General features: G+C 55.7%; 44 protein-coding genes and 2 tRNA genes. 32 read left to right on the forward strand and 14 right to left on the reverse strand.

The features are described from left to right. Positions 1–655 precede the first annotated feature (655 nt). Complete coding sequence (locus VNL73_02120; protein ID HXF48207.1) at positions 656–1681, forward strand: hypothetical protein; 1026 nt, start codon at positions 656–658, stop codon at positions 1679–1681. 10 nt (positions 1682–1691) lie between these two features. Here VNL73_02120 and VNL73_02125 read toward each other — a convergent pair whose 3' ends face one another. Further along, on the reverse strand, positions 1692–2792 hold the full coding sequence (locus VNL73_02125) for an aminotransferase class V-fold PLP-dependent enzyme (protein ID HXF48208.1): 1101 nt from the start codon (positions 2790–2792) through the stop codon (positions 1692–1694). Further along, the gene (gene serA, locus VNL73_02130; protein HXF48209.1) at positions 2793–4010 is read right to left on the reverse strand and encodes a phosphoglycerate dehydrogenase; all 1218 of its coding nucleotides are present in this window, start codon (positions 4008–4010) and stop codon (positions 2793–2795) included. A 132-nt stretch (positions 4011–4142) separates the two neighbouring features. On the opposite strand from serA, the gene VNL73_02135 reads away from it, so the two are divergent. From VNL73_02135 to clpB, 8 genes are all read left to right on the forward strand, one after another. After that, the gene (locus VNL73_02135) at positions 4143–6920 is read left to right on the forward strand and encodes a BamA/TamA family outer membrane protein (protein HXF48210.1); all 2778 of its coding nucleotides are present in this window, start codon (positions 4143–4145) and stop codon (positions 6918–6920) included. A 116-nt stretch (positions 6921–7036) separates the two neighbouring features. After that, positions 7037–9115 carry a S9 family peptidase gene (locus VNL73_02140; protein HXF48211.1) on the forward strand — a complete coding sequence of 693 codons (2079 nt, stop codon included), beginning with the start codon at positions 7037–7039 and terminating at the stop codon, positions 9113–9115. A gap of 15 nt (positions 9116–9130) precedes the next feature. Then, entirely contained in the window at positions 9131–10237 is a 1107-nt protein-coding gene (locus VNL73_02145) for a PQQ-binding-like beta-propeller repeat protein (GenBank protein HXF48212.1), read from the forward strand. 50 nt (positions 10238–10287) lie between these two features. Further along, entirely contained in the window at positions 10288–12489 is a 2202-nt protein-coding gene (locus tag VNL73_02150; protein ID HXF48213.1) for a HEAT repeat domain-containing protein, read from the forward strand. A 205-nt stretch (positions 12490–12694) separates the two neighbouring features. Next, a complete protein-coding gene (locus VNL73_02155; GenBank protein HXF48214.1) occupies positions 12695–13141 on the forward strand; it encodes an Hsp20/alpha crystallin family protein in 447 nt (148 codons plus the stop codon). A gap of 182 nt (positions 13142–13323) precedes the next feature. Beyond that, complete coding sequence (gene dnaK / locus VNL73_02160) at positions 13324–15234, forward strand: molecular chaperone DnaK (GenBank protein ID HXF48215.1); 1911 nt, start codon at positions 13324–13326, stop codon at positions 15232–15234. Positions 15235–15267: 33 nt separating this feature from the next. After that, entirely contained in the window at positions 15268–15489 is a 222-nt protein-coding gene (locus VNL73_02165) for a DNA-directed RNA polymerase subunit omega (GenBank protein HXF48216.1), read from the forward strand. 12 nt (positions 15490–15501) lie between these two features. Beyond that, complete coding sequence (gene clpB / locus VNL73_02170) at positions 15502–18081, forward strand: ATP-dependent chaperone ClpB (GenBank protein ID HXF48217.1); 2580 nt, start codon at positions 15502–15504, stop codon at positions 18079–18081. Between the two features lie 20 nt (positions 18082–18101). Here the strand turns inward: clpB and VNL73_02175 are convergent, their stop codons facing one another. The 4 genes from VNL73_02175 to VNL73_02190 all read right to left on the reverse strand — a co-directional run bounded on the left by VNL73_02175 (position 18102) and on the right by VNL73_02190 (position 21036). Next, positions 18102–18467, reverse strand: a complete 366-nt coding sequence (locus VNL73_02175) for a restriction endonuclease (GenBank protein ID HXF48218.1) — start codon at positions 18465–18467, stop codon at positions 18102–18104. Then, positions 18398–18991 (reverse strand): restriction endonuclease, encoded by a 594-nt coding sequence (locus VNL73_02180; GenBank protein HXF48219.1) that lies wholly within the window; start codon positions 18989–18991, stop codon positions 18398–18400. The genes VNL73_02175 and VNL73_02180 overlap by 70 nt, the downstream gene beginning before the upstream one ends. Positions 18992–19314: 323 nt before the next feature. After that, the gene (locus VNL73_02185) at positions 19315–20610 is read right to left on the reverse strand and encodes a citrate synthase (protein HXF48220.1); all 1296 of its coding nucleotides are present in this window, start codon (positions 20608–20610) and stop codon (positions 19315–19317) included. 126 nt (positions 20611–20736) lie between these two features. Beyond that, positions 20737–21036: a hypothetical protein gene (locus VNL73_02190; GenBank protein ID HXF48221.1), complete on the reverse strand. Its 300-nt coding sequence runs from the start codon at positions 21034–21036 to the stop codon at positions 20737–20739. Between the two features lie 243 nt (positions 21037–21279). Between VNL73_02190 and VNL73_02195 the strand changes: the two genes are divergently transcribed. The 6 genes from VNL73_02195 to VNL73_02220 all read left to right on the forward strand — a co-directional run bounded on the left by VNL73_02195 (position 21280) and on the right by VNL73_02220 (position 27801). After that, positions 21280–22770, forward strand: coding sequence for a leucyl aminopeptidase (locus VNL73_02195; GenBank protein HXF48222.1), 1491 nt, complete (start codon positions 21280–21282; stop codon positions 22768–22770). Between the two features lie 84 nt (positions 22771–22854). Continuing rightward, positions 22855–23322: a ubiquinol-cytochrome c reductase iron-sulfur subunit gene (locus tag VNL73_02200; GenBank protein ID HXF48223.1), complete on the forward strand. Its 468-nt coding sequence runs from the start codon at positions 22855–22857 to the stop codon at positions 23320–23322. Positions 23323–23328: 6 nt separating this feature from the next. Then, the gene (locus VNL73_02205) at positions 23329–24684 is read left to right on the forward strand and encodes a cytochrome b N-terminal domain-containing protein (GenBank protein HXF48224.1); all 1356 of its coding nucleotides are present in this window, start codon (positions 23329–23331) and stop codon (positions 24682–24684) included. Positions 24685–24749: 65 nt separating this feature from the next. Then, entirely contained in the window at positions 24750–25886 is a 1137-nt protein-coding gene (locus VNL73_02210) for a T9SS type A sorting domain-containing protein (GenBank protein HXF48225.1), read from the forward strand. Between the two features lie 38 nt (positions 25887–25924). Then, a complete protein-coding gene (locus tag VNL73_02215; protein HXF48226.1) occupies positions 25925–26353 on the forward strand; it encodes an archease in 429 nt (142 codons plus the stop codon). After that, a complete protein-coding gene (locus VNL73_02220; GenBank protein ID HXF48227.1) occupies positions 26350–27801 on the forward strand; it encodes an RtcB family protein in 1452 nt (483 codons plus the stop codon). The genes VNL73_02215 and VNL73_02220 overlap by 4 nt, the downstream gene beginning before the upstream one ends. A gap of 171 nt (positions 27802–27972) precedes the next feature. Here the strand turns inward: VNL73_02220 and VNL73_02225 are convergent, their stop codons facing one another. From VNL73_02225 to VNL73_02235, 3 genes are all read right to left on the reverse strand, one after another. Further along, positions 27973–28692 (reverse strand): DUF1573 domain-containing protein, encoded by a 720-nt coding sequence (locus VNL73_02225; protein HXF48228.1) that lies wholly within the window; start codon positions 28690–28692, stop codon positions 27973–27975. Between the two features lie 38 nt (positions 28693–28730). Then, complete coding sequence (locus tag VNL73_02230) at positions 28731–29732, reverse strand: cysteine synthase family protein (GenBank protein HXF48229.1); 1002 nt, start codon at positions 29730–29732, stop codon at positions 28731–28733. A 97-nt stretch (positions 29733–29829) separates the two neighbouring features. Then, a tRNA-Cys gene (locus VNL73_02235) sits at positions 29830–29904 on the reverse strand. A 419-nt stretch (positions 29905–30323) separates the two neighbouring features. On the opposite strand from VNL73_02235, the gene VNL73_02240 reads away from it, so the two are divergent. From VNL73_02240 to VNL73_02310, 15 genes are all read left to right on the forward strand, one after another. Then, positions 30324–31748: a tyrosine phenol-lyase gene (locus VNL73_02240; protein HXF48230.1), complete on the forward strand. Its 1425-nt coding sequence runs from the start codon at positions 30324–30326 to the stop codon at positions 31746–31748. Between the two features lie 7 nt (positions 31749–31755). Next, complete coding sequence (locus VNL73_02245) at positions 31756–32655, forward strand: sulfide/dihydroorotate dehydrogenase-like FAD/NAD-binding protein (protein ID HXF48231.1); 900 nt, start codon at positions 31756–31758, stop codon at positions 32653–32655. Further along, positions 32655–34232 (forward strand): NADPH-dependent glutamate synthase, encoded by a 1578-nt coding sequence (gene gltA / locus VNL73_02250; GenBank protein ID HXF48232.1) that lies wholly within the window; start codon positions 32655–32657, stop codon positions 34230–34232. Before VNL73_02245 ends, gltA begins: the two co-directional genes overlap by 1 nt. Continuing rightward, positions 34229–36133: a 2-oxoacid:acceptor oxidoreductase subunit alpha gene (locus VNL73_02255; GenBank protein ID HXF48233.1), complete on the forward strand. Its 1905-nt coding sequence runs from the start codon at positions 34229–34231 to the stop codon at positions 36131–36133. Before gltA ends, VNL73_02255 begins: the two co-directional genes overlap by 4 nt. After that, the gene (locus tag VNL73_02260; protein HXF48234.1) at positions 36130–37143 is read left to right on the forward strand and encodes a thiamine pyrophosphate-dependent enzyme; all 1014 of its coding nucleotides are present in this window, start codon (positions 36130–36132) and stop codon (positions 37141–37143) included. Before VNL73_02255 ends, VNL73_02260 begins: the two co-directional genes overlap by 4 nt. Further along, positions 37136–39280 (forward strand): hypothetical protein, encoded by a 2145-nt coding sequence (locus VNL73_02265; protein HXF48235.1) that lies wholly within the window; start codon positions 37136–37138, stop codon positions 39278–39280. Before VNL73_02260 ends, VNL73_02265 begins: the two co-directional genes overlap by 8 nt. 259 nt (positions 39281–39539) lie before the next feature. Continuing rightward, the gene (locus VNL73_02270; protein HXF48236.1) at positions 39540–39983 is read left to right on the forward strand and encodes a hypothetical protein; all 444 of its coding nucleotides are present in this window, start codon (positions 39540–39542) and stop codon (positions 39981–39983) included. Beyond that, on the forward strand, positions 39980–43090 hold the full coding sequence (locus tag VNL73_02275; protein HXF48237.1) for a cytochrome c3 family protein: 3111 nt from the start codon (positions 39980–39982) through the stop codon (positions 43088–43090). The genes VNL73_02270 and VNL73_02275 overlap by 4 nt, the downstream gene beginning before the upstream one ends. A 64-nt stretch (positions 43091–43154) precedes the next feature. Further along, complete coding sequence (locus tag VNL73_02280) at positions 43155–43994, forward strand: hypothetical protein (protein HXF48238.1); 840 nt, start codon at positions 43155–43157, stop codon at positions 43992–43994. 4 nt (positions 43995–43998) lie between these two features. Further along, complete coding sequence (locus tag VNL73_02285) at positions 43999–45108, forward strand: cytochrome c3 family protein (protein ID HXF48239.1); 1110 nt, start codon at positions 43999–44001, stop codon at positions 45106–45108. Next, positions 45092–46708 carry a hypothetical protein gene (locus VNL73_02290; GenBank protein HXF48240.1) on the forward strand — a complete coding sequence of 539 codons (1617 nt, stop codon included), beginning with the start codon at positions 45092–45094 and terminating at the stop codon, positions 46706–46708. Before VNL73_02285 ends, VNL73_02290 begins: the two co-directional genes overlap by 17 nt. Before the next feature lie 13 nt (positions 46709–46721). Then, complete coding sequence (locus VNL73_02295) at positions 46722–47300, forward strand: hypothetical protein (protein ID HXF48241.1); 579 nt, start codon at positions 46722–46724, stop codon at positions 47298–47300. Position 47301: 1 nt separating this feature from the next. Beyond that, positions 47302–47871 carry a GNA1162 family protein gene (locus VNL73_02300; protein HXF48242.1) on the forward strand — a complete coding sequence of 190 codons (570 nt, stop codon included), beginning with the start codon at positions 47302–47304 and terminating at the stop codon, positions 47869–47871. A gap of 105 nt (positions 47872–47976) precedes the next feature. Next, positions 47977–48840, forward strand: coding sequence for a hypothetical protein (locus tag VNL73_02305; GenBank protein HXF48243.1), 864 nt, complete (start codon positions 47977–47979; stop codon positions 48838–48840). A 364-nt stretch (positions 48841–49204) separates the two neighbouring features. Next, entirely contained in the window at positions 49205–50317 is a 1113-nt protein-coding gene (locus VNL73_02310) for a cytochrome c3 family protein (GenBank protein ID HXF48244.1), read from the forward strand. A gap of 108 nt (positions 50318–50425) precedes the next feature. On the opposite strand, the gene ccsA is transcribed toward VNL73_02310, so the two are convergent. The 3 genes from ccsA to VNL73_02325 all read right to left on the reverse strand — a co-directional run bounded on the left by ccsA (position 50426) and on the right by VNL73_02325 (position 53717). Beyond that, the gene (gene ccsA / locus VNL73_02315; protein ID HXF48245.1) at positions 50426–52690 is read right to left on the reverse strand and encodes a cytochrome c biogenesis protein CcsA; all 2265 of its coding nucleotides are present in this window, start codon (positions 52688–52690) and stop codon (positions 50426–50428) included. Beyond that, a complete protein-coding gene (locus VNL73_02320) occupies positions 52687–53076 on the reverse strand; it encodes a cytochrome c maturation protein CcmE (protein HXF48246.1) in 390 nt (129 codons plus the stop codon). The genes ccsA and VNL73_02320 overlap by 4 nt, the downstream gene beginning before the upstream one ends. 182 nt (positions 53077–53258) lie before the next feature. Beyond that, complete coding sequence (locus tag VNL73_02325; protein HXF48247.1) at positions 53259–53717, reverse strand: Rrf2 family transcriptional regulator; 459 nt, start codon at positions 53715–53717, stop codon at positions 53259–53261. 278 nt (positions 53718–53995) lie between these two features. Here VNL73_02325 and VNL73_02330 point away from each other — a divergent pair, with 278 nt between their 5' ends. Beyond that, the gene (locus tag VNL73_02330) at positions 53996–54544 is read left to right on the forward strand and encodes a cytochrome c family protein (protein HXF48248.1); all 549 of its coding nucleotides are present in this window, start codon (positions 53996–53998) and stop codon (positions 54542–54544) included. A 183-nt stretch (positions 54545–54727) separates the two neighbouring features. Next, entirely contained in the window at positions 54728–55189 is a 462-nt protein-coding gene (locus tag VNL73_02335) for an Rrf2 family transcriptional regulator (protein HXF48249.1), read from the forward strand. Between the two features lie 69 nt (positions 55190–55258). Here the strand turns inward: VNL73_02335 and VNL73_02340 are convergent. Continuing rightward, a tRNA-Gly gene (locus VNL73_02340) sits at positions 55259–55332 on the reverse strand. Between the two features lie 36 nt (positions 55333–55368). Further along, a partial coding sequence (locus tag VNL73_02345; GenBank protein HXF48250.1) for a hypothetical protein occupies positions 55369–56428 on the reverse strand: 1060 nt, incomplete at its 5' end.

Raw genomic sequence — 56428 nt, forward strand, 5'->3', positions numbered from 1 at the left:
TGCGCCCCGTGATAAAAAAGCCGGCCCGCCAGGCAGCCCCAACAGGGAGGGCCAAAGCCGGCAGAACACAAGACCCTGATGTACCACCCAAGGACGTCCCTTTGCGGCCGTCCAAAATGCGCCGCCTGTTCCGGGCTTGAAGGCGGCAGTTCAAATAAAAAAGCCCAATGTATAGGACACAGGCCCCGCTTTAATGCGGGGCCGCGGCAACGGTACCTGAAGTTTAGAGCCGTAAACCTGATAGTTGAAGAGGGGGTGGCGCCCCCTCTTCACATGCCGCCAAATCCCGCGAACCCAAAGCCCCAAGACCCAAGGGCAGCCAAAAGGGTCACGAAGCCCCAAACCCGCCAAAAGCGGGTTGAGGGGAAAAAGGAAAGGCCAAGGGGCGGAACGTACGCTCCGCCCCTCCCTTCCCTTAAAAACAAATCTCTTGTCCCCTCTCCTTGTAGGAGAGGGTCAGGGAGAGGTTGCATTTCCGCCTGCAAAATCCCTCCGATTTTGCAGCCCGCCTCAAATCCCCGCTACACCTGCGCCCAAAAATTCAAAATCGCAACAAAAACGCTTCCGTTTTTGCTTTCCAATCGTCAATCCCCCAAACTCAAGCTTCCGCCCCAACCAGCCGATTTAAGAAAGGGGGGGCTGCCCCAATATTGGAATGGAAGAACTCGTAAAACAAAGCGCCAATTCGGTGCCGTCGCTGGTCGAAAACCTCGACTGGATAATCGGCATCTTCCTGGCCTTCAGCGTGGCCCTTTTCGGGCTGGTCAAACGGATGTCGGAAAGCGCCCGCACCAACGTGACCCTTATGGTTCTGGGGCTTTTCGCCGTCGCCGCCCTGCGCGACCGCCAGGCCACGGACTCGCTGCGCAAAGTCGTGGACGAACTGCACGCCAACAACACCGCCCTTTTAAACACCGAGGGAATCCTCGCCGACCGGGCTAAAACGGGGGTGGAGCGGGTTTTGGCCCAAAACGTGCACTACGACTGGCTCTCCGAAATCCGCAAAGCGACCAATGTAACCATCGCCAAACTGGACTTGAACTTCACCGACAACCCGGAGTACTACTCCGCGTTCGAGATGATTCTGGCCAAGGGGGGCTCGGTCACGCTCGTTCTGGCCGACCCGCGCTCCCCGGCGATGTGGCTGCGCTATATGGAGGAATCCAAAGGGGACGTGACCTCCAACGGAAAGGAAGAGGAGACCGCCTGGATTAGGGGGCTGGAAGACCTGGCCGAACAGTCCTACCGGCTTTTCCAATGGCGGATTCGGCTCCTAAAGCAGGGACAGGACATCAACAAACTGTCCATTCGCGTTTTTCCCCATTATCCCACCCATGCGTTCTACAAGTTTGACGGCGCTTTGTACGTGCATCACTATCCCTATCTGCGGCGCGGTTTCCACGCTCCCGCCTTCCTTTTTGCCAATCCGGAAACCCAGACCTACAAGTTTTTGAAGGGCTGTCTGGACGAGGTGGTGGCGGCCTCCGTGCCTTTGGAAAACGCCTATTCCGACATCTGGAAGCAGTACAAAGCGGGCCAGCTTTCCGACCAGGCGGTATCCGGCGCCCGCCTCGTCATCAACAAACCGGAAGGAGTTTCCAAGCCGGCCTCCGAACAGCCGCTCACCGAAAAAGCTCCAGACATCCCCGCGAAGAAAAGCGATAAAGTTTCCACGCCGTAACCGAACAAAATTACAATTTCAAAGTTGAGTCGATGGCCCCGGTAAGCCGCAAGAGGTCTTCCTTCGAATGCTGCGGAAAATTGGCGATGCGGATTTGGGAATCCTTGAAAGGCCCGTAGCCGGAGCCGACGGCCATATTGTGGGCCTTCAACCCCTCCTGCACCGATTTCGAATTTTTTCCCTCCGGTAAAACAACGGGAACGACGGTAAAGGATCGGTCGGCGGGGTCTTTCACAAATGGCTGGAGCGCCGCATGGTAATCCAGCCATTTATAAAGCAGTTTTGATTTTTCAAGCGATTCTTTTTCAATTGCTTCAATTCCGACTTGAAGAAGCCGCTCGAACCGTTTGCCCAGCAAATAGATGGCCAGCATATTTGGCGTGGCCGGGGTTTGGTTTTTCTGGCCGAATTCCTCCAGCGATAATAGGGAATGATGCGCGCCGATGTCGGCCCCTTGCGCCGCCAAAACTTTCGCTTTTGACAGCGCCTTCTTTGAAACGACAAGGACTGCAAGGCCGGACGGCAGGCCGCAGGCCTTTTGCACCGAGAAAAACCAGAAGTCGGCGGTTTCAAAAGGAACCTGCTCGGCGGCGGCGGAGGAGACGATATCGACGGCAATCAGTTTGTCCGGAAAGTTTTTGCGGAGGTTCGCCAAAAACTGATACGGCAGCCGCACGCCGGTGGAGGTCTCGTTCTGGGTTAGGCAAAGCAAATCGCATTCATCGGGGATTTTTGGTTCGGCGGCCGGGAAGTTTTTCCCCTCCTCGGCGGCGAGATGCGCGGGATTTTTCTTTGTCTGCTGGGCGGAACTGAAAAAACGCCGGGCGAATGCGCCGTTTATGAAATGGAAGCTTTTATTGCCGCACAAATTCCGCAGGGCGATTTCCATTGCCTCGACGGCAGAGGAGACGAAGAAGATGCGGTAATCGGCGGGGATGGAAAAATAAATCCGAATATTTTCCTTCGCCTTGCGGACGATTTCACCAAACCGCTCCGAGCGGTGGGACAAGGAGAGAATGTTGTCCTCCAGCGCCTGCCGGATATCCGCCTCGATTTCCGGATACAACCGGGAAGGGCCGGGATTGAAGGAGATGAAGCCGGTGTCGCTCACTTAGAACAAGACCCGTACTTTCAGGGTGGCGCGGATTTTGTTCAACTCCGAGAGAACCTCCGGCGTCACCTTGCGATTAACATCTGTAACCAGGTAGCCCAGCTCGTGGGTGGTGCGCAGGTATTCCCCCTCGATATTGTACTTGTGCCGTGCCAGGATTTCGGCGACCTGCTTGATGATCCCCGGCACGTTTTTGTGGATGTGGATGATGCGGTGGTTTTCGTTCAGCACCGGAAGCTCCACTTCCGGAAAATTGACGCTGCCGGTGGTCGTCCCGAATTCGAGAAACCGAATCAGCCGGTTGGAGGTTTTAAGGGCGATATCCGCCTGGGCCTCCTGCGTGCTGCCGGCGATGTGGGGGGTTAAAATCACGTTCGGCAGCCCCTGCAGGGAGCAGGAAAAACGCTCTCCCGGGCCGGAGGGTTCGTTGGGATAAACATCGATCGCCGCCCCCTTCAAATGCCCTTCCTTCAAAGCCCGGCCCAGCTCCTCCAAAACCACCACGCGGCCGCGGCTGGTGTTTATCAAATAGCTCCCTTTTTTCATCATCCCAAGCTGCCGGGCGCCGATCATGTTCCGGGTGGACTGATCCTCCGGCACGTGCAGGGTGACGACGTCGGATTGGCGCAAAAGCTCCTCCAGCGAATGCACCGGCCGGGCGTTCCCGAGCGCCAATTTCTCGACGATATCGTAAAAAAGGACGTTCATACCAAGCGACTCGGCAATCACGGAAACCTGCGAGCCGATGTGTCCGTAACCGATGATGCCGAGCGTTTTCCCGCGCACCTCAAAGCAGCCGTCATCCCCCTTGGTCCAGCTTCCTCCGTGGGCCGCGCTGTTGCGCTCAAAAATCCGGCGCAAAAGCATGATAATTTCCCCAATCACCAGCTCCGTCACCGAGCGGGTGTTGGAATAGGGGGCGTTGAAGACGGCAATCCCCAGTTCCGTGCATTTTTTCAAATCGACCTGATTGGTGCCGATGCAGAAGCAACCGACCGCGAGAAGGTTGGGGGCTTTTTGCAGGAGCTTGGGGGTCAGCTTTGTTTTGGAACGGATGCCGAGAATCTGGACGCCGCCCAAAGATTGGCCCAGCTCCGACTCGGGGAGTGAGGCCGGGTTTTCCGCCACGGCAAAATTTTTGGCCTTAAACTGCTCGGCGGCGTTGGGGTGGATTTTTTCCAAAAGGAGGACGTTGGCCATATTCCTTTTATTCGGCATTTGGGCAAACTTATAAATTATGCGCCAATAGTCAATTTTGAGGCGGGCGGGACGGCTACCATTTTGAGAGTTTTTGCGTATTTTATTTCGGGTGGAGACCAAAAGGGTGACTGCCGAAACCAAGAATACAGGATGAAACGCTTAATCGGAACCCTCGCCCTTTTATCCCTCTTTTCCAGCGCCTCCGCGCAGTTTTACTTCGGCCAGAACAAGGTGCAGTACACCCGCTTTGACTGGCAGGTTTTGACCACCGAGCATTTCAAAATCTATTTCTACGAGGAAGAGGAGGAGGTTGCCGAAATCGGGGCGCAACTGGCGGAGGAGGCGTACCGGGAGTTTTCGGCCCTGTTCAATTTGACCATTGGCCGCCCTATTCCGCTGATTCTGTACAGCTCCCCGAACTACTTCGAGCAGACCAACGTAATACCGGATTTAATTGACGAGGGGACGGGGGGATTCACCGAGTTTTTCAAGGGACGGGTGGTGATGCCGTACACGGGATCGTTTGCCGAGTTCAAAAAAGTGCTGCGGCATGAGCTCATCCACGTTTTCACCCTCGAAAAAATCAGCGCCGTTTTGAAAGGGCACAAAAAGACGCGTGCCCCCTACACGCCGCTTTGGTTCACGGAGGGGATTGCCGAGGCCTGGAGCCGGCCGGAGGATGACCAGGCGCGGATGGTGATGACCGACCTGGTAGTGAACAACATTCTGGTCTCCGTTCCGAATTTATATCAAATCTCCGGCAGCTTTATGATGTACAAAGAGGGGGAATCGTTCGTCCGTTTTTTATCCGAGACGTATGGATCCGACCGGCTATTGCAGTTGTTCGAAAACTGGTGGCGGGGGGAGACGTTTGAGGAGCTGGTTTATCTGACCTATCAGAAGGATTTGAAAAAATTGGGGGAGGAGTGGGAATTCTCACTCAAGCAGCGTTTTTATCCCCAAGTCGCCCAAAGAGAGTTTCCGGATCGCCACACCAAAAAGCTCTCCTCCGGCGGACTTTCGGTGGAACCGGCGCCGGTTACCCTGCACACCGGCAAAGATGCCGGGGACTGGGTGGTGTACAAGGCGAACCGGCTGGGGTATTCCGGTTTGTATATGGCGCCGATAAACGGCAATCAAAGGAAACCGGAAACGCTGGTCAAAGGGGAGCGCTCCCGGGCTTTTGAATCGCTCCACCTTTTCCGCTCCGGCATTGCCGCCAATTCAAGGGGGGAGGTGGCGTTCGTTTCCAAAAACAATGAAAAAGACCGGCTGTACGTCTACAGCATTTACCGCCGGGAGGTTATAGAGGAATACGATTTCCCCAGTTTGATTGAAATATCGTCCCCCGCCTGGTCGCCGGATGAAACAAAACTTTGCTTCGAAGGGATGGAGAAGTCCGGGTACTCCGATTTGTATACCGTCGAGCGCCAAAGCAAAAAACTGGCGCGGCTGACATCGGACATTTACGAAGACCGGGACCCGGTTTTTTCCGCGGATGGTAATTCAATCCTTTTCGCCTCCGACCGGGGGGCGTTCGGCTCCGAGGGATTTACCAACCTCTACCGGCTTTCCTTATCAGACGGGCGGATAACGGCTCTCACGTCCGGCCGGCAGGATGATTTGTATCCCTCGCTGTCGCCGGACGGGAAATGGATTATCTACGCCTCCAACCGGGGGGAGGGGACGGATATTTACCTTCTGGACGAGGAACTGCGCCCCCGGCGGGTCACCCGCTTTTTGACCGGCGTCACGCACCCGCGCTTCACTTCCGACGGCAAGAAAATCATCTTTTCCGGCTTCAAGAATTTCGGCTTCCAGATTTACGCTTTCGATTTTTCCGGCATCGATTCCTTTCCGCCGGAGTCGGTTTCGACAAGCGCACCCTTGGCCTGGAGTCCGGAAAAACTGCCGGGGGAAAAAAACAAGGGAAAAATCGAATACAAAAACGATTTTTCGTTCGATCTGGCCCAGTCCGCGATTGCCTACGACGCCTTGTACGGCCCGGTCGGCGGGCTGCAGACGGCCTTGACCGATGTATTGGGGAACAAGCAATATTACTTCTTTCTTTCCAATACGGCGCGCGACCGGAGCTCCATCCTTTCCAGCTTCAACGTCGGCGTCACCTACGTCAACAAGACCCGCCGCATCAACTACGGGGCGGGGGTGTACCATTTTTATGACGAATACCTTGATGAGTACGAAGGGGATTTTTCCGAGCGGCTGGCGGGGGGGCTGGCGTTCGCCAGCTATCCTTTGTCCAAGTTCCAGCGGGTGGAGGCGTTTGGCTTTTTGCGCTACTCCAAAAGGCATTTCTTTTTCACCGAGCGGAGGCGGGACGCCCTGCTTTTGACCGGGTCCCTTTCTTGGGTAAAGGATAATTCCATCTGGGAGCTTTCCGGCCCCATTGACGGCAGCCGCTACAACTTCACCGTCGGGCTGACCTCGGATATCCGCAGTTCCAAGCTTTTCAGCCGTTCCTATTCGGGCGATTTGCGCAAATATTTCCGGCTGGGGCGGGCTTCCGCCCTCGCCGTGCGGCTGGCTGGATTTTCCTCCTCCGGTGAAGAGCCCCTGCGCATCTATCTGGGCGGGAGCTGGTCTTTGCGCGGCTATTCCCGCCGGGCGTTTTACGGGCGGCATATGGTTCTCGTGTCCAACGAGCTGCGCTTTCCCTTAATCAACCGGCTGGTGGTTGGATTTCCCTTTGGCAACATCGGAATGGAGGGGATTCGCGGGGCTTTGTTCTTTGACGCCGGGAACGCCTGGAACGAGGAGTTCGGCCGGATGAAGGGGGCCTTGGGCGTCGGGGCGCGGGTGAACTTTGGCTATCTCACCGTTCTGCGCTTCGACTGGGCCCGCCGCACCGATTTCCGCTCCCTCGAATCGAAAACCCGCTTCGATTTCTTCTTTGGGTGGAATTTTTGAACAAGGGTTGACCCTGCCTGCATAATCCCTTTTAAGTCGTTATATTCGCTCTCCGAGATGAAAGGAGAGCGGCAATGCCATCAAAATGTTGTTCCAAAATTTTGGCGCTTTGCATTATGAGTCTTGCTTTGAACGAAACGGTGAACGCCGAAACGATTAGACCGCCGATGGCGAAGATCATCCCGAAAACGGACACGGTGAACGGCTACGTCCGGACGGATAACTACTTCTGGCTGCGGAACCGGGAAAACCCGGAGGTTATTTCTTATCTGGAAGCCGAGAACAAATACACGGAAACGGTGATGAAGCATACCGAACCGTTTCAGGAAAAGCTGTACAAGGAGATGCTTGGCCGCATCAAGGAGACCGATTTGTCCGTGCCGGAAAAAATCGACGACTACTACTATTACAGCCGGACGGAGGAGGGGAAGCAGTACCCGATTTACTGCCGAAAGAAGGGGAGCTTGGAGGCCGCTGAAGAGGTGATTCTGGACGTCAACGAGCTGGCGGCCGGTTTTTCCTACATGAAAATCGGTGCCCATGTTGAAAGCCCCAACCACCGCTATCTCGCCTTTTCCACCGACACGGCGGGTTCGGAGAAGTTCACCCTGCAGGTCAAGGATTTAACCACCGGCCAGCTACTGCCGGACCAGATTTCGGAAATCTATTATTCGGTGGAATGGGGGAACGACAACAAGACGCTTTTCTACACCACCTTGGACGCGGCGATGCGCCCCTACAAACTTTTCCGGCATATTTTGGGGGATGATCCGAAAAATGACGTTCTGGTTTACCACGAAAAGGATGACGCCTTTTTCCTCGAACTGGAAAAGACCCGAAGCCGAAAGTTTGTAATAATGAACCTGTCAAGCAACACCACCTCCGAGGTTTGGTATCTGGATGCCGACAGTCCAGCCGGGGAGTTCAAGGTCATCCACCCCCGCCAGCACGAAATGGAGTATATGGTCGAGCATCACGGGGAGAAGTTTTACATTGTTACCAACGATAATGCTAAGAATTTTAAGTTAGTGGAAGTACCGGTAGCTGACCCGTCGAAGGCCAACTGGAAGGATGTTTTGCCCCATCGAACGGACGTGAAAGTGGATGACGTGGACGCCTTCAAAAATCACCTCGTGGTGACCGAGCGCAAGGGAGGATACAAGCAACTGCGGATAATGAAATTTGGTGCCAATGAATTTCATTATATCGAATTTCCGGAGCCGGTTTATACCGTCTCGGCTTCGGGAAACCCGGATTTCAACACGAATATCGTGCGCTTTAATTATGCCTCGCTGATCACCCCCAACTCCGTTTTTGATTACAATATGGACAGCCGCCAGCGCGAATTGAAGAAACAGACCGAGGTTCTGGGGGGATACAATCCGGCCTTGTATCAGTCGGAACGGATCGCCGCCAAGGCCGCCGACGGTACGGAAATCCCGATTTCGATCGTTTACAAAAAGGGGCTTAAGAAAAACGGCCAAAACCCCTGTTACCTGTACGGCTACGGGGCCTACGGCATAAGCATGGACCCGAGCTTCAATTCCAACCGCCTAAGTTTGCTCGACCGGGGATTTGTTTTCGCCATCGCCCATATTCGGGGTGGAGGGGAGATGGGGCGGCTCTGGTACGAGGACGGGAAACTCCTCAAGAAGAAAAATACCTTCACCGACTTTGTCGCCTGCGCCGAGCATTTGATAAAGGAGCAATACACCTCCAAGGAGCGGCTGGCGGTCATCGGCGGAAGCGCCGGGGGGCTTTTGATGGGGGCGGTTCTGAACATGCGCCCGGATTTATTTGCGGCGATGGTTGCCAAGGTGCCGTTCGTGGACGTGATGAACACGATGCTGGATCCCACCATCCCGCTCACGGTCATTGAATATGAGGAGTGGGGGAATCCGAACAAGAAGGAGTTTTATGACTATATGCTCTCCTATTCCCCCTACGACAACGTGGCGGCCAAGGAGTACCCGAACCTTTTAATAATGGCGGGGTTGAACGACCCGCGGGTAGCGTATTGGGAGCCGGCCAAATGGACGGCCAAACTTCGGGCTGCCAAAAAAGGAAATGGCCGGCTGCTTTTGAAAATGAACATGGGGGCGGGGCACGGGGGGGCTTCCGGGCGGTACGATTACCTGAAGGAGGTTGCCTTGGAGTACGCCTTTGTTCTGGATGTTCTGGGCATCCACAACTAAGCATTTGGCCCGTTAATGCCCCGATTTGGAAAAGACCGGCGGTGGGGAATTGCGGCCGCCGGTTTTCTTATTCTTTCCTGCGCCAATCAGGTGGTTCTGGAACCGTCGGTTCTCCGCTCTCCAAAAGGGGACATCGTTCAGGCAGATTTGACCAGAGAACCGGAATTGGTCTGGAGCTACAAGCTGCCGGCCGAGCCCTCGGCCCCGGCGGTTCTTTTCGGCGACATTCTTGCGGTACCGCTCAAGAACCGCTCTGTTTTGTTCGTCAACAAAAACACCGGCAAAAAAGCCGGGGGATACGACCTTTCGGGCGTCCCGGCGGGGGTGGTTTTTGACGGGCGGGAAAATCTTATCATTGCCGAAAAATCGGGAAACGGGGAACTGCTTTCCTACTCGCTGGTGGACGGGGGGTTGGACTGGCGCTTTGCTTTAAACGAAGGGGGGGAAGTGCCGATACTTAGAAGGGGGGAATTAGACCCGGCGGGCACGGTCCTTGCGGTTAATCGGGGAGGATGGATATATGCCCTGCGGGCCGATGATGGAAAACCGATATGGAATCAACAACTTGCCCCGTTGTCCTGCACCCCCTTGGCGGGGGACACCGTTTTTTATCTGGCGGATTTTGAAGGAAAACTGAATGCCTTTGCAAACGGAAAAATCCACCAGTCTCACAAGCAGCCGTCAGCCGCTTTATGCCTTGAGGCGGCTGGCGGCAGGCTTTTTGCCGGGGGAGGGGATTCCTCGGTTTCCTGTGTATCCTGTTCCGGCGGCACACTTCTCTGGAAAGTCAAAGCGGACGGGAAGGTCCGCTCACTGGCTGTCCGGGACTCCATTGTTTTCTTTGCCTCCATGCCGGGCACCGTTGCCGCGTGCCGCATTTCCGGCGGGGAAAAAATCTGGGAGCGAAAACTTGAAGCGCTGGTCAACGCTCCGCTCGCAACTGGGCCGGGGGCGGTTTTCGTCAGCAGTGCCGAGGGACGTTTTTTGGCCCTGTCGGCATCAAAAGGGGAAATCCTTTGGGAGCGGCGCATCCCGGGCGGGCCGGTGGGAAGGCCGATACTCGAAGGAAATACTCTCTTTGTCGCCACAAGCGGCGAACGGCTTTTGGCCTTCCGGTTCTAAGTCCCGAACCGTTTCTTCTTCAAACGCAATTTCAAACGAAAGCAGGGGGTATGCGGCCGGTATTTGCCGATGAGAACATAAATCTGCTTGAGCTCGGAACGGAAATCGTGCGGGAGTGTTTCACCGCCGCCCGCCGGCTCAAGATGTACGAGCCGGAACACCCGATGGTCGCCTCGGTTGTCGAGCGCCCCTTTTTCCTTTTCAAAAAGTGGTTCCGTCTGCGCCAGTCGCTGGTTTTGGCCCAGGCCGGCAATTCGGTCTCGGTTTCCGGCATTCCGCTTCTGCCGGTCGTTTTCACCTCCAATTTTTCAAGGGGGATGGGGGAGTCAAAAATTTCCACGCTCACCTTTCTGGACACCCTTTCCCCCACCGAGCTGGGTCTTTTCTTGAGCCACCTCTTCGGGCTTTCCGCCCGGAAGGTTCCCGTCAAGGGATACCTGGAGCAGAAGAAAGTTCTTTCCATTGAAATCGACAGCCCCTCGGCCAAACTCGTTTTGGAGACGGAAAATTCGCTTTCCGCAGCCTACCGGCAGGATTATTCCTACCGGAACATGGCCAAGACGGTGCTGAAGAACCGGCCGGAGCTTTTGGCGGCGTTCGTAACCGGCGCCATCAGCCGGCAGCGGGAGATGCTGGAGCGGTGGGGAATCGAATTCCGGATGAAGGTTCTGGAAGAGGCGCTTTTCGCCGTTCTGGAAGGGATGAACGACCCCATGGTTTTATCCTTGCTGGACACCACGCTCCCGGCCGATTTCACCCGGCCGGAGGAGGTGGCGGCCAGGCAGCAGTCGTTCCGCTTTCTGGTGAACGCCGCCTTGAAAACGCGGGACAAGGAGCAGTTTTTGACCCGTCTGAAGTCCCACCTCGATTCCAAGGGGGTGCCGCGGCCGTTTTACGAATCCGCGCTGGACTCCTCCTCCCGGATGAAGCTGGAGATAACCAGCGAGCTGGAAAATCTGGGGCGGCGGATTCTGGAAGGGGCCGGGGCCGAGGAGCTTTCCCGCTACGCCGACCTTTTCGTCAAATGCCTTAAACTGCGCCGCCCGGAGGTGGTGGGGCATAATCTCGGCTCTTTGGCCGAGGCATTGGTTTCACCGGTCGCGGAAGCGCGGCAGGGGGCCTATCTGGTCGCCCGCCGGGTGCTGGAGCCGACGGCGGCAACCGAGCCGGAGCAGTTTTTGATCTTCCTGCGCCGGTTGGTGGGGTTTGTCGTGGACCAAAAAGAAAGCTTGGAGTTTGCCGAAACCCTTCTGCTCATTTCCGAGCTTTGCATCGAGAAGAAATTTTACCAGCCCTTGGGGGAAATGCTGGGGCTTTTGGCCGGGCGGCTGGAGCTGGAAGAGCCGGGAAAGCCCCTGGGCAGCCTGCTCATCCGCAAAGTTTTGGACAATTTGAACCGGCCGGAAATCGTGCAGAAGCTGATTGCCGAACTGGACACGGAGGAACGGGGAAGGGCGGTCTGGGTGCGGCAGGTTCTCTCCGCCATCGGCTCCTTGGAGACGGCCCAGGCCCTTGCGGAAAAGATGTCCGATCCTTCCCGCTTCGTGCGGCAGAACGTGTTGAAAATACTTTCCAATCTCGGTAACAACGCACTGGTGGTCGCCGCCACGCTTCTGGCCGACCCCTCCAACTACCGGCGCAGGCCGGACGGCTCGCTGGAGGATGAAAGCTGGTACCGGCTGCGGAACGCCGTTCACATCCTCGGCAATTTGCGCAAGGATTCCGCCGTGCCGGTTCTGGAAATGCCGGCCGCCGATCCCGATTTCCGGCTGCGGAAGGAAGTGGTAAAGGCCCTGGAGAAAATTCCGGGGCGCCGGGGGCTGCCACTTTTGAAAAAGTTGAGCTTGGACCCCTCCGAAGAAATCCGCCGGATGGCGTTCGTGGCGATGGCGGATGCCGCCGGGGAGGAGGATTTGGATTTCCTCTTTTCCCGCTTCGACCCGAACTCGCCGGACGCCATTCCCGTGACCTATGCCATAAGTTGCATCGGCGGAAGCCGGGCGCGGGACTTTTTAATCGGCCTTTTGGACCCCACCAGCCAATTGGGGCGGCGGCTGATTGACCAGACCGGCGGGCAGACGATGCCCGTAAAAGTCGCCATTCTTAAGGGGCTGGCCCGGATTGGGGATGAGCGTTCCACCATTAAAATCAGGGAGGTTGCGGATTCCCTATCCAGAACCCAGAGGTTGCTTTTGACGAGCAATCCGCTTTCCGATACCGCCAAAATACTAATCTCCAAGATTCAGAAATAACTGCCGGAATTACAGATTTTCTGTAATTCCTACTTTTTCCCTGCCATTTTGGCATTATGCCCAACTGTATGTTTGTCTTTAACTTTTATGTGTAATGTATTGTAATACTTGTTGTTGTTATTGGGTAGCATCGGTTGGCATATGACTTGATTTATTACTTGATTGAAAGAGGAAGAAACGAAAAAGAGGAAAGGAGGAATAACAAATGACGAGACTGGCTTTAAGAACCAACCCGATGCTGGACATCGCCTCTGATTTCACGCGTGAGGCGGACCGGTTGTTTTCCGATTTCATAAACCGCGGCATTTTCCGCCTGTCGGACGAATGGGCTCCAATGGTGGATGTGGCCGAAACCAAAGACGAGGTTATCGTCCGGGCCGAGGTTCCGGGGATGACGAAAGAGGACATCTCCGTGACTTTACAGGACAATGTTCTCACGCTGCGCGGGGAGAAAAAGCAGGAAAAAGTGGAAAACGGCACCACCTACCATCGGATGGAGCGGTCGTACGGCAACTTTGTCCGTTCTTTCACGCTGCCGACGGTTGTCCGGGAGGACAAGACCAAGGCGACGTACAAAGACGGGGTTTTGACCATCACCCTGCCCAAGGCGGAGGAGGTAAAACCGAAGGAAATCTCGATTTCGGTCAATTAAGACCGGCATCGGAAATTTCCCCTGCCTCCGGCCGCTTTGGGCCGGGGGCAGGGATTTCCTTTATGAAGAGGAGGGAAAAGAGTATATTGAGAAACAGACACGCGGCGGAAGCCTTCCGGCTTCAACAAAAGAAGCCGGAAGAATTCCGCTGACGAGCGCAAACGAAAAGGAGATGAGCGAAAATGGGTAAAGTGATAGGCATAGATTTGGGGACCACAAATTCCTGCGTGGCGGTGATGGAAGGGGGCAAACCGACCGTCATCCCGAACGCGGAAGGGGGCCGGACGACGCCCTCGGTGGTCGCCTTTCAGAAAAACGGTGAAATTTTGGTGGGCCAGGTGGCCAAGCGGCAGGCGATAACCAACCCGCTCAACACGATTTTTTCCATCAAGCGCTTTATGGGGCGCAAATACGCCGAGGTGGTGCAAGAGGCCAAGAACTTTCCCTACAAAGTCGTGGAAGGCCCCAATGGCGATGCCCGCGTTGAAATTGAGGGCAAGCAGTATTCCCCGCCGGAAATTTCGGCAATGATTTTGTCCAAGTTGAAAAAGGATGCCGAGGCGTATCTCGGAGAAACTGTGACCGAAGCGGTAATCACCGTTCCGGCCTATTTCAACGACAGCCAGCGTCAGGCAACCAAGGATGCCGGGCGGATTGCCGGTTTGGACGTCAAGCGCATCATCAACGAGCCGACGGCCGCTTCGCTGGCGTACGGCCTCGACAAAAAGAAAGACGAGAAAATCGCCGTCTATGACTTGGGGGGCGGCACGTTTGATATCTCGATTCTCGAATTGGGAGATGGCGTTTTTGAAGTCCGTTCCACCAACGGCGACACCCATCTGGGCGGGGACGACTTCGACAAGCGGATAATGGACTGGCTGGTGGCCGAATTTAAAAAAGACCAGGGAATCGATTTGTCCAAAGACCCGATGGCCTTGCAGCGGCTGAAGGAGGCGGCGGAGAAGGCGAAAATCGAGCTTTCCAGCACGATGGAGACCAACATCAATCTGCCATTCATCACCGCGGACGCCTCCGGGCCGAAGCATTTGAACGTCACCTTGACCCGCGCGAAATTAGAGCAGATGGTGGAGGATTTAATTCAGCGCAGCGTAGGCCCCTCCAAACAGGCCTTGGCGGACGCCAAGCTGGGTGTGGACCAGATTCATGAAGTTGTTTTGGTGGGTGGTATGACCCGGATGCCGAAGGTGGTCGATACCGTGCGCAATTTGTTCGGCAAAGAACCGCACAAAGGGGTGAACCCGGACGAGGTGGTGGCGGTGGGGGCGGCGATTCAGGCCGCCGTTTTGACCGGCGAGGTGAAAGACGTTCTGCTTTTGGATGTTACCCCGCTTTCGCTCGGCATCGAGACCCTGGGCGGCGTTTTCACCAAATTGATTGAGCGGAACACCACGATTCCGACCCGAAAATCGGAAATTTTCTCCACCGCCGACGAGAACCAAACCTCGGTGGAAATCCACGTCCTGCAGGGGGAGCGGCCGATGGCGGCGGACAACAAATCGATCGGCCGGTTTATGCTGGACGGCATTCCGCCCGCGCCGCGCGGCATCCCCCAAATTGAAGTCACGTTTGACATTGACGCCAACGGGATTTTGAACGTTTCCGCCAAGGACAAAGCCACGGGGCGGCAGCAGCAGATAAAAATCCAGCCCTCCAGCGGGCTTTCCGAGTCGGAAATCAAGCGGATGGTGGACGAGGCGAAATCGCACGAGGCGGAGGACTTGAAGCGCAAAGAAGAGGTGGAGCTGCGCAACCGGGCCGACCAGCTGGCCTACCAGACCGAAAAAATGCTGAAGGAGCAGGGAGAGAAAATCTCCGCCGAGACCAAAAAGAGCGTGGAGGAGGCGGCCGCGGAGGTGCGCGAGGCGGTGAAATCGGGCGATATGGGACGCATCCGTTCCGGCTACGACAAGCTGACGACGGCCTGGCACAAGGCCTCGGAGGAGCTGTATAAGCAGACCGCGGGGGCCCCGCAATCCGGCGGCCCACAGGAACCGCAGGGCGGAGCTTCCTCCAGCGGCACCGGCGAGAGCGGCAAGGGGCCGGTGGATGCGGATTTTGAAGTGGTCAAGTAAAAAGGTTTGAGTCAACCGGGAAAGGTCAGGTCGATGAAAGAGTTGAAGGATTTGAGCAAAATCAATCAATACGCCCGCAACCGCTACGAGGCGGTGATTATGGCTTCCAAACGGGCCCGGATTTTGAACCGGAAGCGGCTGAAGGAAAATGAAATGGCCGGGGCGGAGCCGAACCCAAACACCGGAATGCACCGCGTGGCGGAGGAGGCGCTGGATGAACTTCTGCAGGGGAAAATCGAGGTGAGACGGGATTAGGTTTGCCGTATGATCCAACTGGACAAGCTCACCCAAAAGTCGCAGGAGGCCTTAGCGGCGGCTTCCGAACTGGCGCAGGAAAAGAATCATTCCCAAGTCGAGCCGCTGCACCTTCTGGCCGCGCTACTTTCCGACCCGCAGGGGTTGGCGCCGGAAATTCTATCTCGAATCGGCATCCGTCCGGAAACCATCGAGCCCCGCATAAATGAAGAACTGAAGCGTTTGCCGGTTTTGTCCGCACCCGGTCAGGTTTACCTTTCCTCTCACTCCAATCAAATTTTAGAAAAAGCCAAAAAGGAAGCGGCCCAATTTAAGGATGAATTTATTTCCGTCGAGCACCTGCTTCTGGCCTTGGCCGAAGAGCGCCAAAATCAGGCCGGCTCGATTCTGCGCAGCTTGGGGGCCAACCGCGAACGGATTATGGCCGCCTTGGCCCAGCTTCGGGGCGGCCAGCGCGTTTCCGATCCGGAGCCGGAATCGAAGTATCAGGTTTTGGAAAAATACGGCAAGGATTTAACCGCTTTGGCCGAGCGGGGAAAGCTGGACCCGGTCATCGGACGGGAGGATGAAATACGCCGGGTTTTGACCATTCTTTCCCGCCGCACCAAAAACAATCCCGTACTCATCGGTGAGCCGGGGGTCGGCAAAACCGCCATTGTCGAAGGACTGGCCTTAAAGATTTCCAAAAAAGACGTGCCGGAAGGATTAAAAGGAAAACGGGTGGTGGCGCTGGATTTGGGCGCATTGGTGGCGGGAACAAAATACCGGGGCGAGTTCGAAGACCGGCTGAAGGCGATAATCAAGGAAGTCCAGCGTTCCGAAGGAAAGGTTATTCTTTTCATCGATGAACTGCATACGCTGGTGGGCGCCGGCGCGACCACCGGGGCGATGGATGCCTCTAATCTGCTCAAGCCGGCCCTGGCCCGCGGTGAACTGCGCTGCATCGGCGCCACGACCTTGGACGAATACCGCAAAAACATCGAAAAAGACCCGGCCCTGGAGCGCCGATTTGCCCCGGTTTTGGTGGATGAGCCGATCGTGGAGGATACCATCTCCATTCTGCGCGGCTTGAAGGAACGCTACGAGGTGCATCACGGCATAAAGATTAAAGACGCGGCCCTGATTGCCGCCGCGCAGCTTTCGCACCGCTACATTTCCGACCGTTTTCTGCCGGACAAGGCGATCGACTTGGTGGACGAGGCGGCCGCCGATTTGCGCCTGCAGCTCGATTCGATGCCGGAGCCCCTTGATACTTTGGAAAAGAAAATCCGCCAGCTCGAAATCGAGCGGGAGGGGTTGAAGCGGGAAAAGGATTCTAAAAGCCAGTTGAAAAGTGTCGAGAAGGAGCTGGCCGATTTGCGGACGGAGTTTGCCGCATTGAAATCCAAATGGGAAGCGGAAAAGGCGGCCCTGGCCGAGGTCGTTCACCTCAAAGACGAAATCGAAAAACTGCGTCTTGAAGCGGAGCGGGCCGAGCGGGAGGCGGATTTTGAAAAAGCGGCCCGGCTGCGCTACGGGGACATCCCGCAAAAAGAAAAATTGTTGAAGGAAAAATCGGCGGCACTTGAAAAACTTGGCGGCCAGCGGCTCGCCAAGGATGAAGTGGACGAGGAGGATATCGCCCGCGTTATTTCCAAATGGACCAAGATCCCGGTCACCCGCATCACCGAGGGGGAAACGGAAAAACTTTTGCGGCTGGAGGAGGAGCTTGAGCGCCGGGTCGTCGGCCAACCGGAAGCCCTCCGCAAGGTTGCCGAAGTCATCCGCGCCTCCCGGGCGGGACTGGCCGACCCCAAGCGTCCGCTCGGTTCGTTTCTTTTTCTCGGGCCGACCGGCGTGGGAAAGACCGAATTGGCCAAGACCTTGGCCTTTGCGCTTTTCGATTCGGAAGAGGCGATGGTGCGCATCGATATGTCCGAGTATATGGAGAAATTTTCCGTCTCCCGGCTCATCGGCGCGCCGCCGGGGTACGTCGGCTACGAGGAAGGGGGCCAGCTCACCGAAGCGGTTCGCCGCAGGCCCTACTGCGTGATTTTGTTCGACGAAATCGAGAAGGCGCACAACGAGGTTTTCAATCTGCTTTTGCAGGTGATGGATGACGGCCGCTTGACCGACAGCCAGGGGCGGGTGGTGAACTTCCGCAATACGATTTTGATAATGACCTCCAACTTGGGCGCACCGGTGATAATGGAGCGCCTCTCTGAATCCGGCAAGGCCGGGATGGAGCAGGCGAAAAAAGAGGTGTTTGAACTTTTGCGCCAGAATTTCCGGCCGGAGTTTTTGAACCGGATTGACGAAATTGTGCTTTTCGAGCCGCTCGGGCCTGAAGAGATGGAAAAAATCGTCGAAATCCAGCTTGGCTACGTGCAGGAACGGCTGAAGGAGAAAAATATCGTTCTGGACGTTTCCCCCTCCGCCAAAAAGTGGCTGGCCAAAGAGGGGTTTGACCCGGTTTTTGGCGCGCGCCCGCTCAAACGGCTGGTGCAGGAAAAAGTGGCTTTTGCCTTGGCCCGCAAAATACTGGCGGGAGAGGTGAAACCGGACAGCAAAGTTAAAGTCGAAATCGAGAACGGAGAGTTGGTTTTTAGGTAGTTTCCCTTTGTAGCAATAGGTTAGCCAGCTTCGGGAGCAAGGAAGTAAACGGGTCTCAGAGGCAGTAGCCGTCGATGTTCCTCCGGAATCTTTACGTAGTGCTCTTTCCAAAGGTCGAAGAGCCGCCGGAGATCGACAAGCATAGTCCGACGCTTCTCTTGGTTTCTTACCTCGTCTTCAGCATCCTTCGTAAAGCCTCCTGCAGAGACAAAAAGTCCAACATCACCGTCTGAGAGAACCGCCAAAAATGAACGGATTTCCTTGACGGTCATGCGTTCCACGCCGCGCTTGACCTGGACCTTTATTCGGGGCCCTCTCACACCAAGCGGAGATCGCTTTGGGCAATTACGTCTATGCCCCTGTCTGGGCCGGGAGGTGCTATCCACACTACGTGATAACCCATGCCCTGAAGGAGGCCAGCAACAAGATTCTGAAAATCGTAAGGGTTCATCCCGCTCAGGTGTGACTCGATTTCCGACCAAGATGACTCCTCGGCTTCCTCGAGCGTCGTGGCTGCGACTGTATCCTCTTCCTCATAGTCTGGTTCTTCATCCGGGGGTTGCTGGCGTTTCCATTGACGGTACAGACGTACAACCTCTGCAAAGAATCGCTCCGGATCTGGGTATTGGGTGAAAGCCTTTCGACCTTCGTCAGTCAGCGACCAGAGCCCCTTATTCTTGATGAGCCAACCTGCCTTAACTGGCCCGATAGTGGAAAACCGTACGATCCTTTCATAACGTCGGACGTTTGGCCGTTCAGGATATGTTGTCCTTTCGAACTCCATAGGAGGTACGTCAGACTCAAGACGAGAAAGCACCTCCTTGACTGGAAGGCCGTCGGGATGCGAGAGCAAGATTTGGAATACGCCGCGTACCAATTCTCCTTTACGGCGTCGGGTAATTTCAGCCACTACTCGTCCTCCAGGGCCAATCGATATTTATAGGGTTTCGAGATATTACCGTTATACGAGTTCTGCGTATAGGTTTCATCGTGCAAAAGCATAACAAATCTGCAGGATTCCGTCAAACGCAGCGTACTAAATCATTGACAGCCACAACCGGTTTGTTTTTTTCACTGTGCGCGCCGGCTTAGTCAAAGACCACGGGCATATCGAAGGGGCGGTTTCGGCTCCTTAATTTAGTTTAACGCGGCGCTTAGCCGCTGGGCGTGTCTGAAGGGGGCGACTGGCCGGATGCACGTTATGCTCGTTGCGGCCAGTCGCCGTTTCGTTTTTTATCCCCGACGCTCAATTGGAACAAAATCGCGCTTGTCGTAACCGAGATACACCTGGCGCGGGCGGGCGATTTTCTGCTCCGGGTCGAGGAGCATCTCCTGCCACTGGGCGATCCAGCCCGATGTCCGCGGGATGGCGAACAGCACCGTGAACGCATCGGTGGGAAATCCCATGGCCTGATAGATGATGCCCGAGTAGAAGTCGACGTTGGGATAGAGCTTTCGCTTTACGAAATAATCATCCTCGAGTGCGATCCGTTCAAGCTCGAGTGCAATGTCGAGCAGCGGATTGCGGCCGGTCACCGCGAACACCTGGTCGGCCGTCTCCTTGATGATCTTGGCGCGCGGATCGTAGTTCTTGTAGATACGGTGCCCAAATCCCATCAAACGCCCGCCCTCGCCCGATTTCACGCGCTTGATGAACTCCGGAATTTTGTCCTTCGAGCCGATCTCCGTCAGCATGCGCAAGACCTGCTCGTTGGCGCCGCCGTGGAGGGGCCCATACAGCGCCGCGGCCGCGCCGGCCATCGCCACAAACGGGTCGGCATGCGAGCTGCCGATGCTCCGCATGACGTTTGCGCTGCAGTTCTGCTCATGGTCCGCGTGCAGGATAAACAGGATGTCGAGGGCCCGTTCGAGAACCGGATTCGGCTTGTACTTGGGCTCCGTCATCTTGTACAGCATGTTCAGGAAGCTGCCGGTGTAGCTTAGTTCGTTGTCCGGGTACACGTACGGGAGTCCCAGTCGGTGGCGGTATCCGTAGGCGCCGATTGTCGGCATTTTCCCGATGAGCCGGTAGATCTGCAACTTGCGCGACTCCGCATCGTGGATGTTGCGTGCGTCCGGATAGAACGTCGAGAGCGCCCCAATCGTGCTGACGAGCATTCCCATTGGATGCGCGTCGGGGTGGAAGCCCTCCATGAATTTCTTGATGTTCTCATGCAACATCGTATGATAGGTGATGTTGTGGGTCCAGTCCTCCAACTGTGTCTTCGTGGGCAGTTCCCCATGGATTAAGAGATAGGCCACCTCCAGATAGGTGCACTTCCCGGCCAGCTGCTCGATCGGATAGCCGCGGTACCGCAGGATGCCTTTGTCGCCGTCGATGAACGTGATTTTGCTCTGGCACGACGCCGTATTCATGAACGCCGGGTCGTAGGTCATAAGGCCGAAATCCTCGTCGGATACCTTGATCTGACGGAGGTCCATCGCCTTCACCGTTCCGTTAGCAATGGGAAGGGAATACTCCCTGCCTGTCCGGCTGTCAATAACTTTGAGATGATCGGACTTGGTCATCTCCTTGGGGATATCGAACTGCTTCCCCGACTTGCTGTCCGTCACCTTCAGATGTTCTGCCATGATTGACTCCTTTCCTGTAATGTCATCTATTCTTGTATCTGCTTAAGCGATATAGGTTTCATTCTACCCAAGCATAGCGAATTCCCATGCCTCTGTCAATGACTCCACTAAATCCTTGACTGGTGCAGCGAACCAGCTTTTGGATATCCCGAGGAAAGTGGAGCAGCCGCCGGATGAGTTTTCCTGCAATTGCTGATCGGAACTGTGAGGAATCGCCGCTTTACTTTTCTGACGAGCCTCCTTTTTCCAAGTCAAGTTCTCCATATTCAGTTTGGCGGGCGGGCTCGACTTCCCAGATGTTTTTGAGCCGGCAAGGGGGATGCTCAAAACAATGGCCATTAGCAACGCTTTCGCAATTCTCATTGGCACCTTCTGTTTGTGGTTGGGTTCGATTTACAGCTAACCATTGTTTGTATAGTTTCCAGATAAAAACGCAGCTTTGTTTCGTATCCCGTTTCATTATGCAAAAATATAGCATGCCTCCGTAGCTCCGTCAAAGTAGTCAATCTTTCCGTTTCTTGTGTGAGGGGGGTCAAAGACACCGTTCACTAAGTCATTGACAGCTCCAAGCATCCTCTGTTTATTCGCCCTTTCAAGGAGAAAATTATGGAAATCAATGTGCAGGTTGGGAAGTTGGAGGAATTGAAGGCCGAGGCAGTTTATTGCCCGGTTTTTGAGGGAAACAAAATCGAGCCGGATTTTGCGGCTTTTGACAAAAAAACTGGCGGAGCTTTGGCACGGGTCTTGTCCACTGGTGATTACAAAGAAGGGCAAACGACCGTCGTCTATCTCAACGGCTCCATCAAACGTGCCATCCTCGATTGGTATGGCAAAAGGCGCTACGAAGCGGAAGCGACGCGGTGCGCCATCGGGCGGGTGGTCAACAAGGCGAATGAATTGGGACTGAAAGAACTCACGCTCGTTTACCCCAAAGCGCTCGCCGTAAGCGGGGCGGAAGAGCCGACCGTTGCAATGGTGGAGGCGGCGCTTTTGGCCAATTACAAGATGATGGAGTATATGACCACGCTGGACGAGCGGCAGAAATCCCGATTGAAGCGGCTGAACATTCTGGTCGCTAGCCGGGCGGTTGCCCAACGCACAGAGAAGGGGGTCAACCGGGGACGGATTGGGGCGGAGGCGACGATTCTTGCACGGGATTTGGCTAATTATCCCAGCAATTATCTGACGCCGACCCGCTATGCCGAAATTGCCAAAAGCGAGGGGAAAAAGTGGGGATTCAAGGTTCAGGTTTTGACCAAAGCGGAAATTGAAAAGCTTGGGATGGGGGCGCTTCTCGGGGTGGCGCGCGGTTCGGCGGAGCCGCCGGTTTTTATGATTTTGGAGCACAACCCTGACAAGCCTCGGCTCGATACCATCGTGCTTGTGGGCAAAGGGGTCACCTTCGACACTGGCGGCATTTCGCTCAAACCGGCCGACAAGATGGATGAAATGAAACAGGATATGTCCGGCAGCGCGGCGGTCCTTGCCGCCGTAGGTGCCGCCGCGCGGTTGAACCTGCCGGTTCACTTGGTCGGGCTGATGCCGGTGACAGAGAATATGCCTTCCGGCACGGCCACCAAGCCGGGGGATATTTTGAAGGCGCTGAACGGCAAAACCATCGAGGTCATCAACACCGATGCCGAGGGGCGCTTGATTCTGGCGGATGCTCTAACCTACGCCGAGCGATTCAAGCCGAAAGCGGTGGTGGATATCGCCACGTTGACCGGCGCCTGCCGGACGGCGTTTGCGGACGTTTGCGCCGCCGTCTTGGGCACCGACCAGCGGCTCGTTGACCGGCTGAAGAAGGCCTCCGCGCAGACCTTCGAGCGGCTCTGGCAGATGCCGCTTTATGATGAATACGACCAGCTTATAAAAAGCCAGATAGCGGACGTCAAAAACTCCGGCGGGCGGTACGGCGGGGTTATCACCGCCACCCGATTCCTGAAAAAATTCATCGGCGACTATTCCTGGGCGCATATTGACATCGCCAGCGTCGATTTGGAGGAACGTGGAAGACCGTACGTCCCGAAAGGGGCGACCGGTTTCGGCGCTCGGCTCTTGTTGCAATTCGTGGAGAATTGGGCCAAACGGAACTGACGGCCGCAGCGGTGTTTTGTTCAACAAAGGCCTCCGGCGTGCGTATCAGCAAAAGGAGGCCTTTTTGTTTTTTGAAAGGATAGGATGGAAGAGTTAGGACGGCGGGATTTTTTTGGCTTGATGGCGAAGGGGTTGGGGGCTTTTGTAACAGCGCTTTTGGCCGTGCCGCTCGGCGGTTTCGTGTTAAGCCCCGTTTTGCGCAAGGAAACCGAGGGCAGTTGGGTCTCACTCGGCAGTGCCGACAAGTTCGCATCCGAACGGCCTGTCCGCGTCGAATATTCCTACGAAAAGCAGGACGGCTGGATGAAAACGAAAGTCAGCCGGTATGCCTTCGTCGTCCAGCGTCCGGAGGGACTGGCCGTTTTCTCCCCCGTCTGCACCCACTTGGGCTGTTCGGTCGGCTGGAACGAGGAGAAAAAACATTTCAACTGCCCCTGCCATGGCGGGGTGTATGATGCGGCGGGAAAAGTTCTCTCTGGCCCACCGCCCAAGCCCTTGACGCAATTTGAAACGAAAGTGGAAGAGGGCAAACTGTTCATTCGCGTTGCATAAGGCCGGATGAAAAAACTGTATCGTTTTCTGGATGAACGGCTGGGCTTGGAAGCGTTTGCCAATTTCTGGCTGCGCAAACTTTTGCCCCCTTCCACTAACTGGCTTTTTACGCTGGGAGGTGCGGCGCTTTTTCTTTTTGCCGTCCAGATAGCCACCGGCATTTTTTTAGCCCTCTATTACGCCCCGACGCCAGACGGAGCACACGCCTCCGTCACTTACATTCAGGAAAAAGTGCTCTTCGGAAAAATCATCCGGGGCATCCACAACTGGGCGGCGTCGTTTTTGATGGTCATCGTGCCGTTGCATTTACTGCGGGTTTTCTTCTGGGGAGCTTACAAAAAGCCGCGCGAGCTGACCTGGATTTTCGGCGTGTGTCTTTTTCTTTTGACCGCTGCCTTTGCCTTCACCGGCTATCTTTTGCCGTGGGACCAGAAAGGATATTGGGCCACCGTGGTCGGAACCAATATGATGGGGTTGGTGCCGGTTGTTGGGGAGTATATCCTGAAAATCGTGCGGGGCGGGATGGAATTGGGCGCTTTGGCTTTGACCCGCTTCTACGCCGTCCATGTGCTTATCCTTCCGGTGCTTCTGATATTCTTTCTCGGGTTGCACCTCTTTTTGATTTCCAAACACGGCTCGGCTGGAAGCTGGGATGAAAGCAGAAACGATTTATCCAAAGGTTTTCCCTTTTATCCCAAGCAGGCGGGGCGGGATTTGGCGATTTCGTTTGCACTGATTTCCGCCCTGTTGATTCTGGCTTGGAAAATTGGCGCGCCGTTGGATGAGCCGGCCGACCCGGCGGACGAAACCTACATCCCCCGGCCGGATTGGTATTTTTTGTTTTTGTTTCAATTGCTGAAATATTTTCCCGGGAAGTGGGAAATATTCGGCGCCCTTGTGATTCCCGGCGTTTTTGTTACGCTTCTTTTGCTTTTGCCGTTCATTGATAAAAAACCGCGCAAAGCCCCGTACCGCCGTCCGCTGGCGTTGCTTTTTGGCGGCGGAGCGGTTTTTGCCTTTGTGTTTTTGACCCTGCTTGCCGTCAAGGAGGATTTGAAAATCCGGGCCGAGCAGGCGGAGGCGGCCCGGTTCGACCCTGCATGGGCGCAGGAGGGTGAGAAACTTTTTACCGATAACGGTTGCGACGGCTGTCATCTGGAAGGGGGAAGGAAGACGGGAACCGGGCCGTCCTTAATCGGCTCCGCCCGGCGGCATCCGCAGGAGTGGTTAATCCAACACTTTAAGGACCCGAAATCCGTTTCTCCCGGTAGCACCATGCCCAAGTTTGATTACCTACGGGAGGAGGAGATGATTAAGCTGATACATTACATAAAGAGCTTGAAAAAGATTCCGCCAAACTGAATATAAGCAGAGGCTTGACACCTTCAATCCCGCTTTCTATTTTCCCGATCCACAAAGGCCAAACAATGCACCGGTTGCAGGCAGGAATAATCGGATTAATCCTCTCGGGTTCTCTAATTGCCCTTGCCGAGCCGGCTCCCGTTAAATACCTGACCGGACAGACAGAAGCCGGACAGCCGCACTTGTACTGGTTCGGCGCGGCGGCGGTGGAAAACCCCATTGAATTTGATGATGGAGTCCCGAACGTTTTTGCCAATGTGTCCGATTTCCATACCGACAATCAGGCCTTGATTCGGGTTCAATCGTTCCTCCCATCGCAACCAATTTTAATTTCAGAGATTAAAGCATTGGTTGCTCCGAGCACCGGAAGTGATAGTTCCATGTTTATCCTTTCCGTCCGGAGGGACACCGGTTCGTCCGTCCCAGGGGAATATCTGTTCTTGGATACCGTTGCCATCGACTGGAACGGCCAGTCGTCCTTCTGGGCAAGCGCGGAGCCATTTGTTTCTCTGTTCGAAGAAGGGGATTTTTGGGCCGGATTGCAATGGATGCCTGCGACACCTTCCAATCCTCTGCTTGGCCGCGATTATTCCGATCCGGGACCCACCTCCTACATTTGCACGCTGGGGGTATGCAGTCCACCTTATTTAGGGCTGTGGATGATTCGAGCTAAGGTAATGCACAACGATTCAGCAGCTGAAGCAGCCGACGGCTTTCGGGTTTATCGTGGGGTTGATTCAAATTCAATTATAAACATCGCGACAGTCGGGCCGGGACAATTTGACTATTTGGATTCCCCGCCGACTTCGGGAGTGTACTTTTACCGGGTCAGCCGATTGGAAAATGGAGTTGAAAGCCCCATGTCCAAAGCCATTCAATTGACAGCTTCACCTACATCTGTTGAGGGTAAAGAAACTGGAAAACACGCTTTTCTGCTCTCCGAGCCGTTTCCCAATCCAACCTCGGCGGGGGTACTTTTCACGACGCGGACGGACAAACAAATGGAGTTGGGATTTTCGATTTACAACCTGCTCGGACAGAAGGTGTATTCCAGACCGGCGGCCGGGTATCCGGCCGGGGAGCATCGGTTTTTCTGGGACGGGCAGGAAGGTTCCGGCCGACGGCTTCCCTCCGGGATGTACCTCCTCCGCTTCCAAGCCGGGGAGGAAGTTTTGGTCAAAAAGATAACGCTACTCCGTTAAATCTCCTTTTCCTTGTTTTCATGCTTTATATTTAAAGCATGGGACGTTACGAATTCATCCCCGGCGTGGCGATTGCCGATTTGGCCTTTGAAGTTCATGCCGAAAGCCTAAATGAGTTGTTTTCCCTTTCCGCCCAGGCACTTTTTGACGCGATGGTGGAGTTGCAGGATGTCCGTCCAGAACACGAAGTCAGGATTTCCCTTACCGCCGAAAAGCTGGACAACCTGCTTTTTGACTGGCTGGCGGAGCTGGTCTATCAAAAAGACCTCGACGCCCAGCTATTTTCCCGATTTGAAGTTTCCATAGACGAAAATCGGAACTGTAAATTGGAGGCCACCGTCCGGGGAGAACCGATTGACCCCGCCCGGCACCAGCTAAAAACGGATGTCAAGGCGATAACCTACCACATGTTCAAACTGGAAAAGAAAGAAAACGGCTATTACGCCCGGGTGGTTTTGGACACATGAAAATGAAAATTTCCGAAGTCGAGCCGGGGGTTTGGGAAATCCCCCCCACGGAAAAGCCGGGAATGCGGGTGCCGGCGCGAATTATCGCCACCAAAGAACTCATTAACACGATGGATGAAGGGGTCTTCAACCAGGTGACCAACGTGGCTTGTTTGCCCGGGATCGTCAAATACGCGCTTTGCATGCCGGACGGCCACTGGGGATACGGCTTTCCAATCGGCGGGGTGGCCGCCTTCGATTTGAAGGAAGGGGTGATTTCTCCGGGAGGCATTGGTTTCGACATCAACTGCGGGATGCGCCTCGTCCGCACAAACCTTGTTTTGCAACAGGTCGAGCCGATTTTGGAAAAGCTGATGGATACCCTCTTTGAGCTCGTCCCGGCCGGTGTAGGATGCAAAGGGCTGTTGAAGCTGAATAAAAAGGAGTTCGCCGAAGTGGTGGAAGAAGGGATCCCCTGGGCTCTCCGCCGGGGGTACGGCTGGCCGGAGGACGTGAATTTCATCGAACAGGGGGGTGGGCTGCCGGGGGCCAACCCTGAAAAAGTGAGCGAAAAGGCGCTTTCGCGGGGAATGGAGCAATTAGGCACCCTCGGCTCCGGCAATCATTACCTCGAAGTGCAGGTGGTGAAGGAAGAAAACGTTTTTGACTGGGAAACGGCCAAAAAATTCGGCATAGACCGCCCCAATCAAATTGTGGTGATGATTCACTGCGGCTCCCGGGGCTTCGGCCATCAGGTCGCCACCGATTATCTGCGGGTGTTCGAAAAGGCGATGCCCAAATATGGCATCACCGTCATCGACCGGGAATTGGGCTGCGCCCCCTTCAGCTCTCCCGAAGGAAAGGATTATCACGCGGCGATGCTCTGCGCCGCCAACGCCGCCTTTGTCAACCGGCAGATGATTATCCATCGCATCCGGGAAGGGTTTGAAAAGGTTTTTAAAAAGTCGGCCTGGGAATTGGGGATGCATACCGTGTATGACGTGGCGCATAACATTGCCAAAGTCGAGGAGTACGAAACAAACGGCCACCCCAAAAGACTGCTTGTGCACCGCAAGGGGGCCACCCGTTCTTTTGGCCCCGGCGACCCGGAGCTTTGTCCCGTCTACCGCGAAATCGGCCAGCCGGTCATTGTCGGCGGTTCCATGGAGACCGGTTCCTACCTTTTGGTTGGAACTAAAAAAGCCCATGAGATGACCTTCGGTTCCACCCTGCATGGCTCCGGGCGGACCATGTCCCGCACACAGGCCAAAAAAAAGATCCACGGGCGGCAACTGCAAGAGGATATGCGAAAGCGGGGGATTTTGGTCAAAACCGTTTCTTATACCGGATTGGCGGAAGAGGCCGGACTGGCCTATAAGGACATCGCCGCCGTGGTGGATGCCGTGCACCAAATCGGCATTTCACGCAAGGTGGTGCGCTTAAAGCCGATTGGCAATATCAAGGGGTAAGTACTGCCGAAGGCGGCCATTTTGCTGGCCGCCGTTTCCATGCAAAAATAAAATGAGGGCGTTGCTCTGGCAGGGTAGAGGGGGCTAGGAAACTACCCTGGAATCAGAGGTTCACCCTCAAAACGACAATATGCCCCGCCGGGGCAGGGTTGTCAACCGAGAACAAAAGCCCTATTTGGGCGAAACGTAAAATCCCTGAATCGGGATTGAAAACCGACTTTTCTTTTGGTCGTCGCAAACCACCGTAAAGGAAGTTCCGAATTCGCCAGCCGGCGGAGCTTTGTCCAAAACGATTTCTATTTCAGCTTCCTTGCCGGGGGCCAGTTTTTTCTTTCGGGCCTTCAAATCCACATAGTCCATCGGCTGTTCGGCAATGCTGAAGCTGACGGCCTGGGAATCGATGTTGGTCACCTTGACCGAGGCCCGTACCGGGAGCTGGCGAATGGTGTCAAACTTGATGAAAAACGGATCGAAGGCCAAAAGGGTTGAGGGAACAGAAACGTTGGCCAAAAAAGTGACGTCGATGAACGGCTCAATCGGGTCGTTGGATTCGACATATACGGCCTTGGAAACGGGGCCCTGGTAACTGCCGGAACTGAAGGTTACTTCCAGCTGAGTGGTGTCCCCGGGGGAAAGGACGGTCTTGCGCAGAGGGGCCGCCGTACAGCCGCAGCTTTTACGCACGTTGGTGATTCTCAACGTGTCGTTCCCCACGTTTTTCAAAAGGAAATTATGGGTGACCTTGGCGCCCCGCGGAATGAAACCAAAATCCCAGCTTTTCTGGGAAATCTCCAATCGTCCGGCCTTGATGTTCTGCTGGGGCTGCTCCTGGGCAATCACCAAGCCGAAAACCAAGACCGCCAATAAAGCCGTAAAGAAAACCCTTTTCATACTTGCTCCTCGTTTTTCATTGTCCATTCTCTTATACCCTAACGCACCAACGAAGTTTTTGTTTGTTTTTTTGTCAAGTAGCCGGAGGCCTCCATCCATTCATCGTTAAAATACCGTGAGAGGTATCTAAGCCCGGTATCCGGAAAGACCGTGACCATGACGGCTGGCCCCGTCAATTTTTTTCCGGATTCCAAACAGGCCCAAAGGGCGGCGCCGGACGAGCCGCCTGCCAGTACTCCTTCCGATCGAGCCAGCTCCCGGGTCAGCCGAAAAGCCGCTCCATCCTCCACCTCCACCACTTCATCTATGATGCTTGTGTCCAATGCTTCCGTTACCATCTCGGACCCAATACCCTCTAATTTATACGAACTTGGCCGGATTTCAACCCCTTTTTCTATGTAGGACTTGAAAACTGACCCTTTCGGGTCGACGGCAATTACCCTGATATTCCGGTTTTTTTCTTTAAGAAACCGCCCGGTTCCGGACAGGGTGCCGCCCGTGCCGATGCCGGCGATAAAGACATCCACCTTTCCATCCGTTTGCTCCCAAATTTCCGGCCCGGTGGTCAGGTAGTGGGCTTCCGGGTTGGCTTGGTTGTGGTACTGGTTCAGCCGGAACCCGCCACTCCGCCGGGCTATTTCGTCCGCCCGGGAATAGGCGCTTTCCGGGTCGGCAATCGGCACGTCCGATGGGCAGGTCACCACCTCCGCCCCGTAGGCCCGCACGAGATTGATTTTCTCCTCGCTCATCCGGTCCGGAATGGTCAAAACCGCCCGGTACCCTTTTACGGCGGCAAAGATCGCCATTCCGATACCGGTGTTTCCAGAGGTGTTGTCCACCAGAGTGTCCCCCGGTTTGATACGTCCCTCTTTCTCTGCCCGGGAGAGGATGTGGAAGGCCATCCGGTCCTTGACCGATCCCCCCGGATTGAACATTTCCAGTTTGGCCAGAATGGTCAGATGTTGATACGGGTTTAATTTTTGAATTTTGACCAGAGGCGTTCCACCAGCCAGTTCCAGGATGTTTTCAGCCGTTTGCATTTTCTTGTTCCCCCAAATTATACACGGCAGAAATCAAGTCAATCTTTAATTGAATCGACGGGTATTTAATGGGGAAACGGGACGCTTCCTGGACAATTGGAGGCGGCTTCCGGATTCGAACCGGAGAATAGAGGTTTTGCAGACCTCTGCCTTACCACTTGGCTAAGCCGCCCGGACTGACTCAATTTATTCAAATCCGATTGATATGCAAGTAATCCCAACATCTTCCTGCCGGAGTGTGGAAGGGGTGCTCCTCAATGATTCGTAGGGGCGCTAAAATTACCACAAGTGCCCGGCCCTTCCCGTCCGGGGAGAGGGTGAATTCGCCTAACCGCTTGTTCCAAGGAGGGTTGCCCCGGCCTAAAAAAATGGCCTAAAGTATCAATCTTTGCTTGACGATAGTTTTCCTGTAGCATATCTTATTGTTGACATACTCAGTGGAGGGACTGTATCCTCTGGTATGGAGAAGACCGATGAGACCCGAACGTGGCCGGAGCAAACCGAGGCGCAATACAGGCAGCGCCCGGGAAACATCGGCCCAAAAAACGGATCATAACCAACCCCCCCCTTTCCCCCATTTACGGAGCGCCCATGAGACATCTTCCCGAGCCGTTTAAAATCAAAGTCGTCGAGCCCATCAAAATCACCACCCGCGCCTACCGCCAAGAGGCTATCCGGGAAGCCGGTTATAACACGTTTTTGCTGAAAAGCGAGGATGTTTACATCGATTTGCTAACCGACAGCGGCACGTCCGCCATGAGCGACGCCCAGTGGGCGGCTTTGCAAATGGGGGATGAGGCGTATGCCGGCAGCCGGAACTTTTACGATTTGGAAAAGGCCGTGCGCGAAGTATACAGCTACCGCTACTTCGTCCCCACCCATCAGGGACGGGCGGCGGAGCATATCATGTCAAAGCTTTTGATCAAACCGGGGGACTATGTCCCCGGCAACATGTATTTCACCACCACCCGGTTGCATCAGGAACTGGCGGGAGGGAAATTTGTGGATGTCATCATCGACGAGGCGCACGATCCGTACAGCCCGCACCCCTTTAAGGGGAATGTCGATTTGGCCAAGCTGCAGCGGCTGGTGGAAGAAGTGGGAGCCAAGAAGATTCCCTACGTCAGTTACGAAACCTGTGTCAACATGGCTGGCGGACAGCCGGTTTCGATGGCGAATCTCAAAGAGCTGCGGGCTTTTTGCAACCGGTATGGAATAAAAATTATGCTGGACAACACCCGCACGGTGGAAAACGCCTATTTCATCCAGCAGCGGGAAGAGGGATACAGCCGGAAATCCATAAAAGAAATCGTGTACGAACTCTGTTCGTATACGGACGGCTGCACCTGTTCGGCCAAGAAGGACGGGCTGGTCAACATCGGCGGATTTCTGGCGATGAATGACGAGGATTTTTACATCCAAGCCAAGGAGCAGTGCGTCATTTATGAAGGGCTGCACACCTACGGGGGGATGAGCGGGCGGGACATGGCGGCTTTGGCGCAGGGGATTCGGGAATCGGTGGCAACGGACGAGTACATCCGTTACCGGGTGGAGCAGACCCATTATTTTGGACAGCTTTTGCTGGAAGCAAAAATTCCCCACGTCATCCCGCACGGGGGGCATGCCATCTTTTTGGACGCAAAGGCGTTTTTGCCCCATCTTTCGCAAGAACAGCTCCCGGCCCAGTCGCTGGCGGCGGCCATTTATGTGGAGACCGGCGTGCGGGCGATGGAGCGGGGGATTGTTTCGGCCGGACGCGACCCGGTTACGGGAGAAAACCGCAAGCCGAAGCTGGAGCTGGTGCGGCTGACCCTTCCACAGCGCGTGTACACGCAAAGTCATTTGGATTACGTGGCGGAAGGAATTATTGAACTCTACAAAAACCGGGAAAAGATCAAAGGGTTGCGATTTGTTTTTGAACCGAAAGCCCTGCGCTTCTTTCAAGCCCGCTTTGAGCCGGTGGAGACCGTCCGTGTGGGACGCTTGGAGGACGGCGCCGTTGCGACAAGGAAATAGGTGTCCGATGGCTGAGTTTGAAATCGTGGGGCGGCAGGATTTTTCGGACACGACCTACCTTTTGGAAATCCGTCATCCGCTTCTGGCGCGGGCCGCCAAACCGGGACAATTCGTCATCGTGATGTCCCGCCCGGAAGGGGAACGAATTCCCCTGACCATTGCCGACTTCAACCGGGGGAGGGGGACGATAACCTTGGTCATCCAAGCCGTCGGCAAAACGACGAGAGAGATGCAGCAAAGTTGCCGGATTGGAACCTCTTTGTATGCTTTAGTCGGCCCGATGGGGCTGCCGAGCCCCATTGGCAACACCAAAAAAGTCCTGTGCGTGGGGGGCGGGCTTGGCGTGGCGCCGGTTTTTCCGCAGGCAAGGGCTTTCAAGGAAGCCGGGGCGTACGTCATCGGCGTTCTCGGTTTTCGCAGCAAAAATCTGGTTTTTTGGGAACGGAAATTCCGCACCTGGTGCGACGAGTATCTCCTTTGTACGGATGACGGCTCGGCGGGGATCAAAGGGACGGTTGTTGAGGGAATCCGACAGGCGATTGAAAAACATCCCGATATCGAAGAGTGCATCGCCATCGGCCCGCCGGTGATGATGAAAGCGGCGGCCGAGGCAACCCGTCCCCATAAAATTAAAACCGTCGTGAGTTTGAATCCGTTGATGGTGGACGGTACGGGAATGTGCGGCGGCTGCCGGGTGAAAGTAGGGGGGAGGGTGAAATTTGCCTGCGTGGATGGACCGGATTTTGATGCTCATCAAGTCGACTTTGACGATTTGACAAGCCGGCTCAAGCGATTTGCCGAAGAGGAAAAGGCCGCCTTGGAGCGCTGGTCAGAGGCCTGCCGTTTGAGGCAATTTGCGGGTTCCTCACCGTCGGATGTTACTTTTGACAGAAAGCGGAATGCGTGATGGCCAAGAAAAAGACGATACGCACGATTCCGCAAAAGCGGACGCAGGCTCGCGAACAGGAGCCGCAAGAACGGACTAAAAACTTTGCAGAAGTATCCAACGGTTACTGTCTCGAAGAAGCGCTGAATGAAGCCGAGCGCTGTTTGCTCTGTCCCGAACAGCCCTGCATCGCCGGCTGTCCGGTCGGCATCAACATCCCCGGTTTCATCCAGAAAATCACGGAGAAAAACTTTCGCGGCGCCTATGAAATCATCACCGCCACCAATTTATTGCCCGCGGTCTGCGGACGGGTCTGCCCGCAGGAGACCCAGTGCGAGGCGGTTTGCACTGTAGGGGAGAGCTTGGAACCGGTCGCCATCGGCCGGCTGGAACGTTTTGTCGGTGATGCCGCCATCGACGGGGGCTGGTCGGCCGTTCCGTACATTGAATCGAACCGTTTCAAAGTCGGCATCGTCGGTTCCGGGCCGGCCGGGATGGCCTGCGCCGCCGATATGGCCAAAGCCGGCTGCAGTGTCACGGTTTTTGAGGCGTTCCAGGAGCCGGGGGGCGTTTTGCGCTATGGCATACCGGATTTTCGGCTGCCCAACGTAATCATCGACGCCGAAATAAGGAATTTGGCCAAGCTGGGGGTGAAGTTTGAATGCAATACGCTTGTGGGGCGGCTTTTCACCATTGAGCAGATGATTGATGAGTTGGGGTTTGACGCCGTCTTTGTCGGCACGGGGGCCGGTTATCCCACCCTGCCGGGCATTCCAGGCGATTCGCTAAACGGTGTGCTTTCCGCCAACGAACTATTGACCCGTTGCAATTTGATGCGGGGCCGGGATTTTCCCACCTACGACACCCCCTTGCCGCATGGAAGGCAAGTTGCGGTGATTGGCGCGGGGAATACGGCGATGGATGCGATGCGGGTTTCGCTGCGTTTGGGAGCCGAAAAAGTTTTCTGCATCTACCGCCGCAGCCGGGTGGAATGTCCGGCGCGGGCGGAGGAAGTTCATCACGCCGAAGAAGAGGGGATTGTTTTCCACTGGCTGACCAACCCGGTGGAAGTTTTGGACGACGGCAAGGGAGGGGTGCGCGGTTTGCGCTGCATCCGAATGGAGCTGGGGGAGCCGGATGAATCGGGGCGGCGGCGCCCGATTCCGATTGCCGGCAGCGAATTTGAAATAGAATGCGATTTGGTGGTGTTTGCCATCGGCACCAACGCCAACCCGATTATCGGCCAAACCTCCAAATTGAAGCTTAACAAAAGGGGATACATCGAAGTGGGTGATAATCTGGCCACGTCGATGGCCGGGGTATTCGCAGGCGGCGACATCGTCACCGGCGCGGCGACGGTCATCGAGGCAATGGGAGCAGGCCGGAGAGCCGCCAAAAGTATGAAAGCCTATCTCGGCCTGCGCGAGCCGGACGCGTTCCATGCTGCGGGCGGGAAAGTTGTGAAACATTTTGGAATTGAAGAGAGAGAAAAGAACTTCGTGCGCATCCGTGTTGCGCCGGCTCCCTGCAAAGAGCCCGCCGCCGTTTCTTCCGCCGAACACGCTATGCCTACCTCGGCTACAGGGAAAAATCCATGAGCGGAACGAACAATCAAAAGCCGACGGCCGCGAAGGAAGGCAAAAAGAAGCTCACGTCGCTGAATGAGCACATTGTCGAGGTAATCAGCGACTCCGGCGAAGGGGCCCAGCGCTGCGGACAGACATTCGGCGCCATCGCCGCGCGGATGGGATACGGCATCTGGACGGTGGAAATCATCCCGGCGGAAATCCAGCCGCCGGCCCGCAGCGTGGAAGGGGCCAGCGGTAACCGCATCCGGCTCGGCTCCAAGCCGGTCACCAACGGCGGGGACGAAGCGGACTTGGTGGTGGCGTTCAACGAGCAGGTTTTGTGGGGCCGGGTGCGGGCCGGAGAGTTGAAGAAAAACTGCATCATTCTTTTGGAAGAGATGTGGCGGCACGATCCGGATCCGAAAATCGCCAACGCCTACTCCGAAGCATTCGTGCGCTTTACGGCGTCCGGCTACCGCGTGTATGAGGTGCCGATGGAGCGGGAGTGCCGCACGCTCGTTTCCGATCCGCGGCGGGGGAAAAACATGTTCGCCCTCGGGATGCTGGTGAACCTTTACGGCCTGGATTTGGACCTGGCCAAAGACCAGATTGCCCTTACGTTCGGCAAAAAAGCGGCTATGGTCATCCAAACGAACGTAAAGCTGCTTGAGGCGGGTTACCATTGGGCGGAGACGCATCTCAATTTTGGCTTCCGCATTCCCTCTATGAAGAGAAACGAACCGCAAATCGTCGTGAACGGAAACACAGCTTTGGCCCTGGGGGTCTTGGCTTCGGGAATGGAAATCTGCGCGATGTATCCGATTACCCCGGCCACCTCCGCCTCGCACTACCTTTCGGATGTTTTCGAGAAAGTGGGAGGGCTGGTTCACCAGGCGGAGGATGAAATCGCCGCCTGTTCCTTTGCCATCGGCGCCTCGTATGCCGGCAAGTGTCCTATCACCATTACTTCCGGCCCGGGCTTTTCGCTGAAGCAGGAGGCTCTGGGGTTGGCCGTAATGGCTGAAATTCCTTTGGTGGTGGTGAACGTCCAGCGGGGTGGGCCGAGCACCGGGTTGCCCACCAAAGCGGAGCAGGGGGATCTCTTTGCAGCGATGTTCGGTAGCCACGGGGACGCTCCCAAGGTGGTGATGGCCGCCTCCAGCATCGAGGATTGTTTTTATTCAATGATTACAGCCCGCAAAATCGCCGAGGCGTTCAATATGGTCGTCATTGTGCTTTCCGACGCCAATCTGGCCACGGCGCAAACTCCCTTTCTCCGGCCGCAATTCAACGAAAGCTGGCTGGCGCCGCCGGTGGACCAGACGCCGGTTGAAAATGGTGCAAAGCCTTATGACTGGCATCCGACAACCGGATTGGCACGCCGGTTTGTTCCCGGACAGCCGAACGGCATGCACACGCTTACGGGCCTTGCACACGACCGGGCCAGCCATGTGGCCTACGACCCGGAAAACAACGAGCGGGGCCTTCACGCCCGCAGTTTAAAGCTGGCCGCCCTGCAAAAGACCTTGAAACTCCCGCCGCTGTTCGGAGAGGAAGAAGGAGACCTCTTGGTCATCGGCTGGGGGAGCACCAAGGGAGCGATTGAAGAGGCCGTCGGTCGGCTACAGGCCGAAGGGCACAAGGCTTCCTCGCTCCACCTCCGCTTTCTGCAACCGATGCCTTCCGGTTTGAGGGAAGTGATGGCGGGCTTCAAGAAAGTGATGACCATCGAGGGAAACTGGTGCGACCGGCCGGAGGATGAAATCATAGACGAAAACAACCGGCGTTTCTCCTCGGTCGCCTTTCTTTTGCGCGCCCGCTATCTCGTGGACGTGGACTGCTGGAGCGAGGTGCGCGGCCAGCCGATAAAGCCGGGCGTCATTTACCGCGTGCTTCAGGAGCGGCTCAACGGGAGGGAAAAAACTAAATGACCGCCGAAGTTGCCTGTCTTTTGCGGGCCTACGAAGAGCGCCGGACGCTGGAGGATTATCAGGGCGGCGTGCCGCGCTGGTGTTCCGGCTGCGGCGACAACGCCATTCTCACGGCCGTCCAGAAACTCTGCCGGGATGAAAATCTGCGCCCGGAGAAAACGGTATTTGTTTCCGGCATCGGCTGTTCCTCCCGGCTGCCCCATTATATGCGGGCCTACGGCTTCCACGGCATCCATGGACGGGCTCTGCCGATTGCCGAGGGAATCAAGATGTCCCGCCCCGACTTGGATGTTTTCGTCACCACCGGCGACGGCGACTGCTTGAGCATCGGCGCCGCCCACTGGATACACGCTTTGCGCTACAATATGAACTTGACCGTGTTTCTGCATGACAATCAGATTTACGGACTCACCAAAAAACAGGTCTCGCCGACCTCTCCGCGGGGCTTGAAAAGCAACACCACGCCCCGCGGCAGCGCGCTGGAGGCGCTCAATCCCTTGACTGTGACTCTGGGCGTGCCTAACGTCTCCTTTGTCGCCCAAGCTGTGGACTGGATACCGGAGGTGTTGTACGATTTGGTAAAAGCTGCTTTCCACCACAGGGGTTTTTCCTTTCTGCGCATTCTTCAGCGCTGCCCGGAATGGCTGCCGGAGCAGTTTGCCCCTTGGATTTCCGACCCGCAGCGTGTCAAACTGCTGTATCACGGAACGGGTATATCCTTGAGCCCGACTTTGGCAAAGGTTTACGGGAATCAAGAACAGCACAATCCTTTGGATTTGAACCGGGCGCGGGAGATTGCATCGCAAATCGACCCGATTCCGGTCGGGATTCTTTATCAAAACCCAGAAGTTCCATGTTACGAAGAACTGCGCGCCAACGGGCCGTTGCGCACGGCGGAGCACATTCGCAACGGACTTGAAGCGGAATTTGACAAATTCACCATCTGGCCGGAGGAGAAAAAGGAGGCCCATCCGGCGGCGTATGGCCCAAACGGGCAGGGTGATGAATAGTTTGAACCAGAGCCAGCTTGCGTTTTATCTGACCGGCCAAAAGGAGGGCACAGAAGAGCTTGGGTTGTGCCCTGCGCTTTTGGCTTCGTACCGTGATTTGACCCGGTTGCGCTATGATTTTCCACTTGTTCTGACAGCGGGCAACGCGGCCGGGCCGGGTGTTCGTGGCCTTTCCGAGCTTATGGATGATTTAAGGCGAGAGGTCGCCACGGGAGAAGATTCGTTGCGAGTGAACCGGCATATGCTCCGGCTGGAAGAGGAAATCCGGAAAATGGCGGTTGCCGGTGTTAGCGGACCCTTGACAACACTCTGGAACCGGGCCGCCGAGCGGCTGGGCGTACGCGAAAGCCCCCTTCTGCGGGACAGTTTGGATCGCGCCCGGGCTGCTCTGCGAGTCGAAGGGGACGTAATCGATTGCAACGCCGGCTTGCCGGGGCGCTTGCTGCTTCACTTTTGGCAGGAAAAGCAGAAAGAGAAAGCCGTACAGTTTAAAAAAGAAATCGCCCGCTTGTCCCATCAGCTTTTTGAAATCCTGCGGGCCGACTTCGTCCATTCAGCGGCCGGCACCAGCGTCCAAAACTTGCAGGACTCGTTCGGCCCCTTGCATTCTGCCGATTTTGACTTTGCCGAGATGTCCCGGCTTTTGACGGGTTGCCGTCCTGCGCAGGGCTTGACGGAGGGTCGCCAGCGGCGCATTCATCGTTTGCTTTCCATTTTTAAATTGCAGCATTTTTATCCGAGTGCGGAAAGCAATCGGGATAATTCGGACTATTCGTTTGTTTTTGACAGCGCCTGCGGCGCTTTGAGATCCTACCGCGAACGGTTGCCTGCCTTGGCGGAACTGGTCGGGGCAGTTTTGGCCGCCAAACTGGAAATTTCCGGCGAATACAATGAAACCCTGCATGATTCATATTTCAAAACCTTCAGCGCCGAGCAACTGGATCCGCAGGATCTGGCCGGTTTTCCGGATTACTTTGTCCACATTGATGTCGACCGTCTGGATGCGGAGGAAACCGCAGCCCTGACCGAAATTCTTTCCGCAGGGCTGCCGATGAAGATGCTCTTGCAGACCGACGACATTCTGGATGGGCCGGCTTTGGGCGGCCGTCAATTAGGTTTGGCGCGGCGCAGCAGGCCCCTCGTCCAACTGGCTTTGGGGCTGAATGAGGTCTATGTTCTGCAATCCGCCAGTTCCCATCTATATCAAATGCGGGATGAACTGCTTCGGGGGTTCACCTGTTCTGGACCGGCGTTATTCCACATTTTCTCGGGTGCAGCCAAAACGGCCGGCCGCCTCCCGGCCTATCTGGTGGCCGCGGCGGCGATGGAGTCGCGGGCTTTTCCGGCTTTCGTCTACGATCCAACCGCCGATGCAGGCCAAGCCGGGCGCTTCCGGCTCGAAACCAATCCGCAGACCGAACGGGATTGGCCGGTTCAAAAACTTTCCTATGAAGATGACAAATACCAGAACGTCACCGAAGAGCTTCCGTTTACCCTGGCGGATTTCATGGCCATGGACGCCCGCTTTGCCGGACATTTTACCAATATTCCGAAGGAAGAGTGGAATGAAACATTGGTCTTCATTGATGACTGTCTAAACAGTTCCGGTACGGGAATGCCGGAAAAACTTCCCATCCTTTTGATGGTCGATGCGAACAACCGGCTGCAAAGAGTTCTGGTGGATGAAAAAATGCTGCGCGAGGCCCGCCGCTGTCTCGAAGCGTGGAAACATCTGCGGGATTTGGCCCAGCCACAGACTACCATAATCCGTGCACCGTCAGAAACCGTAAAAGAGGTACCAAGCATCCCGGCGCCAAGTGTGACACCGGTGCAACCGCTTACCGTCACACCGACCGCCGCTCCGTCGGAAGCCAAGGCGGAGATTTCATCCGACGATCCCTATATCGAAACCCCCCGTTGCACCACCTGCAACGAATGCACCAATATCAACAGCAAGATGTTCGCCTACAACGAAAACAAACAGGCCTACATCGCCAATCCGGACGCCGGCACCTTCGCCCAACTGGTGGAGGCCGCCGAAAGCTGCCAGGTCGCCATCATCCATCCGGGCAAGCCGCGCAATCCAAACGAGCCGAACTTGGAAGAGCTTTTGGCGCGGGCCGAACCCTTTCGGTAGTCCCCGGACTTGATTTAAAGCAACTGCCATCCGCTCAAGGCCGTTCTTCTTGGCATCCTTGGGCTTACGGGCTTTCGTGATTTTAAAAATATTCTTGACAGAATTCCGCGCGGGCCGTATCATATATGGAGTCAATGGAGCAAATGACTCCATTATAGAACGGAGGCGAGATGCAGCGCCGGCAGAAAGGGTGGGGTGAAAGGCCAGGGCTCAAAGGTGGGGGGGGTGAGGTATGGCTGTAGGTGGAAATGGGAGAGGGGTGATAGGTTGGCACCTCCTATGCCGGGGGCTTTTCGCCGTTCTGCTGTTGCCGGTAATTGCCCATGGCGACAAGGATAAACCGAAGCTAAGCGGCATAACGATGCGCGCGTACCACCTGCTGTACCCGGATTACAGCCAGACGTTCACCGTGGGGCTGAATCAAAAAGTCCAACTGGCGGACACCAACCTGTTCGCGGCGGTCGAGGAGTTTGTGCCGCATTTTGCCATCGACACGGTAACCCACAAGGTGTTCGCGCAGTCGCAAGAGCTAAAAAACCCGGCCTTCAAGGTGGGGATTTACATCGGCACGGAAAGAAAGGAGGAACAGTGGGCTTTCTTCAAATTTGCCGTGCCCCATTTCACCCGCCAGACCGGGCTGCGCTTCGAGGTCTTGAAATTCAATTATAACGGCAGAACCTACCGTCGGGAAAAATTGAAATGAAACGGCTGGTGTGGAAAATATTTGTCCTCGCTGTGGCCTTGGTCGCCGGATTTTCTGCGACTGCTTTTTCCCAAGGGAAAACCTGTTACGACTGCCATACCAAGGCCAAACAGGAATACAAAAAGAAGTTCGTACACGCCCCGGTGGCCAAGGGGGATTGCGAATCGTGCCACGACCGCCATGGTTTTGCGCAGCGGCTGGTTTTGAAAAAGAAGGGTGCGGAACTCTGCTACACCTGCCACGCCGATACCAAGGATAAATTCACAGCCGGTACGGCTCATCCCCCCGTTTCACAGGGGAACTGTACCTCCTGCCACAATCCGCACGCTTCGGATGAAAAAGCCCTGATCCGAAAATCAGAGGATGGACTGGTTTGTTTCGTTTGTCATGCGGAAACGAAAAAGCAGGACACTCTGGCCGTTCAGCATGCCCCCTTTAAAAAACAGGAGTGCGCCAGCTGCCATTCAGCGCACAATTCTCCCCATCCCGGCCTTTTGACCCGGCCGGGCGGCGAGCTTTGCGCTTCCTGCCATTCCCCCGCGGATAAGAAGCTTTCCGAAATGCACGCCAAATTCGGGGCCAACAATTTCAACTGCACGGATTGCCACTCCCCGCATGCCTCGGCGGAAAAATATCTCTTGAACGGGAAAGCCCACCCTCCGGCGGCGCAAGGGGAATGCGAAAGCTGCCATAATCTTCCGAAAAGCGGAGAAACCGTTCAACTCGTTGAACCGGTGGAACAACTTTGTTTGACCTGCCACGATACCGTCAACCATGACCTGGCATTGAAAGGCAAGCATCCCCCAGCGGCGGAAAAACAGTGCACCACCTGTCACCAGCCCCATTTTTCCGGTCAAGACCATCTTTTGGTGGACAAACAAAAGACCTTGTGTCTGACCTGCCACGACAATTTGGAGAAACAGGGGAAGGACCCCTCCGTGCACGCCGCCTTTGTGGAGGGAAGCTGCAGCAGTTGCCACGAGCCGCACGGTTCCTCCGAAGAACATCTCGTAAAATCTGCAGGCAATGAACTTTGCCTTGCCTGCCACAAGGAAATTGAGAACCAGACCCGTTCTGCTTTTCCGCATGCCGCAATAGAACAGGCCAATTGCCTGGGCTGCCACAAGCCACATTCCTCCAAAGAGCCGGTCTTGCTGGCCGACAAGGAAAAAGCGATCTGTCTGGGCTGTCATGCAGATATGGGTGAGCTGGATAAAAAAGAGGTTCAGCATCCGCCGTTCAGCCAGGGGGCTTGCGGTGCCTGCCATACTCCCCACGGTTCCCCGTTCGCCAAACTGGCGCGGGGAGAACAGCTAAAAATGTGCGCTTCCTGCCATCCGGCGGTGGTGAAAAAATCTCAGGAAAAGAAACTGCACGCACCGTTCAGGGAAAATAATTGCCAGGTCTGCCACAACCCGCATGCCGCGGATTCAAAAAACTTGTTGGCGGCAAACGAAAAGACCGCCTGCCTTACCTGCCACAAAGATAAGTCGTCCCAATTTGAACAGAAATTTTTGCATACGCCGGTAGCCAAAAATGAATGTTCCGGCTGCCACGAGCCGCACGGCGGCGGGTTCGACAAGCTGTTGAAAAGCAAGAGTGATGATTTGTGCTACAGCTGCCATAAGGCGGAAGAAAAGAGCTTTGCCCAGGGGACCGTGCATCAACCGGTGGCCGAAAAGCAGTGCCTGGCCTGCCACAGCCCGCATGGCGGCCCGGTCAAAAACGGCCTGACAACACCGGTGCCGGAACTTTGCGCTTCCTGCCACGATTTGAAGCAGAAAAGTTTAAAAGAGGCGCATGGCGGCTATCCTTTGGACAGCGCCAACTGCACGAGCTGCCACAACCCGCACGCCTCCCCAGAAAAGAAGCTGCTAACGGCCCAAAAGCATCCTCCCTTTGCCGAAAAAAGCTGCGATGCCTGCCACGCCCCGCCGGATGAAAGCGGACAGGTCAAACTGACGGCGCCGGTACAGGAGCTTTGTTTGACCTGTCATTCCGGTCAAGAAGCGGATTTGAAGAAGCCGGTCGTACATTCACCCGTCAAGTCCGGCGAGTGCCAGAGCTGCCACAATCCGCACGCGTCGAGTTTTTCCAAATACTTGAACGACAAAATGCCGGATTTGTGCTTCAGCTGCCACGAAGGGGTCCGAAAAGAGGCCGCGCAGGCCGTGGTGCATCCCCCCGTGTTGGAGGGGAAATGCCTCGATTGCCATGAAAAACATTCCTCCGCTTCCCGTGGGCTTTTGGCCAAACCGGCTTTGAAATTGTGCCTCTCCTGCCATACTGATTTGGAAAAGCGGTTCAAAACGGAGACCCTGCATGCGCCGGTGGCGCAGGGGCGCTGTTTTGCCTGCCACCAGCCGCACGGCTCGGCCAATGCCTACTTGTTGAAGGATTCCAAGGAAAAGCTTTGCCTCTCTTGTCACAAAACGGACCTTCCTGCTTTCAAGGCAAAACACTTGAATTTTCCCGTGGCCGGCTCGGATTGCTCTTCCTGCCACGATCCGCATTCGACCCCAAAGGGGAAATTGGCGCTCCTTTATCCCGCCAATCACCAACCGTTTGCTACCAAAAACTGTCTGGCCTGCCACGCCTCGACGAATTCTCTTTCCATTAAGAAGGAGGGTTCGGATTTGTGTTTCGGGTGCCACGGAGATAAAAAGGGGAATTTTTCGGGGAAAGTGGTGCACCGTCCAATTAAGACCGGCCAGAGCTGTCTGGCCTGCCATTCGCCGCACAATTCCTACACGGCTACGCTGTTGAATGCCAAAAAGGAGCGTTTCTGTTACCAGTGCCACGACCGAAAGATTTTTAAGAAAAAGTTCACTCATCCGCCGGTTTTGGAGGACTGCCAGACCTGCCACCAACCGCATGCGGGTGAAAACGGTTCCCTTTTAGTGGAGGCGAAGGTGAACGACCTTTGCAGCCAGTGCCACGACGCCCAAAAAACCCACATGCATCCGACCGGCGAGCCGCACAAGGACCCCCGCACGGGTGGGCCGCTTACCTGCATCGGCTGCCATAACCCGCATTCCGCCGACTATGAAAAACTTTTGCGCGGTAGCCAAGACCGGGAGCTTTGCATCCTGTGCCACAAGACCTGATATGAGACGAATAGCCCCCCTCCTTTTATTGCTCGCTTTTTTCAGCCCCTCGGTGGCGCAAGAGATGAGCTTGAAAAGCTCCTTTCAAATCACCGGAGCGCCGGGAAAGGGATTGGAAAGTCCCGCTTCGTTTGCCTACGATTTCAATCGGGAGCGAATCCTTGCGGCCAACACCGGCGCCAACGTTGTTGATGTTTTCACGGCGGCGGGAGAGTTTCTTTTCAGAATTGGGGAAACGGAGCTGCTTTCAGCGCCCATTGGCGTGGCGGCTCTTGCTTCCGGTCAAATTGTTATTCTGCAGGAAAAAAACACCATTTTGAAAATTTACAACGAAGATAGTCAGCGGCTGGATACCTTCAATCTCACGGCCGTCGATTCAACCCTCAAAGTCCGCGTCAGCCGGATTTTGGCCGACGGTAGGGACAATCTTTACTTGCTGGATGTCGGCAACAACCGGATTTTGGTTTTGGACAAAACTTGGAAAAAAACGGCGGTTGCGGGCGCAACGGGTCGCGGCAAGCCGCGGCGGCCGGTTGACTTGGCGCTGGACAACGCCGGCAGGATTTATTTGGCCGATGAATCGGACTGCCCCATACGGGTCTTTGACCCCAAGGGGAGGTTTTTGTCCTGTCTGGAAAAATATTCCCCCGGGCGGAACACCCGCTGGCGGCCGGCAGGGGTTTGTGTGGATTCCAAAAACCGTATCTGGGCCATCGATGCGGACGCATCGACGTTACGGGTCTTCGACGCCAACGGCAATCTGCTCCAAACCATCGACTCGGTGAACGAAGGGGGCCGCAAGTTTTTCTTTCCGGAAGAGATAAGCATCGACCGTTACGGACAACTCTACCTTTTGGAAAAGGGAAAAAACAGCATCGAGGTGTTTCAAATTGAAAGTTATTGAGCGGATGAAAAGATTTCGGCTCTACTTTTTGCTCTTTGCCGTCGCAGCCTGTTCGCTTGCCGTCCGGGCCCAGACCGACTACTACGACACCTCCCCGCACGGCAATCCGGAAACTGGCGCCCTGCGCGATAACCGCTTTACCCGCGGCGACTGTAATCAGTGCCACGTCTCTCACAAAGACATCGCCCCGGCGGCGCTGGTGCTTTTCACCGAAAACAACAACAACCTCTGCTACCATTGCCATTCCCAGAGGCCGAATGGCTATCCGGCCCAGGAATCAGACCGGATGCCGCTTACGAGCGCCCATCCCGGCTATTTCGAATACAACGCCAACGGAGTCAAAATACCGGGCGTGGAAAACCGCAAGCGCTGGCCGGGGCAATTGGTTTACGAGAATTCCGGCCTCTCCGCCAGCGGCCACTTCTTCTCCCCCCACCGGTCCGATTTGGACATGCCCAAAAAGGACAACAATGGCGCCGGAATGTGCCTGAATTGTCACAATCCCCATGGCACGAAGAACACCTTTGATATGCTGGACACCACCTATCTGAACATAGAGGGGGCTTTTGTTTCCGGTCGTCCGCAAAACTATGAGCTTTGCTTCAAATGCCATTCCGTCGACGGCCCAAGCGGAATGGATCCGGAAAACAAAAGGATTGCGGACTACTACGACAAATCGGTTAATAACGATGGCGAGTCGGGCCATCAGTTCAAAACCGCTTTTGGATACGTTAAAGCGGGGGACAAACTTCCCTGCTACGACTGCCACAATCCGCACGGCTCGGCTGGCAACGACGGGCTCCGTCCCAATGCCTATCTGTTGAGCGACGAGCGCCCGGGCTGGTCTGGGCTCGATTCGATCAAAACCTCCGCCGCGCAGGCCCGCCGCTTCTGCTTCGGCTGCCACCAATCTTCCGACGGGCAGGGGGGAGGGGTGGTGGAGGGTGTCACTTTGAACGCCTTGCCCAATGAGGTCCGTCAGCACGCTTTCAGCGACACCACCCACTGCTACGACTGCCACGGGCGGGATTATTCTTCCTCCACATCCCGTAACGTTCATCACCCCGCAACGGGGGAGGCTGAGGGTCCCATAATCTATGAATTGCCCCGCTAAGACTGTATGGTTCAGCCTGGCTTTTCTTCTCTTGGGGGTGGAGTCCGGCTGGGGCTATCCCCAGATTTTCGGCAACTACCAGTTCAACTACCAAAGGCAAAACCAGCCGCAGACGGACTTCAATCTGTACAACCAGAGTTTGTATTTCAACCTGCAGGATTTTGTGATGGTCAAAAATCGCTTTCTTTTCAGCGCCTACATCATCCGCAACGAGTACAACGCCGGAAGCAAATGGGTCGATTTCCGCCCCCGGCTTGATTTTGACTTGAGCGGTAGCTCCTACAAGCTTTTTTTCAGCTACCTGCCATACCGCCTTCCAGGATTCGGCGGCTCAAAGACCTACTACCGACAGTATCACGGTCTTGCCAACGTCCGCCCCGCCAAATGGCCCGATTTGCGCTTCAACTGGACCCGCTCCGACGTGCACGACAACCTGCCCATACGGCTGTCCGATGCGTCGCTTAGGACCTGGTCGGTCGGGTCGGGCTGGACCAAAAACGCCTTCAACGCCGTTATGACCTACATCCGCCAGGAAAATTCCGACCGCATGCGGGGGCTAAAGACGCAGGAGAACAACACCTTCAACGCGGGGGCGGGATTAAATCGTTCCGTTTTTGGCTCCGGCTATTTTTCTTCCAATTACAATTATTCGTTCAATCAACGGAAGGAAAGGGGCATCCGAACCGGCTCGTCCAACACCCATTCCTTGACCACCCAATACACTGCACCGGTGGGGAAAAAACTTTCCTTTGCCAGCAACTATTCGGGGCGCTTTTCCTTTGTGGAACAGCCGCTGCAAAATCCAGAGTTTCAGGATCAAACCCTCAACAATTCGCTATCCTTTGTGCCGGTTTCCCGGATGGACATTTCGTTGGTTCGGGGGGATGTCCGCTCCCTCGGGCCGGCGGCACGCACCAGCCAGGAATACTGGGCCGGTGTTTTCAATTACTCCTTCCCGGTCTGGCAGAATATCGACGGCAGAATCTCGTACTCAAAGACCTATTTCGGCGTATCAACACAGGGGCGTTATTTCTCGGACGTTTATTATCTCTCGCTGGTTGCTTTGGCCTATCGCAACCTTCAAGTGCGCGGAGACCTTACGGTTAATTTCCGTTCCGGGCCGCTTTTTGTCGAAAGCCGCTACCAGACCTCCCGCTTTCTGGACATCCGTTCCCATCCTTTGGAAAAATTGCAGTTGAACTACTACTACCAGTCCGCCATCAGTTCCCAAACCCTTGTCTTTGCCCAGGTGTCGTCGGAAAGCCACAACCTTTCCTTGGGCTACACACCCGTGCCAACCTGGAGCACCACGCTCAATTATCTGGTGCGGTATGCCCCGGGGGCCGCCGGCAAGCAGCAGCTTTTGTCCGCGCAGATTTACCACACCTTCCGGAATCAATTCAACTGGAACGTCAACTACGGCCTCACATTTCATTCCGCCCCTCTGCCGGGTCAGGTGCGGCAAAGCGATAATTTTTCCTCGCAGCTCGTCATTTTTCTGGAACGCAAAACCGTTTTGAGCTTGAGTTACTCCGCGGTCAATTTAACCGCCGGCAGTTTTTCCTCCAATCTGGGAGCCACCCTTAACCAGCAATTTTGAAACGGAGACGCCGATGAAAACCTGTCTGAAAAACCTCACCCTGCTGGCGCTTCTGGCCGCCGGTTGCGGCGGGCCGCGCAGCTTCGTGCATCCTTCCACGGACATCGCTTTTTACAAGCGGCTGGGGGTGGTGAACTTCGCCAATATGACCGGGGACCGCTTTGCGGGGGATAAAATGACATCCTCCTTTTTGACGGAACTGCTTTTGCAGAAAAAATTCGAGGTGGTCGAGCCGGGGGAGTTCCAGCGGATTGTGGCGGAAGTGCGCGGCTCTTCCGGCGAGGAAAGGAAAGATCTGGGGGCCGAGCAAATCAAGCTGATAGGGGAGAGGGCCGGCATTAACGGCATCATCGAGGGGGAGGTGAAGGAATTTCAAATGACCCGTATCGGCCCCGAGGATTTTCCCCTGATTTCAATCACCATCCGGCTGGTGGACGCCCCCTCCGGGCAGGTGGTCTGGATGTCCTCCTACACGGCCAAGGGGGGGCCCAAATTCCCCATTTTCTCCTTCGGAGAAACCCGTACGCTGGGAGAGCTGGCCCAAAAGGTCTGCAAGAAAATGGTGAAGGATTTTGTTTCCCGGGCCTACTGATATGAGAACAAGGCTTGGCTGGATCTTGCTTCTGGTTGGGCTGGCCGGCTGCGGCCGGGCACCCCGGCTTTTCTTCAAACCGGCCTACGATTTTTCCAGCCCCAAAAAAATCGCCGTTCTGCCGTTTGAAAACCTCTCCGACGACGGGGGTGCGGGCGAAAAACTGCAGAAAATCTTTCTGGTCGAATTGCTGAAGCAAAAAAAATGGGAGGTATTGGAGCCGGGAGAGGTGGAAGAGGCCTTGAAGGAGCTGCGCATCCGTGCCACGGACAAGCTTTCCGCCGAACAGGCCCGCCGGTTGAAGGAAAAATTGGGACTGGACTGGATTTTTTTCGGCACCGTGTTGGAATTTTCCACCCCGCAGGCCGGGTCGAACGAACCCCCGGTGGTCTCCTTGACGGCCCGGATTTTGGATGCCGGCAAAGGAGAGATTGTCTGGGCCGCCTTCGGCTCCCGGCAGGGGGATGATTCCGAATTTCTTTTCGAGGTTGGAAAAGTGAACTCCACCTCCGAGTTGGCCAAAAAGGTAGCAGAAAAAATGGTGACCGCCTTGAGCAGGGGCGGGAGTTGAAGTATGAAAGAGCGGTTTTGGGTGCCTGGAATGAAGCGGATGTTTGTTGTCCTTATCGTGTGGTCTATAACGGGAGTTTTACGGGCCCAGGAGTCCCCTTTGGATGTGCGCCTAAGATTTCTGACCGCCGGGTACAGCTATGAACTCCCCTTTTCCAGCCCGCAGGGGGTTTTTTATGACCGTAAAAACAAAGAGATATACGTCTGCGACGCCGGCAATCATCAGGTGGTGATTTGTGATTCCAGCGGTTTTCCAATTTATCGCTTCAAGCACTGGGTGGAAAGCGGGGGGCGCCGTTTTTTGGGAGAGCCTCGCAGCATAGCGGTCAACTCACTGGGGGATATTTATTTGGTCGATAATCTTGCGGATTATATCGAAGTGTTGGACCACCGGGGGGAACGGCAGTATCAGATTCATCTGGCTCCCCTGCTCGGTTTGCCTTCCGCCAAGCCGACCTGTCTGACGATGGATGCGGACGACGTTTTGTACGTCAGTTTCCGCAACCAGAAAAGTGAATTGGTAGCTCTGGACGCCGATTTGAAAATTCTTCTTCGGCTGGAAAACCGGGAGGAGAACCAGCAAAATTTTGGCGAAATTTCCGGCCTGTGGGTCGACTCAAACATTTATCTGACGGATGCGGTGGCCGAACCCTGCGTCCGGGTTTTTTCCAAAGAGGGGAGCTACCTTCTCGGTTTCGGCACGCATGAAGTCGGCTGGGAGGGCTTTTCGTTGCCCTCCGGTGTCGTTGTCACGAATGGCGGGATCATTTGGATTGCAGACACTTTCCGGCAGGTGGTCAAGGCGTTTGATTCAAAGGGCACCTTCTTGCGCTACATCGGCGGATACGGCGTCCAAGCCGGTGCAATGGACTATCCGGTTGCGCTGGGCGGGGACGGGGAGTCCCTCATTTTCGTTTTGGAAAAGGCCGGAGAACGGGTTCAGGGATTTGAAATTGCGCCGGATGAGTAATTGACGCCCGTCAAGTCGCCCCCAACCTTTTGGGCGGCAACGGAATAAGCGGTTAAATTAAGTTCCGATTTTGCTTGACAAGAAGCGGTATGATATTTATCATAGGTATGTCAAGTGAGTAGAGTCACTGGCTCACTTGAACTCTTAAATGAGGATGAACGGCACATATAAGCGGAACGAACGGGGCGTTGCCCGGTTTTTTTTCGACATTCATGTGAAACGAATCACAAGTCAAACCCAAAAAAAGGAGGCGTATCGACAGGAGATGGACTTCCTTAAAAGTATTTCGAAGACCGCGAGGGGAGATTCAATTCATTTCGGAAATGACCCAAACCACAAATCCAACAGGGAGGTGAAACAACTCATGAAGACATTCGTACTTGTCGCCTTCTTTGTGCTGGGGATGATGGCGGCCGCCATGTCCGGGGACTACCATTACGGTACCACCCTGATCTGTTCGGACTGTCACGTCATGCACTTTTCGCAGGCGCACGGCTACAACAACGACGGCGGCGGCACTTTCGTTCCTTTGGGGAGTAACGCGGAACACTATCTCTTAAGGGATGAGGTGAACAAGCTCTGCTTGAACTGCCATGACGGCCAGGCGTTCGCTCCGGATGTGTACGGCAGCAACACCGGATCGCACAACCGGCAGGCGGGGGCTTTGAACAAGGCCACCGACGCGGGACCGTACTACCCGCAGGACGGGCACACCCTGTTTGCAACCGCAGCCCCTCCCGGGGGAACGGGCTGGACACCGGATGCCACGCATGGCTTGAACTGCATCGACTGCCATCATCAACACGGCCATCCGGGAACCGGTTTTGCGGCCTACGATTCGGCAGGAACGGGCGTTCTGGGAACCGGCACCTATCGGAATCTAAAAGCGAACCCCGGCAACGCCAGCTCCACAAGCAACCCGAACCGCTGGGTGACCTACCGGGTGGGAACCAATTCGCTGCTCTCGGACGTGTTCGAAAGGACCACAGGACCGGGGGTGGCGGCCCACTATGACGTTTCCAACGTTGACTTCAACGAGCCGAACGCCGCGGCATCGGCCTATGGCGCCTGGTGTCAGGGGTGTCACAGCGATTTCCACGGCAGCGCCGGAGACGCGTGGATGCGCGATCAGGGCTATCCAGTGGCGGGGCATGGCTGGTTCCGCCACCCGACCGCGGGCATCAACATTGGCGGCCAGCCGACCAGCGGGCATTCGTCCTTGGCATCCTTCCGGAACAACCTGTTCCGCACACAGGTGATGAGCCCGACCGGTGTCTGGGGATCGCAGGGTGCCGCTTGGACGACCGCTCCGGCCGACCTGACGCAATCCTGCTTCTCCTGTCACAAAGCTCACGGCAACAAAAACGCCTTCGGGCTGATTTTCGCCAAAGGAAATGCGGCTCTGGGTGAGGAAGGGGATGGCGCGGACGCCAGAAACCTCTGCCGTCAGTGCCATGTTCAAGGGGCAGACCCGTAGAACTTGCTCTATGCAGCACCGAGGCGTCCGAAAGGGCGCCTCTTTTTTATGCTTTAATGCAGGAGTTGGCCGGATTGCCGGAAGCGGCTGCCCGCGGAGAATAACTCGTTATTTCGTTACCGGCGCCCTGCTTTTAAGTGTTTCTTTTTTGACCGCTTGCTCGCCGATTCGCAGCAGCCGCGGCCGTTCCTTGGCACGACGCCAAGTGGAAAGCACACCGCCCGACAAAAGTAGGATGGAACCCAGCCATACCAGGATAATCAAGGGTTTCTTGGAGACCTCGATGGAAACGGCGTCCGCCGTCTTGCCGGCGGCCGGGAGGGTTTCCAACGCCAGCATAACCTGCCGACTGTCGGCCTGGACGCCGATGAGTGACAGCTTGGTCTTGTCCGGCAGCTCCACGGGCGGGGAATTTACCTGTCCCGTCACCGTTTGAATGAGCTTGGGAGTCAGCTCCTGCGTCCTGCCGTTCTGTAAAATGGACAGTTTGGCCCCGACCTGGAATTCGTTTCCTTCCGGGTTCATATGAACCCCTTCAAAACCGAGAAAAGTGATTTGGTATTCCAAAATTTTACGCGCTTCGCCGGCGGTCAGAAGCAATGTGTCGGCCGCTTGGGCCTTCTCTCCGGCGCCGGAATGGTCGATGGGCGAGATGTAAATGTCGTACAAAAGCCCTTTTTGGATGGCCGGGTTGCGCATATATCCCTGATTATACTCCGACCAGTAAAAGCGAGGCCGGGCCTCGGAAATTTTCCCCGTATGTTCCACGCTAAAAACAAGCGCGTTTTCAGACGGTTTGGCGCCCGCTACCGTCCCCTTGTAGGTCAGCGTATAGCCGAAGGCGGATTTGGCCTCTCCGGCTGTCAAGTTCATCCGTTCCGACTGGGAATAAACGCCGGAGAAGATGAATCCAGCCAACAACATGGCAACGCCGATGTGCGCCAGATAACCCCCCGAGTTGCCCGGCCGTTCGGCCAGGCGGCGGGAAAAGGCAAAAAAGCTGGAAAAAAGGGCGAAGAAACAAAGAAAGTAGAACAGAGGATAAAACGACTCTTTGAACCCGGCAATAAAAGTCACTACTGCAAACCCCAAGGCCAGGATGGCGGGCCAGAACGCTTTGCGCAGTTTTTCGGTCAAGGAATCGGCGCCGTACGGCAGATTGGGGGTTATCGCCAAAAGAAAAGCCAGTAGAACGCCAATCGGGAGATGGGTCTTTACGTAATACGAGACATCCACCGCCGCCGCTTTTCCAAACAGGCGGGTTATTAACGGGGAGGATGTGCCCAAAAAGACGAGCGCCGTGGAAAAGGCCATCACCAACATGAATACCAAAACGGACCAATCCGCGTTGACCAAAAATCTTCCATACGGTTCTCCCTTGATCTCCCGCATTCGGTAAAGAAGCATTCCAAAACCAAAAAGCACAAAGGTTAGAAGGAAGAGAACCAAAAGGCCGTTTATTCCCAAGTCGGTAAAGGAATGCACGGAGAAATCGGCCAAAATACCGGAGCGGGTGAGAAACGTGCCGTAGACGACCAACAGAAACGTTACCAGCGCCAGAAGAAAATTGGTTTTGGGGAGCGCGTTTTTATGTTTCTGAATCAAGAAGCCGTGAATAAGTGCGGTAGCGGCCAAAAACGGCATCAGCGAGGCGTTTTCCACCGGGTCCCAGCCCCAATAACCGCCCCAGCCCAATACTTTGTAGGCCCAGAAGCCGCCGACGATAATTCCGGCGCCAATGGCCAGCCAGGCAAAGTTTACCCACGGGAAGGAGACGTTCACCCAGCCGCGGTACTCCCGGCGGGTCAGGGCGGCCATCGCCAGGGCAAAAGGCACGGCCAGCGCGGCAAATCCCAAAAAAATGACCGGCGGGTGAATCACCATCCAGAAGTCCTGCAGGAGGGGATTCAATCCCCGGCCGTCTGCGAGAACCTGTGCGGCCGGCTCGAACGGCGAGCGCTTGATTAGAATGAAAAGCAGAAAGAGTTGAACAAGCGAATAGAAAAACATTCCCCGCTCCTCGTATTCCCCCAAGCGCTTGAGCATGAACAACCCCAAAAGGGCCGACAGCCCGAGCCACAAAAGAAAAGACCCCTGCTGCCCGGCCCAGACGGAGGAAAACAGATAATGGAAGGGCAAATCGGAAGAGGAGTATTCGGCGACGTAGGTGATTTCGTAATGCTTGGCCACGAAAAGATAGAAAAGATAAACGAGCGCGCCAACGGAGAAAAGGGCGGAGACCCAATAGAAGCGGCGGCCCCAAATCAAGGTTCCCTTGGTTCGGCCCCATGCGTACAGGTAGCTGATAACGGAAAAGAAACCGAAAAGAAGGGAGATGCTTAAAAAAAGGTTGCCGGTAAGGGAGGCGTTCATTTTTCCGCCTTGTAGGTTTGCACTTCCTCCCCCTGATACTTGGAGGGGCATTTGACCAACAATTGGTCGGCCTGGAATACTCGTTCCCTATAATTTCCGATTGCCACAATCTGGGTGGCCTGGTCGAAGTTGCCGGGACGGACTCCCTTGTAGGAGACCTCCAGCATCTCCCCGTGGCTGTCCTTCAGCGTGAAGTACAAAAGCCCGGCGGTCGTATCATACCGGGTGGCGGATTTTTCCAGTTCCCCCATCACCTGCACGGTCTGGGGGGAGCTTTTGGCCTCGGCAAAACTGACGTAGGGGGTCAAGCTGGTTTTCAGGCTGACCGCCCCGTAAATCACGAACCCCACGATTATGACCAGGGCGACGATATAACGGATTTTCATACGGCTCCTTTCATATATTTGGAATTGCCGGAATGATCAAAAGAGGCCGGGGCTCCGAAAATACAGCATGGGATCCGCAGGTAGGGGAGGATCCGGTAGGGAATGGAACCCCGGCCGTGGGTGTGGCGGTTGCGGCTTTGTTCGCATTGAAGCATATGCTAGGCGATGGAACGGGCGGTCGTTTATGACGGTTCATTCTTCCTTCCGTTTCCGGCCCGCTCGGGAAGCACCTTGCTCAAATCCGTGGCCAAAATCCCGCCGAGACATTGATTCAGCCGTTTCTGGAGGGTCATCCGCTGACGGTGGGCCGGGCAAATCCGCTCCCCCGGGCAAAGGCGGTGCTCGTCCAACAAACAGGCCTCGTGCCCAAGCGGCCCGTCGCAGGCCTGGATGATGTCACGGGCGCTGATCTGCCCGGGTGGGCGGGAAAGAGAATACCCCCGCACGTTGCCCCGGTGGGAATTTAGGATGCCCGAGTGAGTCAAAACCTGCAGGATTTTGGAAAGAAAGGAGGCGGGGATTTCGGTCTGGCGGCTCAACTGGCCGGTGGTAAAAACCAGCCCGGCCGGCCGGCCGGCCAGATAGGCCACCGTCCTCAGCGCGTACTGGCACCCCTTGGAAAGGGGCATCAACCGGGTCATTCGTTCCTCATATACAGTAGAGCCGCTCGCTCCACTGACTCCAAGATAAGCGCGGGCCGCCCGGCCTGTCAAGCACTTTTTTTGGCCCCCCGCCCCGGCGGCGAACGCGGCCGGCAAGGCGGGATGGGGACAAGAAAATGCTTGACAGGCGGCTCTTCACCCCCTACTTTGCGGTGGGCACAGTGGAGTCGACTGCTCTACTGATTGACGAGGAGGGTGGCCGGAAGCAGCCTGTGAAAAGGGAACGGAAAAGACGGAACGCGAAACAAGGAGGAGCCATGTTTAAAAAACTGACGGTCGGAATGTTGTTTTTGGGGGCGGCCGCCCTGGTGTTTGCCGGGCCGGCCGGAGCCGGGTTTAAGTATGTCGGGGCCGACAAGTGCAAAACCTGCCACAACACGCAGGCGATGGGGAAAATGTACGATAAATGGATGCAATCCGCCCACGCCAAGGCGTATGCCACCCTGGCATCAGACACCGCAAAGGCGGTGGCCAAAAAAATGGGCATTGACGACCCGCAGAAAAGCGAAAAATGCCTGAAGTGCCATACCACGGATTACGAAGCGCACAAAGCCCAGGCCCCGGACATGGCCTGGGTGGCGGAGGGGATCGGCTGCGAGCAGTGCCATGGCCCGGGCGAAAAGTACAAAGCCTTGAGCGTGATGAAAGACAAAAAGCTCTCGATGCAAAACGGGCTTATTGTCCCGGACGAGAAAACCTGTTTGAAATGCCACGGCAACCCGGAAAATCCGTTCAACAAACCGTTCGTTTTTGCCGAGGCCTACAAAAAAATCGAACACCGGAAGCCGAAAACCGGGACAAAGTAATTCCAGTTGCGGGCTTGACGCGGAGCGGTCGGATCGCCTTGCAGGGCGGCGGCCGCTCATTTTCTGGCCGGTTTCCCGCCCGGCGGCCGAAAACCGCTTGACGGACACCAAGGGCCGCCCTACATTATGGGCGGAGTCGGTGGAGAAAATGGGTCTATTAATTAAACGGGAAAGGATGAACTGATGGCACGACTATTACCGCTTTCCAAAGGCTGCCAGTACGCCATACGCACGGCTGCCTATCTTTCTTTGGAACCGATGGGCACGGTTTTCCCCCGGCAGGAAATCAGCCGGCGGACAAAAATCCCCTATGCCTTTGTTTCCAAAATTCTTCAGTCGTTGACCAAGGCCGGACTTCTCCGTTCCCACCGGGGGGCCCGGCGGGGCTATTCGCTGGCCCGGCCGGCGCAGAAAATCAGCCTGCTGGATGTCATCGCCGCCTACGACGGCCCGTTGGGGCATGAGGGGTGTCTTTTGGACGATTACAAGCTTTGTCCGGGCGAACGGGTTTGCGCCGTCCACCACCGGCGGATGGCCGTCCAGAAAAAGCTGACCGAGGACCTTTCCTCGGCAAAGATCGCCGAAATTGCCAAAACGCTCTTCACTCGCCACAGCGGGGGAAAGCATAACTTATTGGAGGGGTAAAGGAGGCCGCCGCAGCCGTTCGGCGCTCGGACGTTCTTCCGCTAAAATTCGGGGGACAAAAAATTTTAAAGCGGGAAACGGGATTCGAACCCGCGACATTCACCTTGGCAAGGTGACGCTCTAGCCAGCTGAGCTATTCCCGCATCGATAGAAAAGAATATAACTTCCACCGCCGGTTGTCAATATTTGCGGGCGGCCAAAAGCTCCGCCGCCCCGGGTGCCAGCCGCAAAAGAAACGAATCCTGCACGGCCGCCTCGGCGTGGCGCTTCTGAGCCATGAGCAAATCCCGGTAGTAGAACCGGCCCAAGGGTCCTCCGCCGTCCAGCTCCATCCCCTTTTTAAGATAGCTTTCCACGGAATCGGTTTGCCCGGCAAGCGAATAAAAATAGGCGAGCATAATGTAGCCGCCGGAAAAGTCTCCGGGGCCTAGACCGATCGCCTCCCGCAGCCGCTCAATTCCCAGAATGGGGTTTTTGGCGGCAAGCTGGTTTAATGCCTCGTTGAAAAGGTTGGCGAACTGGGGGGGGCGGTCCGGCCGCAGCCCGGCGGGCCGGTCTTGGAAACGGCGGTAAAAGACGTCGAAAAGCCCCCCCTGGTACGAAAACTCCAGCCGGTAATTCTGGCGGAAGTCCGGATACAAGAGCAACGCCCGCTCCGCGGGGGCGGAGGGCTTCACCCCGGTCGAGAACATAATCACCTCCGGCTTTTGAGCGAGCACGTATCCAGCGTTGTAATGTTTTTCCCGCCAGGAGGAGACGATTCCCTCTATCCTTGCCGGATTGCGCGCGATGGCGGGCTCGGTCAGGCCCAGCATGTCGATGACCCGCCGGTTGCCGACTGTGTAGGAAAACGCCCCGATGGTCGAAATGGCGAAGCTCTGCGCGGCCGTCTTCCGGGCAAAATAATCGGCGGCATGCGTCATGCTTTGAATCAGCGCCACTTCATTGACGGCCGCATTCCGGAGATAGGGAAAAGCGGCGCGGTAGGAAAGGCCCGCCATGGCCAGAATCGTCAAAATGAAAACCGGAGCGCTGTACCAGCGTTTGCCCAACAGCCGATGCGCAACCTCCGCCGTGGGCGGGTATAGGAAGAAGAGAATGGGTACGAAGAAGCGGTGGGCTTTCAAGACGTCGCCGCCAATCAGGACAAGGTAGAGGGTGTAGCCGGCAAAAACCAAAAGGGAAAATTGCGAAAAGGTCGAAAGTTTCTTCCAGAATAGGACGGGGAGGAGTAGAAAA

The organism is Verrucomicrobiia bacterium (genome assembly GCA_035574275.1).
Classification (GTDB): Bacteria; Zixibacteria; MSB-5A5; order DSPP01; family DSPP01; genus DSPP01.

What these genes read in the sequence shown, in the direction of transcription:
- VNL73_02120 (HXF48207.1), top strand. Translation starts at nt 656, where the DNA reads ATGGAAGAACTCGTAAAACAAAGCGCCAATTCGGTGCCGTCGCTGGTC.
- serA (HXF48209.1), bottom strand. Translation starts at nt 4,010, where the DNA reads ATGCCGAATAAAAGGAATATGGCCAACGTCCTCCTTTTGGAAAAAATC.
- VNL73_02135 (HXF48210.1), top strand. Translation starts at nt 4,143, where the DNA reads ATGAAACGCTTAATCGGAACCCTCGCCCTTTTATCCCTCTTTTCCAGC.
- VNL73_02140 (HXF48211.1), top strand. Translation starts at nt 7,037, where the DNA reads ATGAGTCTTGCTTTGAACGAAACGGTGAACGCCGAAACGATTAGACCG.
- VNL73_02145 (HXF48212.1), top strand. Translation starts at nt 9,131, where the DNA reads ATGCCCCGATTTGGAAAAGACCGGCGGTGGGGAATTGCGGCCGCCGGT.
- VNL73_02150 (HXF48213.1), top strand. Translation starts at nt 10,288, where the DNA reads ATGCGGCCGGTATTTGCCGATGAGAACATAAATCTGCTTGAGCTCGGA.
- VNL73_02155 (HXF48214.1), top strand. Translation starts at nt 12,695, where the DNA reads ATGACGAGACTGGCTTTAAGAACCAACCCGATGCTGGACATCGCCTCT.
- dnaK (HXF48215.1), top strand. Translation starts at nt 13,324, where the DNA reads ATGGGTAAAGTGATAGGCATAGATTTGGGGACCACAAATTCCTGCGTG.
- VNL73_02165 (HXF48216.1), top strand. Translation starts at nt 15,268, where the DNA reads ATGAAAGAGTTGAAGGATTTGAGCAAAATCAATCAATACGCCCGCAAC.
- VNL73_02185 (HXF48220.1), bottom strand. Translation starts at nt 20,610, where the DNA reads ATGACCAAGTCCGATCATCTCAAAGTTATTGACAGCCGGACAGGCAGG.
- VNL73_02190 (HXF48221.1), bottom strand. Translation starts at nt 21,036, where the DNA reads ATGAGAATTGCGAAAGCGTTGCTAATGGCCATTGTTTTGAGCATCCCC.
- VNL73_02195 (HXF48222.1), top strand. Translation starts at nt 21,280, where the DNA reads ATGGAAATCAATGTGCAGGTTGGGAAGTTGGAGGAATTGAAGGCCGAG.
- VNL73_02200 (HXF48223.1), top strand. Translation starts at nt 22,855, where the DNA reads ATGGAAGAGTTAGGACGGCGGGATTTTTTTGGCTTGATGGCGAAGGGG.
- VNL73_02205 (HXF48224.1), top strand. Translation starts at nt 23,329, where the DNA reads ATGAAAAAACTGTATCGTTTTCTGGATGAACGGCTGGGCTTGGAAGCG.
- VNL73_02210 (HXF48225.1), top strand. Translation starts at nt 24,750, where the DNA reads ATGCACCGGTTGCAGGCAGGAATAATCGGATTAATCCTCTCGGGTTCT.
- VNL73_02215 (HXF48226.1), top strand. Translation starts at nt 25,925, where the DNA reads ATGGGACGTTACGAATTCATCCCCGGCGTGGCGATTGCCGATTTGGCC.
- VNL73_02220 (HXF48227.1), top strand. Translation starts at nt 26,350, where the DNA reads ATGAAAATGAAAATTTCCGAAGTCGAGCCGGGGGTTTGGGAAATCCCC.
- VNL73_02225 (HXF48228.1), bottom strand. Translation starts at nt 28,692, where the DNA reads ATGAAAAGGGTTTTCTTTACGGCTTTATTGGCGGTCTTGGTTTTCGGC.
- VNL73_02230 (HXF48229.1), bottom strand. Translation starts at nt 29,732, where the DNA reads ATGCAAACGGCTGAAAACATCCTGGAACTGGCTGGTGGAACGCCTCTG.
- VNL73_02240 (HXF48230.1), top strand. Translation starts at nt 30,324, where the DNA reads ATGAGACATCTTCCCGAGCCGTTTAAAATCAAAGTCGTCGAGCCCATC.
- VNL73_02245 (HXF48231.1), top strand. Translation starts at nt 31,756, where the DNA reads ATGGCTGAGTTTGAAATCGTGGGGCGGCAGGATTTTTCGGACACGACC.
- gltA (HXF48232.1), top strand. Translation starts at nt 32,655, where the DNA reads ATGGCCAAGAAAAAGACGATACGCACGATTCCGCAAAAGCGGACGCAG.
- VNL73_02255 (HXF48233.1), top strand. Translation starts at nt 34,229, where the DNA reads ATGAGCGGAACGAACAATCAAAAGCCGACGGCCGCGAAGGAAGGCAAA.
- VNL73_02260 (HXF48234.1), top strand. Translation starts at nt 36,130, where the DNA reads ATGACCGCCGAAGTTGCCTGTCTTTTGCGGGCCTACGAAGAGCGCCGG.
- VNL73_02265 (HXF48235.1), top strand. Translation starts at nt 37,136, where the DNA reads ATGAATAGTTTGAACCAGAGCCAGCTTGCGTTTTATCTGACCGGCCAA.
- VNL73_02275 (HXF48237.1), top strand. Translation starts at nt 39,980, where the DNA reads ATGAAACGGCTGGTGTGGAAAATATTTGTCCTCGCTGTGGCCTTGGTC.
- VNL73_02280 (HXF48238.1), top strand. Translation starts at nt 43,155, where the DNA reads ATGAGCTTGAAAAGCTCCTTTCAAATCACCGGAGCGCCGGGAAAGGGA.
- VNL73_02285 (HXF48239.1), top strand. Translation starts at nt 43,999, where the DNA reads ATGAAAAGATTTCGGCTCTACTTTTTGCTCTTTGCCGTCGCAGCCTGT.
- VNL73_02290 (HXF48240.1), top strand. Translation starts at nt 45,092, where the DNA reads ATGAATTGCCCCGCTAAGACTGTATGGTTCAGCCTGGCTTTTCTTCTC.
- VNL73_02295 (HXF48241.1), top strand. Translation starts at nt 46,722, where the DNA reads ATGAAAACCTGTCTGAAAAACCTCACCCTGCTGGCGCTTCTGGCCGCC.
- VNL73_02300 (HXF48242.1), top strand. Translation starts at nt 47,302, where the DNA reads ATGAGAACAAGGCTTGGCTGGATCTTGCTTCTGGTTGGGCTGGCCGGC.
- VNL73_02310 (HXF48244.1), top strand. Translation starts at nt 49,205, where the DNA reads ATGAAGACATTCGTACTTGTCGCCTTCTTTGTGCTGGGGATGATGGCG.
- ccsA (HXF48245.1), bottom strand. Translation starts at nt 52,690, where the DNA reads ATGAACGCCTCCCTTACCGGCAACCTTTTTTTAAGCATCTCCCTTCTT.
- VNL73_02320 (HXF48246.1), bottom strand. Translation starts at nt 53,076, where the DNA reads ATGAAAATCCGTTATATCGTCGCCCTGGTCATAATCGTGGGGTTCGTG.
- VNL73_02325 (HXF48247.1), bottom strand. Translation starts at nt 53,717, where the DNA reads ATGACCCGGTTGATGCCCCTTTCCAAGGGGTGCCAGTACGCGCTGAGG.
- VNL73_02330 (HXF48248.1), top strand. Translation starts at nt 53,996, where the DNA reads ATGTTTAAAAAACTGACGGTCGGAATGTTGTTTTTGGGGGCGGCCGCC.
- VNL73_02335 (HXF48249.1), top strand. Translation starts at nt 54,728, where the DNA reads ATGGCACGACTATTACCGCTTTCCAAAGGCTGCCAGTACGCCATACGC.